The sequence below is a fragment of the Limnohabitans sp. Rim8 genome (assembly GCF_945901735.1).
Taxonomy (GTDB): domain Bacteria; phylum Pseudomonadota; class Gammaproteobacteria; order Burkholderiales; family Burkholderiaceae_C; genus Limnohabitans_A.
Map to the genome: position 1 here is coordinate 1 of NZ_CAMDLM010000031.1, position 43,893 is coordinate 43,893.

A 43,893-nucleotide genomic window follows, 5' to 3' on the forward strand; every position below is an offset into this window, starting at 1 on the left:
CAGGCTTGCAGGCACACCCAGGCTGTGAACAGGGCCCATTTATTTGCGCACATAAGCCATACCTGAAGCGCTGAAAGTCACCGTATCCAAACGTTCATCGATTTGAAAACTGAATTTGTCCAGCGTGAAGTGGCTGCCCAAAGTGGCAAAGATGTCGCGGGTCAAGGACCAGTCAACCGCCGCCACACTCCAAGGCAAGGCATAAATGGCGTTGGGGTGGTCGCTCACTTGTAGCGCGGTGAGCCCGGGAGGGATGGCTTGTTGCGTCGCAGTGCTCAGTTGCAGGGTCCATTTCAGGGCTTTGAGTTTTTGCATATGCACGCCCATCTGAAACACAAAATCATCGCGGCTGGGCCATGAGGACGGCGGGGGTAATTTTTCCGGCTTCAAGGACAGCTTTAAGCCGTGTTGCAAGGTTTTCAGATCGCCCAGGGGCGTTTTATCTGTGCCGCCGATAGACAACTTGCCCCATTCTGTGGGCGCTGCACGGCGAAAGTCTTCAAAGGTGCCGCCGATGGACTGCCAGGTCAGCTGACATTGGGCCAGGGTGCAGTTGATGCCGCTCAAGGTCCAGCCCTCGACTTGGACCGGGAGTTGGCGCAACAGATCGTTGATGGGCTCAACGACCATGGGCACCAGCAGGTAGTCTTGCACCAAAAACGTTTTGATCGAGGTGTCATAGAGGTAGGCTGGTGCTTTTAAGGCGCTACTGAATTGGTCTTCCAGTTTTTTTTGGTTGAGCTGGTACCAGTCCCAGGCCCAAAAAAGCAGAAGAATTGCCACCAGAGCGATGGCTGCAGAAAGAGCGAGCAAGGTTTTTTTGTCGTTTTTCAGTGTTCCCAGTTTGATTTTTTTGCCTTTACCGCCTTCAACCAATTCGGTCAGGGTGAACGGGTGATCCAGACGCATGCCTTCGGGTGCGATGTCGCCGTGGGTGACAAAGTGCCGACCACTGCTTTCGCACAGGCCCACAAATTTGACGTAGTGGGTCGCTATGTCGGTGATGGCCAGTTGTTCGTCCATGACCACGTTGCCATCGACCAAGCCGATGGCATAGGCCATGGGCTCCTCGGTGTGCTCGATGCGCAACAGCGCCAAGGTGGTGGTGCGCTTGAACCGAGGGTGCGTCGCCATTTGGGCCGCCACGCTGTAGACGCGGTATTTTTTCAGGGCTTCGTGCGCGATGCTGCTGGTGATGCCCATGTTGACGTCGGCCCCATTTTTGTATTGCAAAAAATAGCGGTAGCCTTCGGTAATCATTTGATTGACCTGCTCGTGAATCAGCAACTTGTTGGCAAAAGGGTCCAGCACCTGCCAGTGCAAATTGCTGACAAGCACCTCTTTTTTATGGGGCCAAGTTAGGAGTTCCATGTCGCGTATGCGTTTACAGGCTTTTGAGAATGCGTGGTGTCACGATCACCACAAACAGGCTTTGGGTGTTCGCTACCGAGGTGGATGCGCCGCCAATGCCGTTGTTGGTGCGCGCGGTGGCGTTCTCGCCACTCGAGCCCACGATCACCATAGACTCTTCTTGGTTGAGCAACAGGTTGCCAATGGATTTGGTGCCTGTGGTGTTGGCCCACTGAATTTGTTGTAAGGAGCTGCCAGATCCTGTGCTGGCCGAGCCAATGTCCACGAGATCGGAAATGTCCACTGACATATTGATCAAGATGGTGTTGTTTTCGCGGATGGTGGGCAAGATGCGCAAGAACGAACCCGTGGTGATGGAGCCGGGCAAAAGGCCCGGTGTGCTGGTGCCCCCCGCCACGGTGCTGGGCACTGAGACGGTTTGGGCCAAGAAGCCCACCGTTTTGAAGGAGCCCGTCATGGCCGGCACGCGGTTGGTTGTGATGACCGATGTGCTGCTGTCGCCTACAACGGTGCCAAATTGATTGAGGCCTTGGACGACGAATTTGCTGCCATTGAAGCGGGACAGCGGATTGTTCATGCTAAAGGTCAAATTGCCTGCCAGCGAGGTGGTGCGGGTGGCTGGAGCGGTGACGTTGAAACCGGAGTTGTCGATGCCGTCGGCGCTGAGCACTTTGTACACGCTGCTCAGGTCAAAGCCAGCTTCGGAGGTTTTGTCCAAATTGACGCGCAAAATGCGCACGTCAATGATGACCTGTTGACCCAATACCGAGGTCTCGTTTTGGATGATTCGCTCTATTTTGTTCAGGGCGTCGCGCGTGTCTGTCACCGTGACCACGCCGGTGGATTCGTTCATGGTGACTTTGCCCAAAGAGCTGCTGGCCGACTCCAACATCGGCTTGAGTGATTTCCAAAACGAATACGCGACCCGGATACCCACCGACGCATTGCTGCTGAAGCTGCCCGTGGAGCCGCTGTTGGCCGCGCCAGTTTGACCTGTGCTGGCCTGCCCTCCCTTGGACATGGTGTCGTTCAAGTCGACATCGCCAGGACTGATGTTGGACAGATTGAAGGTTTTGGTGAGCAGGCGATAAAAATAGATGGCGCCGTCTTTGTATTCCCACTCCACGCCAGCGGCATTGGCCACCTCTTTGACATAAGCGTGCAGCGTGCCCGTAAAGTCCAACCGAACTTGCAAGCGGTTATTTATGGGCACCACGCTGGCGGTCGGGGGCTCGTTGGCGTCTTTGGAGGTTGGCGCTGGCGCAGCGGCTGCCCCCGCACCTTGCCCCCCGGCAGCCGGCATGGGGACCAACTCGACATCAGGGTTGATGCGTACCGGGATGCCCGTAGCCAGATAAATATTGCGCGCCGCTTGCGCGACGGAGCCGAAACCCACGCCCCTGGACTGCAAAGAAATGGTTTCAAAAAATGAACTCGGTAAACCGGCGGCGTAAGGCAAATCGATGGGCTTATCGCCCAAGTAGTTGCCCTTGATGTAGGTCATCTTGGCTTCGCGTTGCATTTGCGTTTTGCCCGCTCGCACAGCTTGTTCAGCTTCTTGATTGACCTTGTCTTTGGTTTTTGTCACTTCAGCCGGCGTGACGGCGCACCCACTGAGAAGCCCTGAGCACAGGATGCTCAGACACAACTGGGCTGAATGGGGCAATTTCAAAACCTTTGGCATGCATGAGAGACATGAAGAATGCGGATGACTCGGTTGGCGTAGGAACACGCATGCAGCGGGTAACTGGAGCGCTCGGTGTCGGCCATGACCATTTCAATGGCGTCATGCAGGTTTTTGGCGGGGTAGGCCGTGTTGCGCGCTGGAAAATCTTTGCCCGCATCCCAGATCAACTGCACGCCCTGCGTGGTCGTCCAGCGGCGCAGCGCTAAAAACAGGGATTCATCGGTGGCCAGAATTTCATAGGCAAAGAGCTTGGGTGCTGTTGTTGGGGGGCGTTCCAAGTCCGGCGGGTCGCTGGGCCGAGGCAGGGGGGTGGGATTCGGCGCCAATTTCAGCATGTGGACTTCAGGGGCAGGTTTGGCCGCTGGCTCGGGATGTTGGAGACTCAAAAGACGGTTCAGAATCAACTTCATCGCGGGGGATCTTTCCAGCTTCTCGCCGCCTTGCTCTGTGGGGGCGGAATCCCCTGGTTTCGCTGGCGCCGGCCGCATTTTCAAGATGTACACAGGTTGTGTGAGCTTGTCGGGCTCGGCCCTGCTCAATGGGCTCACGCACAGGAGCGCGATGATGGCGATGGACTGGATGCCACCCAATGACGAAAAAAAGTCCGGCAGAAACCGCAAGTGATGGGGCGACAAGAGCAAAAGCCCTGAATCAAATTCGGACGGAAGGCATGAGCGAAAACCCTGTGAGGAATTCATAAATGAAACCACCAATTAATTTTAAAAGTTTCAAATTTAATGAAATTTTAATTCATTAAGGTTTATCTTACAGAAGAAATAGTTACAACCCAGTGAATGGCTGACATTTCATTGAAATAACCATTTTTGGAGTGTGAATGCAACAGTAAATTCACTGTCCAAGCTGCCAGTGCCACTGCCAGTGCCTTGGTTCGGCGGCTCAGGGGCTGGTCTTCTCAGCGGCGCCGGGCAAGGTAATTTGGTGAAGACCTCTTGAAATGAGGGTGTCCTAAATTTGTGTAAAAGGTCAAATGGCAGGAAACTGCCGAACATCCAGAAAGATGAACCATGACCGCAAGCCACGAATTGATCGACCAGCTGCTCACTGGCTAAAAGAACCCAGCGCCCGGTCGAGCGTGCCTTGGAGGCCGAGATGACAGAGCACATGGGCCACACCAAGAACGCCAGCTTGGCCAACGCCGCTGGCAACGCCTGCAACGGCAAAAGCAAAAAGGCCCTCAAAGGAGACTTTGGCGATCTGCCCATCGACGTCCCCCGTGACCGCCATGCCAGCTTTGAGCCTCAGATCGTGCCCATGCACCAGACCCGCTGGACGGGCTTTGACGACATGACAGCTGTGTCTGGCGCACATGGTGCGCCACAGCCTGAACTATGTGAGCTGGGAGATGCGCAAAGTGGTGGCCGCAAACTTGAAGACCATCTACAGCGCCGCAACCGCGGATGCGGCCGTGCTGCGGCTGCAGGAATTCGAAGAAAAATGGGGCGCTGACTACCCGGCCATTGTGAAATCATGGCGCAGCAATTGGGAGCGGATCGTGCCGTTCTTTGAATATCCGCCGGAGATTCGGCGGATCATTTACACGACCAAGGCCATCGAGTCGGTGAACATGAGCCTGCGCAAGGTGACCAAGAGCCGGGGCTCGTTCCCCAGCGATGAGGCATTGCTGAAGTTGTTCTACCTGGCGCTGAACAACATCAGCAAGAAGTGGACGATGCCGCTCAGAGATTGGAAAGCCGCATTGACCCGGTTTACCATTCAGTTCGAAGGCAGGATGCCCAAGGACTGATCGCAGCCCCGTTTACACAAAATGCCGTACACCCTCCAATCTAATACGAGTCAGATCTTTAGTTGCTACAAGTGAAATTTTTCAAGGGCTGATCGCAATTGCATAAGGGTTGGAGCCAACTGGAATTGTTGCTGAGATTGTGTTTGTCGTAGTGGTAATGACTGCAACAGTTTTATCGCCGGAGTTGGAAACATAGACCTTGCTGCCATCGGGCGAAATTGCCAATATGGAAGGCAAAGAGCCAACTGGAATTGTTGCCGTCACTGTGTTAGTTGCAGTAGCAATGACTGAAACAGTGTTGTCGCTAGAGTTGGAAACATAGACCTTGCTGCCATCGGGTGAAATGACCAATCCGATGGGTGAGATGCCAACTTGAATTGTTGTCACTGTGTTAGTAGCAGTATCAATGGCTGAAACAGTGTGGTCGCCAGAGTTGGAAACATAGACCTTGCTGCCATCCGGTGTGACTGCTATTGCATCTGGGGAATTGCCAACTGAAATTGGTGCTGAGCTTGTGTTGGTCGTAGTGGTAATGACTGAAACAGTGTTGTCGGCAAGGTTGGAAACATAGAGCTTACTGCCATCGGGCGAAATTGCCAATCTGGAAGGTAAAGAGCCAACTGAAATTGTTGCTGAGCTTGTGTTGGTCGTAGTGGCAATGACTGAAACAGTGTTGTCGGCAAAGTTGGAAACATAGAGCTTACTGCCATCGGGTGAAATGACCAAGCCAGCGGGTGAGCTGCCAACTGGAATTGTTGCCGTCACTGTGTTAGTTGCAGTAGCAATAACTGAAACAGTGTTGTCAAGCTGGTTGGAAACGTAGACCTTGCTGCCATCGGGTGAAATGACCAATCCGATGGGTAATCTGCCAACTGGAATTGTTGCCGTCACTGTGTTATTGACAGTAGCAATGACTGATACAGTGTCGTCGTCAGTGTTGGCTACATAAGCAACCCTAGGAAGTAATGAGGTTGCGGTAACTGATGCAGAACCATTGATTGCACCAGTTTTTGTAGTTGTAATCGTTGCTGTGGAATTTGTGTTGGTTGCTAGACCAGTGACTGTGACTAAACCAGTGCCACTGACAGTAACTGTACCTGACGATGTTGCAGTTCCTGAGTAGGTGTAAGTGGTGTCATAGTTGGTGATTTGGACAGTGAAGCCATCGTGCGTTGATGATGGAGTTCCAAAAGTCGGCGTTAATGTCGCAGGGTTGTTCGTAGAGCCTCCGCACGCTGTAAGCAAAAAAAAGCCGAACAAGACCGAAACGAATAGAAAAAAACGACGGACCATAGGACCTCCAGACAAATATGTACTCAACAACTGTATCGCGAAAATGAATCGCACCCGGTTTCAAGGGCGCTGGTCATTTAATTTGAGCTGGCAGTCTCGGCCTGTTGGGCGAGTTACCTCCAGCAGTTTGCCTCAGCTTCGGCAGGTGGGATGTGCCCATTGGGTTCAAGCAGTGGGATCTTGCTGAACCAGTGCACCCATTGCAGCGTAGCCAGTTTCACGGACTCCCTGGATTTCCAGGGCGCCAGACGGTGTATCAACTCGGCCTCATATAGCGCGTTGTCGTAGCTGTCGCCTCGACTGACCAGCAAGGGTGAAAAGAGCAAAACCCGTCCAGCTTTCACAGAGCAAGAGATTGAGCAGTTGCTGGCGTTCATGCCTGCTTGGAGCCAGCAAGGCAGGCTGTCAGTAGAGCGCGAGATACGCCCCTTGTTGCGTGACTACATTGAGATGCTGCTCTACACGGGTATGCGGCACGGCACAGAAGCAATGGGCATCTGCTGGCGAGATTTGGAGTGGCGCACAAAGGATGGTGTGCGTTATCTGCGTGTGTGGGTGGATGGAAAAACGGGCGGACGCTGGCTGATTGCCAAACACAAGGCAGTGGATGTACTGCGACGGCTACACGCAAGACAGAAGGACATCTGCGAAATGTCGTTTGAAACGACACTCACTACACCCTCTGTGATCAATGCTTCATCTGCTGCAACGCACTCGCCACTTCGGTGACCAGCGCCGGGCCTTTGTAGATGAGGCCGGTGTAGATCTGCACCACGTCGGCCCCGGCTTCGATTTTTGAAATCGCGTCGTGCCCGCTCAGAATGCCGCCCACGCCAATGATGGGGAAGTTTTTGCCCAAGGCGGTGCGCAATTGACGGATCACGCGGTTGCTGCCTCGCATCACGGGCGAACCTGACAGGCCCCCCATTTCTTCGGCATGGGGCAGGCCGCTGACGGCGTCACGCGCCAGCGTGGTGTTGGTGGCGATCACGCCGTCCATGCCGTGCTTTTGCAGCGTGGCGGCAATCACGTCCACTTGGGTCTCGTCCAGATCGGGGGCGATTTTCAGGAACATGGGCACGCGTCGGCCGTGTTCGGCGGTCAGTTCTTCGCGCCGCGCTGCGAGCCCGCCCAGCAGGCCATCCAGCGCTTCGTCGCTTTGCAGAGCGCGCAGGTTTTGGGTGTTGGGGCTGGAAATGTTCACCGTCACGTAGTCGGCGTGCGGGTACACGCCGGCCAGCGCGATCAGATAGTCGTCGGTGGCGTTTTCAATGGGCGTGGCGGCGTTCTTGCCGATGTTCAGGCCCAGCAGGCGGCCTTGCTGGCGGAACTTGGAGCGCTTGACGTTGGCAATGAAAGCATCCAAGCCGTCGTTGTTGAAGCCCAGACGGTTGATCAGTGCGTTGGCCTCGGGCAGGCGGAACATGCGGGGTTTGGGGTTGCCGGGCTGCGCTTTGGGCGTCACGGTGCCGACTTCGACAAAACCGAAGCCCATGGCGCCCAATCCATCGATGCATCGGGCATTTTTGTCCAGGCCCGCAGCCATGCCGACGCGGTTGGGGAACTGCAGACCGGCCAGCGTGATGGGTTGTGCCACAAAGGGCTGGCGGTAAGCGCAGTCGAGCGGGGTGTTTTGGGTACGGGCCAAGCCTTCGATGGTCAGGTCGTGGGCCGCCTCGGGGTCCATTTTGAATAAAAAGGGGCGGGCGAAGGCGTAGGGGATCAGGGACATTGGATAATTCCGGGCTGGTGCAGGGGGCGTGGTTATCGGTGGCTCCGATTGTCGCAAACCCTGGCCCGCCTTTTTGCCTGTTCAACCGAGCCCCTTTCATGACCCAAGACGAACTCAAAGCCCTTGTGGGCCATGCCGCCCTGAAATACGTTGTTCCCGGGGAGATCGTTGGCGTGGGCACCGGCTCCACGGTGAACAAATTCATCGACGCCCTGGCCACGATGAAAGACCAGATCCAGGGCGCGGTGTCCAGCTCCGAGGCTTCCACCGTGCGCCTGAAGGCCCTGGGCATCCCGGTGTTTGACAGCAACGACGTCGAACGCCTGTCGGTTTACATCGACGGCGCTGACGAGATCGACCACCAGGGCCACATGGTCAAAGGCGGTGGTGCGGCCTTGACCCGCGAAAAAATCGTGGCGGCCCAGTCCCAGCAGTTTGTCTGCATTGCCGACGAGAGCAAGCTGGTCGACGCTTTGGGAGCGTTCCCATTGCCCGTTGAAGTGATCCCCATGGCGACTGCCCGCGTGATGCGCCAGTTTGCGGCCATGGGCGGCCATGCCGCTGTGCGCCTCAAAGACGGCCAGCCCTTGGTCACCGACAACGGGCAGCACATCATCGACGTGAAAGGTCTGAAGATCACCGACCCGGTGGCTTTCGAAACGCAAGTCAGTCAGTGGCCTGGCGTGGTCACGGTCGGTGTGTTTGCGCTGCAAAAAGCGCAGGTGTGCCTGTTGGGGACATCTTCCGGAGTGAAGACGCTGAGCTTTTAAACGGATTTGGGGCGGTGCCAGTGATGTCGGCGCTGAAGCTGCCCACCTACGGGATCTAGGGTATTTGTAGGTCGGCGGCTTTAGCCCCGACATTGCGCGCTTTTGCGCAGCAGTAAGCGCAAATCCGGCCCCACGCTATCCACCGCATGAAAAGCCAGCTGCACAGCGCCACTCAGGGTGGTGAGCGCAGGCAAATTGGCCATCCCTTGGCCGGGCCCCAGCAGCTGTGGGGCCAGGTAGACCAAAAACTCGTCCACCAGCCCTTCGCGGATGAACGAGCCGTTGAGCTTGTGCCCGGCTTCCAGATGCAACTCGTTGATCTCGCGCCGGGCCAGGTCTCGCAACATCGCCGCCAGATCGACTTTGCCGCCGGGGCTGGGCATGTCGATCACGTTGACGCCGCGTGCGCTCAGGGCGGTGCGTTTTTCTGCCAGCTCTGAGTTGGAAGGGTCAACTGCCGTGTAAACCCAGATTTGCCGAGCTTGATGGCCTGCGCCTTGCGTGTCCAGCAGTTGGGCGCTCAGCGGCATGTCCAGGCGGCTGTCCACCACCACCAAGTGCGGCTGGCGCGGAGTGTCCACGCCGCGCACATTGAGCAAAGGGTCGTCTTCGAGCACGGTGCCGATGCCGGTCAGGATGGCGCAGGCCCGGGCACGCCAGGCGTGGCCGTCGGCGCGGGCTTCGGGGCCGGTGATCCACCGGCTTTGGCCGTTTTGCAGGGCGGTTTGTCCGTCCAAAGAGGCGGCCACCTTCATGCGCACCCAGGGCAGGCCGCGTGCCATCCGGCTGAAAAAACCGATGTTCAGCTCACGCGCCTGAACGGCGATGTCGTCCTGCGCGTCCAAGATGTCAGTCTGCACACCCGCTGCGGCCAGCCGCGCCATGCCCTGGCCCGCCACTTGGGGGTTGGGATCGGTCAGGGCCGCCACCACCCGGCCGATACCCGCCGCAGCCAGCGCGTCGCAGCAAGGTCCAGTGCGGCCCTGGTGGGCGCAAGGCTCCAGCGTCACCCAAGCGGTGGCACCTTGGACGCTGTGCCCGCGTGCGGCGGCATCGCGCAGCGCCATGATTTCGGCATGAGGGCCACCTGCACGCTGGGTGTGGCCTTGGCCCAGTACCGTGCCGTCGGCGGCGGTGATCACACAACCGACACGCGGGTTGGGTGAAGTCAACCACAGGGCCTGGCGGGCCAGGTTCAGGGCCAAGTTCATGGCTTGGGGAGTCGGTTTCGAAAGGGTCACGGCGAAAGACGGGTGCAGCAAATCATGGCAAGGATACGCCAAGCCAAGCGGGCACCGCATCGCGGCTGCTGTGCAGGGTGAGTTCGCCCATGCGCGGCTGGGCCTGACTGGGCGAGTCCCCACCAAAGCCGCCACCCGTCAGCCGCATTGCCGGTCCCACGGTGGGCCACTGCACGCGCACCTGCAGATCCTCCAAGGCCAAACCGGGGCGCGTTTGCACCTGGCTTTGCAGGTGGTAGGTCGTGCCTTGCACCGTGGTGGAGGCTTGCAAGGCGCAGCCTGTGCGGCCCGACTGGTGGCAGTCCATGGCATCCAGGGCCAGAGCGATGGCCAAGGTGTGTTGGCGGGTGTCGCTGGCCGTGAGCAGGGTGTGCAGGGTCAGGCGCGTGGCAGCGGCCAGCCCAATGCCCAGCACCGCCGAGGCCACCAGCGCCTCGATCAATGCCATGCCTTGCGCTGTGGCTCTTGAATGGCTGTGGGGTGGCCCGTTTGGAGGGGGGCGTTGGCAGGGTGGGGTTTTCACGTGCCACCCTCGCGCCAGCTGCCAGGCACACGCTGCACCTGTCGTGCGTCTATGCCGGGGGGCCAGGGCAGTCGGTGAGGGCTTGCGGTGAGTTCGCGGGCCTCGATGCGGCTGCCGCTTTGCAGCTCGGGCAAGCCCGACTCGACCACCAGTTGTCCTTGGATGTGACCGGCGTGCCAGGCCCGGGCCTTGTCGTCCTGACATTGGGTTTGCAGGACCACGGTGCCCACCACACGCACACCCGGGGCGAGGGACGGGCAACGTTGGGCACAGGCCTGACCCGAAAACACCAGCAGCACCGGGGCCTCTGGGGTGCCCAGGCTTTGGCTCCAGGTGGTGGAGCTGTCCACCCAGTAGACGCTGCGTGCGGGTTGGCTCAAGGCGTGCAGGCCATGGCTTGCCTGTGCCTCAGACCAAGCGCTGATTTGTTCGGGGGTGATGTCGCCCAGCACGCTGACCCAGGCGGAGGCGGTGCAGGCGGTGCTGCTATTACTGGTGCTGCTGCTGGGGCAAACGCTGGCCGCCATGTGGGGGGTCGCCACTTGTGTCGCACCCTTTGCTGCAGAAGCGCAGCCTTGGAGCACCACCGCCGCCGTGATGGGCTGGGGTGGGGCCGGTGCCACGGCAGGTATGAAAATCTGAGCCTGGACGCGTGCTTGGCTTGTGCCCTCGTTCAGTTTGGCGCTGGCCAGCAATTGGACCACATGGGGCGAGCTGATCAGGTCGCGCACGGCCAACACCTGCGCTTGGGCATCGGGCAAGCTCGGGTGTGCAGGCGGCTGCAGGGTGGCGCACTGCCAGCGCGGCCCGTTGTAGGCCGCAGGGCAGGGCGAGCGGGTCGGGCCAGCGCCCCAGACGGGGGGCGTCGGGTGGGTCGCGTATTGCCGCTGTAACTCGGCCCGTGCCCAGGCCAAGGCCGCTTCGGCTGCCAGCCGCGCCTGCGCGGCCTGGCTTTGGTTGTGACTGGCCAGCCGGTCCATCAGCACGCTGCGGGCGCTGTAAAAACTGGCCAGACTGGCCAGCAGCCCCAAGCTGATCGCCACCAGCAAGCTGATGGCACCGCCTTGATCCTTGGGCATCGACGGGCTGCTTGGGGTGCGCAGTTGGCTTTGCTGTATCACGGGGCGGCTCCACAAACGGCAGGCCAAGGCGAGGCGGGCACGTCGTTGCGCAGCGACACAGTTTGCGACAGACTCAAAGTGCGTGTGGCGTCGCGCGGCCACTGTGCACTCAGCTGCACCGTGACCCAACGCGCCACCCAGCGCCCGCGTTTTTCGCAGTGCACCTGCCAAGCTAAGCTGGTCATTTTCAGGCTGCCTGCGTCCGTCAAATCGGTCCAGACTTCGGGTACGCAGGCCGTGCGGATCTGCAGCTCATGGTTCTTCACTCGAAAGCCTGAACATTCGTTGTTGTCCAACAGCCCGTTGAGGTTGCGGTCCTGACCAAAGCTGATGCGCTGACCTTGCACCAGCAAGTCGGCTTGGCCGGTGCAAAAAGCGTCTGCGCAATCGGCTTGGACACGCCCACGCCAAGCTTGTCCAAGCGATTGCGCTTGGCGCAACTCCCGGGTGAGGGTGTCCAGCGCCGATCGCAGGTCGTGGTGCACATGGCTGTCTTGCAAGGCCAGTCGATGCGCTTGCAGGTACTTCGCCAACATCTGGCTGCCTGCGGCGAGCACGACCAATCCCACGCTCAGACCCACCAACAAGCCCACCAGGGTTTCGCCTTGTTGCGCGCTGGTTGCGAAGGTGTTCGCGCTGCACCGTGTTGGCATGATCAACTCATTGCCGCCAGCAGCGACCTGGATCGCCCGCAAGATCGGTTCCGCTGCTGAGCACCACGGTGGCCAAGTGCCGCAGTTGCAGGCGCATGGGGGCGCAGGCGCTGTCGCGCGCTTGCGCTCCGGTGGGTGTGGCGATCAAGGTGTAACCCTCGCTGTTGGCGTCTTCGATCGCGACGCGGTAATGACCGCCAGGGGACAAGTCGCTGGCCCAACCCAAGTTGGCCAAATCGCTGGCATGGCTGCTTTGGGAGCCACGCCAGCGGGCTTGGGTCAGTTGCAGTTGCTGCAAGGCGCTTTGTGCATCGCTGCGCCGGGCCTGGCGCTGCTGCCCCTGAAACGCGGGCAAGGCCACGGCCGCCAGAACGGCCACCAAGGCCAGGCTGACCAGCAGTTCACTCAAGGTCCAGCCCGAGGACTGGGCGGCAGCACCCGTGGTTGGGCGGCTTGCGGGCGTCTTCATGTCCCTCTCCTGTTAGAAGATTGATATTGTGAATACTTAATAATGACTTGTACAGCCGAAACGAACGGGTGTTTGGGCAAGACCAAGCGGCTGCAGGTTTTCACGGATCAAACAGGAGGGCAGGTCATGCGCAACCGGGGATTTACGTTGATCGAAGCGCTGGTGGTGCTGGCCCTGCTGGCGGTGCTGCTGTCATTGGCGGCCCCTGGCCTTCAAGGCTTGCGGCAAAAGCACCAGATGCAAAGCCATGCGGAGCAATTGCAGGCCAGCTTGCTGCTGGCGCGTTCTGAGGCCATGCGGCGCCAGCAGCGGGTGACCCTGTGTGTGCGTGCGTCCGCAGTTGGTGCGGGAGAGGACTGCGCGCTGGCCGGATCTTGGTCGCAAGGCTGGGTGGTGTTTGTCGACGGCAACGACAGCGGTCGTCGCGAGGCGGCTGAGACCGTCTTGCAGTTGAAAGAGGCGTTGCCTGGCTTTTTGACGCTGCAAGGCAATGCCACGGTAGACCGCTACATCTCTTACGGCCCGCAAGGTCGCAGCCAAAGCACATCGGGTGCTTTTCAGGCGGGCACCGTGACCCTGTGTGGGGCAGAGCAAGCCCATGTTTGGCGGGTGGTGGTCAACGCGGTGGGCAAGCCCCGACTGGAAAAAGCCGATCGCGAGGAAGGTGCGAATTGCTGAGGGCAGTGCAAAGGCTTAGAACCAGGGCTTGAAAGCATGGCTCACGCCCAAGTGCAGGGCAATTTTTGAACCTGCGCACCAGCGCTGGCGTGGGGCGGTTTGTTAACGCTGCACTTCGTCGACCAGCGTCTTGAACGCGTCGATGTCTTCAAAGTTGCGGTACACGCTGGCAAAGCGCACATAGGCCACTTTGTCGAGTTTTTTCAACTCGCGCATGACCAGCTCACCAATGCGGTTTGAGGCCACTTCGCGAATGCCCAAGTTGAGAAGCTTTTCTTCGATCCGCTCGATGGCTCCGTCGACCTGTTCGGTGCTGACGGGCCGTTTGCGCAAAGCCAAGTTGAGGCTGGCGCGCAGTTTTTCGCGTTGGTAATCGATGCGCCTGCCGTCTTTCTTGACGATGGCCGGAAAGTTGACCTCCGGTTTTTCGTAAGTGGTGAAGCGTTTTTCACACGCGCCACATTGGCGGCGACGCCGAATGAAATCCCCGTCTTCGGCCAAACGGGTCTCCACCACTTGGGTTTCAAGGTGGCTGCAAAACGGGCATTTCATCGCGTGGGCCGATCAGCCGTAGACCGGGAAGCGGCTGGTCAGCGCGTGCACCTTGGCACGCACAGCGGCCAAGTTGGCTTCGTCGAGCGGGTTGTCCAGCACGTCGGCAATCAAGTGAGCGGTGGCGCGGGCTTCTTCGTCCTTGAAGCCGCGGGTGGTCATGGCCGGGGTGCCGATGCGCACGCCGCTGGTAACAAACGGTTTTTCAGGGTCGTTGGGGATGGCGTTCTTGTTGATGGTCATGTGCGCGCTGCCCAATGCGGCTTCGGCCATTTTGCCGGTGATGCCTTTGGCGCGCAGGTCCACCAGCATGACGTGGCTCTGGGTGCCACCACTGACGATGCGAAGGCCGCGTTGGGTCAAGGTGTCGGCGATGATTTGCGCGTTCTTGATCACTTGGGCTTGGTAGGCCTTGAACTCAGGTGCCAGGGCTTCCTTGAAGGCCACGGCCTTGGCTGCGATCACATGCATCAGCGGGCCGCCTTGCAGGCCAGGGAAGATGGCGCTGTTGATGGCTTTTTCGTGCTCGGCCTTCATCAAGATGATGCCGCCGCGCGGGCCGCGCAAGCTCTTGTGGGTGGTCGAGGTGACCACGTCGGCGTGCGGCACGGGGTTGGGGTAAACGCCTGCGGCGATCAGACCGGCGTAATGGGCCATGTCGACCAAAAAGATGGCGCCAACTTCTTTGGCCACCTTGGCAAAGCGGGCCCAGTCGATGTGCAGGCTGTAGGCCGAAGCCCCCGCGATGATCAGCTTGGGTTTGGTTTCGCGCGCCTTGGCTTCCATGGCCTCGTAGTCGATGGCTTCGTTGGCGTCCAGGCCGTAGGAGACGACGTTGAACCATTTGCCCGACATGTTCAGCGGCATGCCGTGCGTCAGGTGACCGCCTTCGGCCAGGCTCATGCCCATGATGGTGTCGCCGGGCTTGAGGAAGGCCAAGAACACGGCCTCGTTGGCCGACGCGCCGCAGTGCGGCTGCACGTTGGCGGCTTCGGCACCAAAAATTTGTTTGATGCGGTCAATGGCCAACTGCTCGGCCACGTCCACATGCTCGCAACCACCGTAGTAGCGCTTGCCCGGGTAGCCTTCGGCGTATTTGTTGGTGAGTTGGCTGCCTTGTGCGGCCATGACGGCGGGCGAGGCGTAGTTTTCGCTTGCGATCAGCTCAATGTGGTGCTCTTGGCGGGCGTTTTCGGCATGGATGGCGGCGAAAATTTCGGGGTCTGTTTGTTCAATCAGGTGGTTGCGGTGGTACATGGCAGTCCTTTGGATGGCGGTGACCTTGACCCGAACCGGCGGTTCATTGACAAGGGCTGCCCAGGCGAACGGCTTAAAACCTGGCCCGCCATGCAAGATAAGCGGTCAGGCTGTGCGCTTCCCAGTGGTTCGGCAGCGACTTGGGTCACCACGCTCCACGTCAGAGTGCCCTGTTTTGCAGTCAAAACAAGCTCCTATCGCCAGTTGCGCACCCAGTAAGTGTAGCCCAGCCTGTTGCGCAGTCCGGGCCATGCAATCACAGTTGGGCTTGCGGGAATTTGGGCAAGCCCCCGTTGTTTTTGTTGGACAAGGCGGTTTTTTGGCCCTTGCTGATGTTGTCGAGCAACTTTTGCTCGGCCAGCACACGGTCCACATACTGGTCGTTGTTGCCTTGTCCGGAAGCAAGTGCATATTGGCGCAGCGCAGCTTCGAGCGTCCCTGTATCGTGGATCAAGCCCTGCAGCAGGCGTGTGCCTACCCGAAGATTGGTCAGTGGGTCAAAGGCAGCCAGGCGGCCGCCAAAAGATGACAGTGCGCTGCTGTGGACTTCTGGTTCAATTTTCATCAGACCCAAGCCCCCTTGGTTGCCAGAGGCAAAAGGATTGAAGCGGGACTCGATGGCCATCACGGCCAGGATCAAGGTGGGGGCGATCTGGCTGCGCTCACCCAAAGACCAGGCTTCCGAAACCAAGGCCGCCAAGGGCTCTTGAGAGACTTTGTATTTGCTGCTGAGCCAACGGGTCACAGCCACTTGATCGCTGCTCAGGTCCTGCATTGGCGCGGCGGTTGATCGGGCTGCTGCTGTGGGCGTTGGCGATTCCACAATTGCAGTTTGCTCCACTTGGCGCAGCTCGAGCCAGCCCATCAGTGTTTCGCTGGCCTGCTGTTGCAAACCGGGGCGTGCCAAAAGTGTCAACGCTATACACACCACGGCCAAGCCAATCACAGCCAGACTGTGCCGGGTGATTTCCACGAAGCCTTCTCGCACATCGAAGGCCACAGTCGACATGGCCTGTTTGAGGTGGGGCCAAGACAAAGTCGGTGTCATCGCACTTTCTCTCATTGCAAGAACCGGTAGCATGTGCCAGAGGCTCTTGAAGGTTTGGGGTAGGCAAGCCGCAAGATGCGACCAGCACTTTTGCGGGTTGAGCCGGTGACGGCAGTGGTGTCGGGTTATCCCTGATGGTCAGCAAGTGGGGCGAATTTTAGGAATTTTTCATAACCGGTCAAGTATATAAAACATTAAAAACATTTAAAAATATAATAAAACAATCTTCTGTGTCTGTAATTCATCAGAGATTTCGTCCGAAAACAGGCCAACAGGCAGTCCAGCCCAAATAACAGCGAAAATAGCAACTTCACGCCTGCGTGGCGCACTTGTCGATTCAAGTGCCGCCGTTTCTGCCTGTATGCCCATTTGGCAACACCGTGCTTTTAAAGTTTTAACTGTGACTTCTTCCAAGCCTTTTGACATCGCCGCCCTCGATCCCTTGACGGCCGGCATTTTCAATGCCCCTACTTCTGGCGAGCGCAGTGCCCGCTTGCGCGATTGGTTGCTCACCGAGCCTTCTGGTGATTTGATGGCCGAGGTCTACCGTGAACTGTCGGGTCGCGACAAGGGCGTGGCCAAACTGCTCAAAGAAAAACTCGACGAGCTCAAGCGCCTGCATGGCCAGGAAGCCTTGGCCACCGAATGGGCCCAAAAAGCCGAGCAGTTGCTGCAAGCGCCGCGTCTGAACATGGCCGATGCGCTGGCCTGGCAGCGAGATGCCGCCAAAGCCGGAGCGCCGCTGTCCCGCGAACCCTTGGCGGGCCTCAAACATCGCTTGACCGAAGTGGTCAAGGGCGTGGAGGACCTGCAACACCAGGTCATGGTGCAGCGCGAAGCGGCGGTGTTGCTGGCCCAGCGCATTGAGGTCCTGTCCACCAAATCGCTGGCCGAGGCCTTGGGTGGTCAAACCGGCCTAGAGGCCGATGTGGCGCAGTGGCAAAACCAGGCCCAGGCCCTGACGCAGAGCAGCGTCTGGCCCAGCGTGGAGCTGAAATACCCCCCTCAATTGGACGCTGCGGGCAAGCAGCTGCAGGCGGTTTGGGACGGTTTTTCGGCCGCAGCGACTTTGGCTGAGATAGCCCAAACCGACGTCACAACCGCTTTGCCCCCCGTGCCCGTGTGGGCCGACGAGATCCGCCGCTTGCGTGGCGAATCCTCGCAACAGGTCGCTGCTGCAGCCGAATCAGCCAAACCCGCCAAAACAGAGCAAGCCGAAAAAGCGGTCAAACCCAAAATCGACCCCGCCCAGCGCCAGGCCCTGCGAGAGCAAGCCATGCTGGCTGTGACCCAAGCTTTGGAGCTGCTGGAAAAGCGACTCACCGAAGCCCAGGAAACGCCGCCTGCCGAGGCCACCGTCGCCTTGCGCAACGTGCTCAAAACTCACGGCAAGCAGTTGGACACCAGTCTGGACGAGCGCCTGCACAAGTCATTGACGGCCGGCGGCGATGCCGAAGGCTGGCAACGCTGGCTGGCCGATCAGGTGCGCACCGACCTGGTCACGCAAGCCGAAGCCCTGCTCGATGCCAACAAAGCCCCCACCGTGGGTGGCCGAAAAATGCAGGACAAGCTGCGCCATCTGCGCGACAGCTGGAAGCAAATTGACCAGGGCGGCCTGCCCAACCACGCGCTGTGGAAGCGTTTTGATGCCGCTTGCAATGAGGCCTACAAAGCCGTGCTGGCCTGGCTGGAGCAAATGAAAAAAGACTCGGCCGAACAGCGTGCCCAGCGCGTGACGCTGATGGACGAGGTCAAGGCCTGGACCGCAGAGCATGCCCAAAGCGAGGACTGGCGTGCCCAGTTGCGCGCACTGCACCAATTTGCCGACCGTTGGCGCAATGCCGGCCACCTGAGCGAGAAGGCCTTTGGCGAAATGCAGGGCCAGTGGAAAGGCATTTTCAAAGCCGCCGCAGCCCGCCTCGAAGCGGCACAAAAAGCCAGCATTGAGCGCCGCCAGGCGCTGATCAACGAAGCCGTTGATGTGGGCGCAGCACCGGCCTTGCGTGTCGACGCCGTCAAAGCCTTGCAGCAACGCTGGCAAGTGGAGGCCCAGTCGGTGCCGCTGGACCGCAAGACCGAACAAAAACTCTGGGAAGTGTTCCGCGCCCCGCTGGACGATGCCTTCCAACGCAAAGGCACAGACCGCCCTCAGTCCACAGGTCCTGTCAGTGCCCACGATCGTGCGGTCCTGGATGCCTCCAAAGCCTTGGATTTGGCCAACGCCAGTGGCGATGCGGCCAAAATCCGCGCTGCCATGGCCGCGCTTGACGCTGCCTTGCGTGGGCAAGCCTTGCAGGCGCAAGCAGCCCAGTCACCCGTTGGTGCACCCACTTCCAGCACGGCGGCTGTGGTGCCCCCTCAAGCGGTGGCGCAGGCACAAAGTGATGGGGCCTCAGCTGCTGCCGACGCAACCACAGCGGCTCCGGCAGATGAACAAGCCAGCGACACGGCAACTGCCGAAGCGGCGCAAGCCGCGCCCGATTCGGACAGCGTGCTCCCAGAAGAGCCTGCGCCGCCCGTGGTCGTACCCAAGCCCGCCAAACCCGTGGTGGCGGTGCGTGGCGACGACCGGCCCGGCCAAAAGCGTGCCGAAGGGCCTGTCGGCCGCGATGGTCGCCCTGGCGAGCGCGGGGCGCGCCCCGGTGGCGACCGGGGTCCAGGTGCCGGCCGCTTTGGTGACCGAGGTGCTGAACGCGGTGGTGATCGTTTTGGCGACCGTGGACCGCGTGAAGACCGCGGCCCGCGCCTGGGAGATGCGGCTTTCCGCGCCCAACGCGAAGCCATGGAGCGGGCCGAAATGTCCCTGCGCAAGCTGGCAGCACAAGCGCATGGCGAAACCCTTGGCCGTGTGATGACGGCTTGGCAAGCGCGCCAGGCCGAGGCCTTGCCGACAGTGCAAGAGCTGGGCAAAGGCGTCAACGCCACCACCCGCCAAGCCTGGGTACAAGCCGTGAGCGCCGAGCCCAAAACCGCTGGAGCCACCGCCTTGTTGCGTTTGGAGATGGCGGCCGATGTGCCGACGCCCGCTGACCATCTGATTGAACGCCGCGCTTTGCAGTTGCAGTTGCTGACCCAGCGCAATCAACCTGGCCCGAATGAAACCTGGGCACTCGATGTGGCTCAAGTCCTGTCGGGTCCGCACGACGAACCCACCGCAAGACGCTTGCAAAACGTGCTGAAGAACTTGTTGCGTACTTGAGTCCAGCACCGCTTGTGGGCACCCCCGCAAGCGGATTGGGCTGTGCGACAGCCATGCCCTCGCGTTGGCGCAACCTCTGTGCGCAGGTCGGACCTGAAGGTGGCGACCTACAACGTGTTGTGGGTGGTTGGCGTCAGGTCCAAACGGGTGTCATCACCACCGCGCTGCAGCCTGAACACTTGGGCTCTGTGCGGCGCGTGGTCCAGCGACCAGTCGCTCAGCACATGCCTTTGCCCTGAGCCCAATGGGTGGTCGGCGGGCTGGTGGGTGTGGCCATGCACCAGGCGATCGGCCCCGGCGGCGTTCAACCAATTCAAAGCCATGTCCGAGTCGGCATCGGCATAAACGGCGCTGCTTTGTTTTTGGGATTCGCTTTGCGTGCGCATGGCGCGGGCCAGGGCCTGGCGTTCGTGCAGGGGTTTGGCCAAAAATTCAGCTTGCCAGTCGGCACTGCGCACCTGCTTGCGAAAGGCTTGGTAGGGGCGGTCCTCCAGGCACAGCGCATCCCCGTGGCTCAGCAAAATGCGTTGCTCGCCCAAGAGCAGCAAGCAGGGGTCGCTCAAGGCGTGCACGCCGCAATTGGTCAAGAAGCGCGGCCCCACCAAAAAGTCCCGGTTGCCGGGCAGGAAGGCCACATGCAATCGCTGCGCGCTTTGGCGCAAGACCTGCGCGCAGCGCTGCAAAAAGGGGTCAGTTTCGGCGGCATCGTCGCCCACCCAAACCTCGAACAGGTCACCCAGAATCAGCACCGCATCGGCCGGCGTACTCGCCATGTAGTGGCGCCAGGCTTCGAAAGTGGCCGGCTCTGAGGCCTGGAGGTGCAGGTCCGAGATCAAGTCCACCGTCTGCCATGCCGCTGGCGCTGTCAGCCGACCGAAGGTCGGGGCTGTGGTGCGCGAATCAGCGGACACGGCTCAATCCATCACAGTGCGACGGCTTTTTCGATCACGACGTCCTCTTTGGGCACGTCACCGTGGCCACCACGGTTGCCGGTTTTCACGACCTTGATCTGGTCGACCACATCGGTGCCCTTGACCACTTTGCCGAACACGGCATAACCCCAGCCTTGCATGGAGGGCGCGGTGTGGTTCAAAAAGTCGTTTTTGGCGACGTTGATGAAGAACTGCGACGAGGCGGAGTGGGGCGCCGAGGTGCGGGCCATGGCCACGGTGTACTCGTCGTTCTTCAGGCCATTGTTGGCTTCGTTTTCGATGGTGGCGTCCGTGGGCTTTTGGGTCATGCCGGGCTCAAAACCACCGCCTTGGACCATGAAGCCGGGGATCACGCGGTGAAAAACCGTGTTGTCGTAATGGCCCTTGTTCACATAGGCTAAAAAATTTTCGGTCGACTTGGGGGCTTTTTCGGCGTCCAGTTCGAGGGTGATGACGCCGTAGCCGGTGATGTGCAGTTCGACTTGTGGGTTGCTCATGGTGTTACTTCAACAAGGTGATGGATTGGATGACGACCGGCGTGCGGGGAACATCGGTCGGGAAGGGGCCGCCTGCGCCCGTGGGCGTGTTGCGGATTTTTTGGACCACGTCCATGCCGGACGTGACTTTGCCAAAAACGGTGTAGCCGAAGCTTTGAAAACTGGGATCTAAAAACGCGTTGTCTACCACGTTGATGAAGAACTGCGCGGTGGCCGATTGCGGATCATTGGTGCGGGCCATGGCCAGTGTGCCGGTGGTGTTTTTCAGGCCAGCAGCCAGGGCTTGGCGGCCCTCATGCGCGACTGGAGCGCGGGTTTTCTTTTCTCGGTACTGGCCATCGTAGCCCCCGCCCTGCAGCATGAAGCCAGGAATCACGCGGTGAAAAATCGTGCTCTCGTAGTGTTTGTCATTGACATACTGAACAAAGTTGGTCACGGTTTTTGGGGCTTTGTCGGCATACAGCTCGGCCTCGATGTCACCCATGGAGGTGCTGATGCGCACTTTGGGGGTGCTGGCGCTCGCTGGGGTGGGAGCGTTTTGCGCCTGCGCAACCCAAGGGGTCAACAAGCTCAGGCTCAGGGCCAGGGCGGCCCAGCGGCGGTGGTGCTTCAAATGGGTCATGTGTTTGGGCAGGAGTGGTGGGACTGTCATGGGCAGGAGGGCATCAAGGGTACGGCAAGGCGTCACGCATGAGGGCGTTTTCAGGGCGAGCGCATCAGCCGTTCGGCACCGTCTTGCTTGTTTTGCAAGCGGGTTTGGGCAGGTGTGACGCGTTGGGCCCGCGCGAAGGCTTGTGCGGCCATGGCCAGGTGCAGATCGCCCAAGTTTTCCAGGGCCAGCGCATAGTCCGGCCGGGCTCTGATGGCCGCTTGCAAGGCGGCCAGCGCCTCGTCGTGGCGGTTCTCGCGCACCAGCAAGGCCGCCAGGTTGTTGTGCGGCTCCGGCAATTCAGGGAAGGATTGGGTCAGGGCCCGCAGGGTGTCCATGGCCGCCTGAGTTTGCCCCATGCCGGTCTGGATATGGCTTTGCAACAGGCGCATTTGCGGGTCGGTGGGCACGGTTTTCAGCCTGGCTTCGGCCAAAGCCTGGGCTTGTGCCCATTGGCTGGTTTGCACCAAGGCATTGACATCGGTGTACACGTCGGCCCGCACGCCCAGGCTGCAAGTCCACAGGGTGCAAAAAGCCATCCAACGGAGCCAGGTTCGCATGCGTGCCCAAAGAAAGAGGGGGGGGTGAAAAAAATACGCTCCCGAGCCGCTGGGGTTGGCTCAGGCCGACTCAAAAAGAGCACCACAGGCCTTGGCTCGGGGATATACTGATTGGTCATTGTAGCGGAGCCCCTTGTGGTTTTCCGTGCACCGAAAGGTGCCGCCAGCCCCGTGCGCGCTGGCTTTTTTTGAGCCGTTGTCGCGCCGTTGTCTGAACTGACGGCCCTGGGTGCGCAGCGCCCAAAGCGGCTTTTGTTGACTGCCATTTTTTTCGATTTGACATGAGTTTGCGCATTTTCAACACGCTCAGCCGTGCTGTTTCCGATTTTTCTTCGTCCGAGCCCGGCCATGTGCGCATGTACGTCTGTGGCATGACCGTATACGACTTGTGCCACCTGGGCCATGCCCGCTCGATGATCGCGTTCGATGTGGTGCAGCGCTGGCTCAAGGCCAGTGGCTACCAAGTCACCTATGTGCGCAACGTGACAGACATCGACGACAAGATCATCAAGCGCGCCCTGGACAACGGGGAAACTATCCGCCACCTGACCGACCGCATGATCGACGCGCTGCACCAGGACGCAGACGCCTTGGGCATTGAGCGTCCCCAGCACGAGCCCCGGGCCACCGATTACGTACCCCAGATGCTCAGCATGATCGGCACGCTGGAGCAAAAAGGCTTGGCCTACCGTTCGGGAAATGGCGACATGAACTATTCGGTGCGCAAGTTTGCGGGTTACGGCAAGTTGTCGGGCAAGTCGCTCGACGAATTGAACGCCGGAGAGCGCGTGGCCGTGGAAACCGATAAGCAAGACCCGCTCGACTTTGTGCTTTGGAAAAGCGCCAAACCCACCGAGCCCGAAGACGTGAAATGGGCCAGCCCTTTTGGCACGGGCCGTCCCGGCTGGCACATCGAGTGCTCGGCCATGGCTTGCGAGCTGCTGGGCCAGACCTTCGACATCCATGGCGGCGGGGCCGATTTGCAGTTTCCGCACCACGAAAACGAGATCGCCCAAAGTGAGGGCGCCAACGGCCAGACCCTGGCGCGCTTTTGGATGCACAACGGCTTCATCAATGTGGACAACGAGAAGATGTCCAAGAGCCTGGGTAACTTTTTCACCATCCGTGATGTGCTCCAAGCGTTTGACGCTGAGACGGTGCGCTTTTTCATCGTGCGCAGCCACTACCGCAGCGCGCTCAATTACAGCGATGTGCACCTGAACGATGCCAAAGGGGCCCTCAAGCGCCTGTACACCGCATTGCAAACCGTGCCGGCCGCTGACGTGAAGCTCGATTGGACTGACCCCCTGGCCGCCCGATTCAAGGCCGCCATGGACGAAGACTTTGGCACACCCGAAGCGGTGGCCGTGTTGTTCGAGTTGGCGGGCGAAGTCAACCGCAGCGGCTCGGCCGAGCGTGCAGGTTTGCTGAAGGCTTTGGGTGGCTTGCTGGGTTTGCTGCAAACCGACCCCACGGTTTACCTGCAAGCGGGTGCAGGCTTGGACGATGCCGCCATTCAGACCCAGATCCAGGCCCGGGCAGGCGCCAAAAAGGCCAAGAATTTTGCCGAAGCCGACCGCATCCGCAACGACTTGCTGGCCCAAGGCATCTTGCTGAAAGACTCGGCCGCTGGCACGACCTGGGAGTCGGCCCCATGACGCTCAGCTCAAGCCTTGAGGTGATCCCCGTCACGCCCGCTTATTGGGCCGAGGCCTGCGCGCACCTGGCCAAAAAAGACCGGGTCATGAAAAAGCTCATTCCCCAGTTTGGTGATGCCATCCTGGAAACCCGGGGAGATGCGTTCGTGACCTTGGCGCGTTCCATCGTGGGCCAACAAATTTCGGTCAAGGCCGCACAGTCGGTTTGGGACCGTTTTGCGTCTTTGCCCAAACGGATGTCGCCGGCTGCCGTGCTCAAGCTCAAGGTCGACGACATGCGGGCGGCGGGTTTGTCGGCGCGCAAGGTGGAGTACTTGGTCGATCTGGCGGTGCACTTCAGCTCGGGCGCGGTTCACGTGCAGGCTTGGCAAGAGATGGACGACGAGGCCATCATCGATGAGCTGGTCGCGATCCGCGGCATTGGCCGGTGGACAGCCGAGATGTGCCTGATCTTTCACCTGCTCAGGCCCAATGTGCTGCCACTCGATGATGTGGGCCTGATCAACGGCATCAGCCGCAACTATTTTTCGGGCGAGCCGGTGAGTCGCAGCGACGCCCGCGAGGTCGCTCAGGCCTGGAGCCCATATTCGACCGTGGCAACTTGGTATATTTGGCGCTCGCTGGACCCCGTGCCGGTGGCGTATTGAGGGGCTGGACATCACGTCCACCCGGAACCTGAACAGAGGAGTCAAACTTGGCCAAAAAAACATTTCTCGATTTTGAGCAACCCGTTGCCGAACTCGAAGCCAAGATCGAAGAGTTGCGCTATGTGCAGACAGAATCCGCGGTGGACATCACCCTCGAAATTGATCAGCTGAGCAAGAAAAGCCAGCAACTGACCAAAGACATTTACAGCGACCTGACCCCTTGGCAGGTCACCAAAATCTCGCGTCACCCCGAGCGTCCTTACACACTGGACTACATCCACGGCATCTTCACCGACTTTGTGGAGATGCACGGTGACCGCCACTTTGCCGATGATTTGTCCATCGTGGGCGGCCTGGCCCGCTTCAATGGCCAGGCCTGCATGGTGCTGGGCCAACAAAAAGGGCGCGACACCAAAGAGCGCACGCTGCGCAACTTTGGCATGAGCAAGCCCGAGGGCTACCGCAAAGCGCTGCGCCTGATGAAAACGGCCGAAAAATTCAAACTGCCGGTCTTCACCTTTGTGGACACGCCTGGCGCTTACCCTGGCATCGACGCCGAAGAGCGCGGCCAGTCCGAAGCCATTGGGCGCAACATTTTCGAAATGGCCCAGCTTGAGGTGCCCATCATCACCACCATCATTGGCGAGGGCGGCTCAGGCGGCGCATTGGCCATTTCGGTGGCCGACCAAGTCTTGATGCTGCAGTATTCGGTCTACTCTGTCATCAGCCCGGAGGGTTGTGCCTCTATTCTTTGGAAAACCAGCGAAAAAGCCGAGGTCGCAGCCGATGCCCTGGGCATCACCGCGCACCGCCTGAAGGCGCTGGGTTTGGTCGACAAGATCGTCAACGAGCCTGTGGGCGGCGCCCACCGCGATACCGACCAAATGGTGTCCTTCCTCAAGCGCGCTTTGGGTGATGCCTGGCGTCAGGTGGCCGACCTCAAGCCCAAAGAGCTGCTCGAGCGCCGCCACGAGCGCCTGAACAGTTACGGACGCTTTACAGACACCAAAGCAGGTAAATAACCTGCTGGTGAGCCTCCAGGCTTCACGCATGGCCCTCCCACCGATGCTGTCCATCGAACAGGCCCTATCTAATTTCAGCCCGGGCCTTCCTTTTGCGGTGGCCTTCAGCGGTGGGGCCGACTCCACGGCATTGCTGTTGGCCTGCGCCCGCCGCTGGCCTGGGCAGGTGAGGGCGGTGCACATTCACCACGGCCTGCAAGTGGCGGCTGACGCGTTTGAAACGCATTGCCGAGCGCTGTGCCAACAGCTGAACGTGCCTTTGGCCGTGAGAAGGGTGCAGGCGGGCCATGCCCCGGGTCAAAGCCCCGAAGACGCTGCCCGCAAAGCGCGTTATGCGGCCCTGGCCGAAGCGGTGCAAAGCGAGTGGCCCGAGGTGCATGACATCGCGCTGGCCCAGCATGCCGACGACCAGGTGGAAACTTTGCTGATCGCCTTGTCGCGAGGCGCGGGCTTGCCCGGCTTGGCCAGCATGCCGGCCCATTGGCAGCGGCAGAGCCTCGATTGGCATCGGCCTTTTTTGTCGGTGCCCAGCGCGGCCTTGCGCGCTTGGCTGCAAAACCAAGGCCATGGCTGGGTCGAAGACCCCAGCAACACCGACGAAAGCTTCACCCGCAACCGCATCCGCGCCCGCGTGCTGACCGCCTTGGCTGAAGCCTTGCCCGCTTTTCGAGAGACCTTTGCCCGCAGTGCCAAGCATGCTGCGCAGGCGCAAGAGGTTCTCAACGAGGTGGCTGCGCAAGACCTGGCACACATCGGCGTGCCGCCCCGCATCGAGGCTTTGCAGCGCTTGAGCCGAGCCCGCCAAGCACTGGTGCTGCGCCATTGGCTGCGGCTGCAGCACGCCACCACGCCCAGTTCAGCGCAACTGAACGAGCTGCTGGACCAACTGAGCGCTTGCACCACCCGTGGCCATCGGATCCATTTGAAGGTGGGTGTGGGCTTTGTGCAGCGTGATGGCCAGCATCTGAGCTGGCAAGCCGCCTGACATTCACCTTAATCAGCCGTCTGAACCGACATGGTTGGGGCGGTTAGGGGGCTCAACGGGTCAAGAAAGTGTCAGCCTGGTGGCTACAATTAAAGGCTTTGCCAGTGAAACACCCTTGGTAACCCTTGACGATGTGGCCTTGACAGAGCGCATCCGCATTCTTTTTCTATTCATCACATCACATGGCTTTGATCGTTCACAAATACGGCGGCACCTCGATGGGCTCCACCGAGCGCATCCGCAATGTCGCCAAGCGCGTGGCCAAATGGGCGCGCGCTGGCCACCAGATCGTGGTGGTCCCCAGCGCCATGAGCGGCGAGACCAACCGCCTGCTGGGTTTGGCCAAAGAACTGGCCCCCGCCAAACCCGGCCATGATTACAACCGCGAACTCGACATGCTGGCTTCGACCGGCGAGCAAGCTTCGTCGGCCCTGCTGGCCATTGCCCTGCAATCCGAAGGCCAGCCCTCGGTCAGCTACGCAGGCTGGCAAGTGCCCATCAAGACCAACAGCGCTTTCACCAAGGCACGCATCGAGTCGATCGATGACATGCGTGTGATGGGGGACTTGAACGCCGGCAAGGTGGTGATCATCACCGGCTTTCAGGGCGTGGACGACAACGGCAACATCACCACGCTGGGTCGTGGTGGCTCTGACACTTCGGCCGTGGCCGTGGCCGCTGCCCTCAAAGCGGCCGAATGCCTGATCTTCACGGATGTGGACGGCGTCTACACCACCGACCCCCGCGTGGTGCCCGAAGCGCGCCGACTGCACACCGTGAGCTTTGAAGAAATGCTCGAGATGGCGTCGCTTGGCTCCAAGGTCTTGCAAATCCGCTCGGTCGAATTTGCAGGCAAATACAAAGTGCCCATGCGCGTGCTGTCCAGCTTCACGCCCTGGGACATCGACATCAACGAAGAAGCCGCATCCGGCACCCTGATCACTTTTGAGGAAGACGAACAAATGGAACAAGCCGTCGTTTCCGGCATCGCTTTTAACCGCGACGAAGCCAAAATCTCCGTGGTGGGCGTGCCCGACAAGCCGGGTATTGCGTACCAAATTTTGGGCGCTGTGGCCGATGCCAACATCGAAGTGGATGTGATCATCCAGAACCTGAGCAAAGACGGCAAGACCGACTTCAGCTTCACCGTGCACCGCAACGACTACGCCAAGACCATCGACCTGCTCAAGGAAAAAGTGCTGCCCTCATTGGGCGCAGCTGAAGTGTTGGGCGACGCCAAGATCTGCAAAGTCTCCATCGTGGGCATTGGCATGCGCAGCCATGTGGGCGTGGCCAGCAAGATGTTCAGAAGCCTGAGCGAAGAGGGCATCAACATCCAAATGATCTCGACTTCTGAAATCAAAACCTCGGTCGTGATCGACGAAAAATACATGGAACTGGCCGTACGCGCCCTGCACAAAGCCTTCGACCTTGACGAAGCCTGAGTTATAATTTGACCCACTGGAAACGTGACCGAGTGGCCGAAGGTGCTCCCCTGCTAAGGGAGTATGGGGTGTAGAGCCTCATCGAGGGTTCGAATCCCTCCGTTTCCGCCAATACAAAGACCTCAAACCTGCTCAGCAGGCCTTGAGGCAGCCTCAGGCCCCGCACCACGCGGGGCTTTTTGCTTTGGGCTCCTGACTGCGACCTGCTGCAGCGGCCCGAGAAAGGCGTCTCAACCCCCTTTTGTCTCAAAACCTCATGACTTTTTCGGACTTGGTTCCGAGCCGTGGATTTGCGGTTGAAGGCAAAACAGGCTTTGAACCAAGCTGAATGAAAGTTGGTGGCTCGGTGTGGGACCAGTGACTGGGCAATTGAGTATCGTCATACAGGGCCAGATAAACGGCTAAGTGTTCCGTCTGTAATCAGGGCATCGAGGTATGTATTTATCGAACTCAAGAAGTCCGCGTTATTGATCAGCACGCCAACCTCCAAGTTACGATTGAAAGCGTCGTCTGTTAGGTTGGCACTTGATATCAAAGTGGTGTCATCAATAACCGCCACTTTTGCGTGGAGTTTTCCGGGCCGACCGGCCTGGTTTCGCTCCCGTTTTTCGACTGGCCAGTGATAGACGTTGACCGCTTTTATGAGTGTTGAAGGGAAGGCTTTCATCGCATCAAAGCTCAGTTGGCCCTCGGAAGACTCCTCAAATTCAAGGATCAATCGAATTTGTACGCCACGCTGCGCTGCCTTCCAAAGCTCATCGGTCAAGCGCTTTATCTTTGCCGCGGCAAAGGTGATGAGCAGGATTTCTTGCTTGGCGTTCGCAATAAGGTCGTACAGCGCCTGGTCAATACGGCGCGCAGGTACTTTGTTGGCTGGTGTTGGTCCAGCCCACAACAATTCAATGTGCTGCTGAGCGCGCAAGCGATGAAAAGAGCTGGATGCAGTTTGAATTGCCCAGCTCAAAGCCTCCCACGACATTTGACTGGATGCTGAGCGCACCGCCGAGGCCATAAGGAACGATACGTCTGCGTTAGCTGTAGCTGGCAATCGCTGGAGAACAAATTCCGGATTGGCATCGGCTGGCAGACTACGAAGAGTTTCGCATGCTGATATCAGCCAAGCTGTAGGTGCCTTGCGAATTAATTGTTCGACTGTGGTCAAGAAATCGTCGAACATCAGTATCAATCGAAGAACGCAGTACCGCGAGCAGAGAATGTATTCACCAGGACAGACCGGTCTAGGTATCGATTGCCACGCTCGCAAGACGTTTCGGGTGCGAACTGGCAGGCATGGCAGCAGGCACCCTGTATGCCGCGGCCAAGCGTATCAGGGCGATGCTCTGAACACAGCGGATCGGATGCGCAGAGGCGCATGCTTTCTAACCCTTGTAGCATGTGCCTGCCCAACGACAGAGGATCGCCAAGCTCAACCAAACCACCCAAAGTCCCTTCGCTGTCTGGCGCGGCCGTGTAAATCAGGATGCCCGCCATTGGACCACCTTCTTCACCCGGTAGTCGAGAGTACAAGCGTTCCCGCACACTGGCGGATGTGTACCCACAGTCCAGCACGATTTGCCGCATCAGCGTATGCGCGAGCGAATGCAACAGAACCAACCTAATTCCTGGAAATCCTTCTTCCAAAGGTTGTAGTTTGCGCAGTTTTCGCCACGCCTTGTGTGACTCAAGAAACTCATGCTCAAGCTGCTGAACTTCTGGCTTCTCTTGCCAGGCTAACAACACTTCTTCTCGAATGCGCAAAAAGATACCCTCGCCCCGAACCTCAGACGCAGGGAGCCATTTGGGATTTTCGCGGCTGAGCTTGGTTAGCCGACCATCCATGGTGACAGTCGCTTCTGCAAAATCTGCGTTCGATTCAATACGGGTGAAGCCAAGCAGTGCACGTACCTCCCGGATGCGTTCAACCAAAACGGTATCTTCAAAGAAGGCCTCAAATCCTTTTGGGGGCGCAACTCGGGTGAGTTTGAAATCGCGATTTTCCGCGGCGGAATCAGGCTTTGAAAAAACCTGCCACTCCGGAAGTTTCAGATCTTCGGGTGGGGCATTGCCGCCCTGAATGCCAGAGCGTTTGAGTTCGATTGCAGTCCAAATTTCTTCATCGCTAAATTCAGAAAACAACGGAATTAAGGACTGGTAGTTCTGCTGCTCCTCACGGTAGAAACCCAATTTAGAGATGCTTGTGGCATTGGTCAGCTTGGACCACTGCTCTTCAACCAACTTTCCAATTTTATCGACAGCACGCGGGATGGATAACGCTGAAAAGGCGGTGGGAAACCAGCTGTTGGATGAGCCAAGCAAAATTGCCTTTGCCGGATCGGTACATCCTTGTTCAATTAGGCGTAGATGCGGATGATGCCCCGTGCAAGCAAATGGTGAATCTGGATCAAATGCATCTGCCATGCGTCGTTCAGCACCACATCCACAACTAACAATAATGTCAGAAGCATCACCGGACGCGCCAAATTCGCGCATAGTCATCTGAGAACCTTGGCACGGAACATTACCCTTGTGAACAAAGGCACGCCATGGAAAGTCTGATAAGTGCCCTTCGCGGCACGCCACTAAAAAGCGAACTGACATAGCCGAGGGGGCTCGCCCACCCTGGCTCTTGAGGCATCCCTGATGGACATAGGCGGTCTTGTCAGGTCGATAGGGGTCTTGAACCAGCTTGAAAACACCGGATTCCACAGAGGACAGCGTGTCGCAAAGGGAGCAGCGCATCCACCGAGGAAAAGGGACTACGGGCACGCCTACTGCTGGGGCCGCAGGGTCACGCTCCATACTTTCTAGCTTGATTGGCGGCAAATAAAGTTTACCCATCTGCGCGCCAAGACGCTTCTGAATGGCTGCTACAAGACGGTCTTCATCGACCTCCTTGCAGTAGCTGGTATCCCAATCGTCCAGACCCATGACCAAGGCTGAGATATTTGGTAAATCAACCAACGATCCGATACCAAAGGTGAAAATCAGTTGGCTAGGGCGGAGTTCTCCGAGTTCGTTCATATTCTTTTCCTCAATCGGTCCGCAAACCAGTGGACCTCTGGTCTAGCACTAAGTCAACCGTGCCTTCAACATCGCGCAACGAGTTAAGACAGGTAAACATTTCCCAATCCTTGTCGCTAGCATCTTCCAGCAAGCCAACTGTGGCACCACCTTCAGACCGGTAACCTAACTTGTGATCAGTCTGTTTATGCACCCGACTGAGCCATGCATCACGCCTGCGATCCAGCATGTCTTTTATGCGTACAGCAACCGCGGGATCATGGGTGGCATTGGCCCCACGTTTACTAAGCACATCGAACACTTGTGCCCAGATGGGGTCAGTGTCTGTGACTTCTCCGGCCTTCATGTTGGCATTGAGGTGGTCATCTGCCAAGCGCATTAGCCCCACCATGACACCAGTTAAGCCGCGGTCTAACGCCCGTGCTGAGAAGGGAGTGACAGAAAGGGCTTCTACGTGTTTATAAAAAGTCTCGTGATAGTGCTCAAAGCGCTCATAGTGAGACAGATCGCGAGGTCGAGCCCAGTTGAATACCGTACTCACAAAGCCAGGCCCATCATTGGAGCGGCCAACACGGCTGGTCGCCTGGATGTATTCAGATGTGTTTTTGGGCTGACCAGCGACCAGCATCAAACCTAATCGCTCAATATCAACGCCAACAGAAATCATATTGGTGGCTAGCACGACGTCATAGGGCACTGATGAAGTCATTGGCGTACCTGCCTTGCGCTCAGCAGCCCTTTGAGCCTCTAGCGTCTTGTCAAAGGTTGCCTCTAGCCGTTCAAGTATTTTTGGGATATCAATGCCGGATTTACGGGAAGTCAATTCTTCTACCGCACCCATTCGAATCCGTCGCTTGGCCAGACCACGTTGATCAGCATCACGAAGACGTGCCCGAATATCGTCACCAACCAGTCGCCGCGTACCCGCAAGCTCACGGATCGAGTTGAAGTACCCGGTAAGAGTCATCCACGGATCAGCTAGGCGGTCGTACTTTTCAAATAGAACCTGAGAGGAAGCCATGTGCGCAACATAGCTTCGAATCAAAGCCACTGGATAACGACGGCCGAAGGCGCTGATACCGATGTAGCGCCTGCCAGGGTATTCAGCTCCCGTAGGTCGCTGAATGGCGAAGAAGCTGTCGCGAATGCTGGTACCTTGTGGCGGAAACACTTCCAGCTTGCGCACAAATAGATTTTGAACCTGGTCGGGGGCGCGACGAATCGTTGCCGTAGATGCCACAACTTTGGGGCGTACCTTCTTGCCATCGACCACCCACGAGCAGAGTTCATCTACCGCTGCTTCATACAGACCCACCATCGAGCCAAGTGGGCCGCTTATCAAGTGCAGTTCATCCTGAATGATCAAATCAGGCGGCCTTAGGAACGCGTGTGCTCTATTGATGACGCGGGGCAGACCATTGCGTGACGGATGAGACTGAGCGTCATCAACCTCGGGCGATAGAAAGCCATGTCGATCGCATACCGCATTAACCTTGCCAAACAACATTTGTGTTTGGCCCTTCCAGGGCATCTGCGCAAATTTATCCACCGTCGCTATCAGCAGGGATGGGGGCCGACGATAGATTTCTTCGTCCACCACCATCACCGGCAAGCCCTCTTTGGGCGCTTGTTTTGCTGTGAATTCGCAGCGGCCCAGACTGTCACCACAGTACGTCACGCAGCGACCAATATCACTAGGCGCTTCATAGACATGAAGGTGTTGCTCCCTGATCGAACTGCCACACCAGGGGCAGGACGTAATTTGATGCGGCGTGCCAGATGCTGATGGGCGGCCACCTACATTGTGTTGGCGCAACGAGTTGGCAGCCGATGCCAGCGTATTCGGGGTGGTTTTGTTACCAACCCACAGCCCCAAGCGGAAAGGAGTATCACCCCATTTAGCGACATCAACACGACGTATCGTTTCACAGGCGCACATCAAGGCAGCAGCACGCTGGAATTGTTGCAAGGTCAACAAGCGTAGGGTATAGCGCATCAGGACCGCAATTCCATGCTCACCGCTTCGGCCTTCAATCACCCCTTGAAGCCGACGCAAGGCAAGGGTGTAAGCGGTCAAGCCTAAATAAGCTTCAGTTTTACCGCCACCGGTGGCAAACCAGAGCAGGTCAGCAACGGCATCGGTTTCATGACTTCGATCGGGATGGTGCAGGTCGGTAAGGCTCGGCAGGTTGAGCAACACAAACGCCATCTGGAAAAGACGCCAGCTACGGTTCTCAGGCTGGTCGAGCGAACTCGTGCCATCTTCAATGGTTAACGCATTCTTGCGAACTTTACGGGCAAAGATGGAGTGAATACGCTGCTGCCACATGGCGCGATTGGCAAATCGGAAAGCCTCCTCCGCTAGCGAATTTGACTCAATCAGGTTCACCCCTGCATTGATTCGCTCCAATGCCCGGCGGCAGCTCTTGACGGATCGTTGTGCCGCTTCTTCATGTCCTTGCAATCGCTCTTTGGGCAATTGCAGCTTGACTTCTTCAACGTTGATCCAGACTCGATAAGCCGTCTCGATATGGCGAAGGCTGGCAATCAAACCTTCCTTGGGTAGTTCGCTCAAGGCCTTCATGTCCATGGTCAGACCAGCAAGGTTTTCGTCATCTTTGACAGAACGTGGAGTTTGCTGGGGAACTTCAAACATTGGCACCCATTCGGTTTCCACCATCACGGCACGCTCAGCAAGGGGCTCCGGTAATGTCGAATGAATTGAAATCCCGTGCCCAACTGCAAACTCGCGTTGGTGGCGATAGAGCATTTCAAGCGTTTCTGTCTCTTCACGTGTCAACGGATCCATGCGTGAAAGGTCCACCTTGGAGTTCTTGCGCTGAACGAAGATAGGCACGTTATCAGCACCATGCACGCGCAGTTTTGGCTGGAACAACCAGACCTCGTCTTTGGGCTCGTTTCGGCCTTTACGCTCTTCCTGCAGGTTGACCATGAACAGCGTTGCCACCCAACCATCAGCAGTCAGACGCATGCGCCCTTGCATCACAACCAGCGGATGGTCAGGGTGCAGGGTCACAGGCGCGATAACACCATCTTTCAGTTTGAGCGTCATTGCTGGTGCTACGACTGGTGACCGCTTCCAGACTCTGGCGGGATTCCCGTCCTTTTTGAGTTGAGCTTCACTTGATACCTTGAGGTATTGCCCCCATTCGGCCTCAACCACAATTTCTTGTATGTCCGTGGCAACTACAAAGCTCAGACCCATTGATGACGGGAAATAGGTGCTGCCAGCAGGAACGCCCGAATCAGTTGGGCCTTCTTCACCGTCATCACCATCGCCAGTTGCTAGTTCGTCTAATTCTCCACCGTCAACTTCCTTGTCTTTCGGTGCAAGCATGCCTACCAGATAACGCTGGTAGGCATGGTCTTCGTATTGATTCAGTTCTTCACTAGGGCCACCAGCTGGGCCAAGCAGGTCACGGACGACCATATCGGTGAGCTCATCTCGGATGGCGGACGGAGTGGCTGTTGCCAGCGCAGGGGCTGCAATGGACGTTGTTGCGTGCGAATTGGATGTGGTCATTGATGATTCCCTGTCACAAGTCCATCGTGATTTGGCCGCTAGCGTCTTTCAACTTACGACCGCGTTTGGCAGATATATATTCCGACTGCACTACCTGCTCGTTTTTTTCGGCAGCGTAGCGTTGATGGTTCAGATCAAGCAGTCGGTCGAGGATTTCCCGTCGGGCGTCTTCGGAAATCGTGTATCGCACTCCATGTTTCGTATCATAGAAATTATGGCCAAGGATAATGTCACCCCATCCATATGCATCCATCACACTAAAATCCATTTGGGATTGTAAATTTCTCAGCTCTACTAATCTTTTATCGAAGTCATTAGAGTTATGGAATTTTCGATAAAAATTGGTTAGTCCCGACTGAAATTCATCAAGAAATTCCTGTCTACCTGCATGAAAAACTTTACCGATATCATTCATAGACATTAGTGATCCTACGGGGAGAGGAAAGGTTTCAAAGCAATCTGTCGGAATATATCTAGGTGCAGATCCAAGTGTTGACGAAAATCGCGCAGTCCAAGCCTCGTGAATACTGGATTGAAGGATAGAGAAATCTGACCATAGACTTTTCTTAAAAATTACAACACCATCTGTATGAATCCAATTAGATGGCACAAATCTAATGCCGTGATATGAAGAAACTCTGGTTTTTACTAACCAGTTAGATTCAGTCGTTTTGTCTTTGTAAAGCTCATTTCGAGAGTGCCAAAACTTCCACCACTCATTAACCATGCGCGGATATTTCTCTTTATTTTTCTTTTGCCTCTCAGGAAATACAACATTTTTTAAATAGTTAAATGGTTCAGTATATTGTTCTGCTTCGCTATGATTCATTTCCCCAAAACTTATAATCCAACTAGGCGCAGCTTGTAAATTGTTAGCTCCAATATCCTCACCTCTTATAAATGGAAATAATATATTCTTGTTTTTTATATTGTTCTTAATCCACTCTTGAGCCTGAATTTCTGAAACAATGAATCCATCAGTTCCTCCAAGATGAACACCTATGAAGCATATGCGATCATTTTCATGGAGTATTTTGGGTAAGCTATTTCTAGACCCAGTAAGCAAACTATCAATATTTTCAACTAAAGCATCGTTTAGGTATCGAGTACCTTTCCAACCGGGATCACTAAATACAACAACTACTACTTCGAGCTGAGCTTGCCCAGGCCACTTAAGACCAGTTTTTGCATATGAAATACTTCTTTTGGATGAAATAACTTCAATAGTCCCTCGGCGGGAAGCGCCTTGGGTAATTGTGTTTGTTCCAATCAAACCGATAGACCCATTGATGCCAGTGAGTACATCAGCCCGTCTGAAGAAATGGCAGCAAAAGTCAGTTTTTTTGGTCAGTAAGCTATGAAGGGTAACCAGGTAACTCGCGTATTCATCCCCAAATACTTCAACGGCACGAGATCCACCAAGAAAAGGGGGGTTTCCAATAAATGCATTAAACCCTCCTACTGACGAAATTTCTGGAAACATTAATGCCCAGTGAAAGCAGCGCTTTTGACCTATTTCAAGGCGGGCATAGTCTTTTAATTCATGTGTCCCTTTGACCCAGTGCTCTATCATGAGTTCGGATGTTTTCTCCCTTAAAGCCTCATAAGCTTTTCCTTGCAACCCTTGCAATTCAACAGCCATGAGAATGTCTGCTGCTGCATTCAGTTTAGTCACCGCATCCTCAGCCTCGGCAAACAACACGGCTTTAGCTGCAATTTGCTCTGGGGTATCCGAGGGCATACACCCCAAAGCCTCCCGTTTCTTCTTTGCTTCGTCGATATGCCGCCTAAGATGCAATGAGCTAAAAGTTTGCTGCTTGACGCCACCCGGACGAAGGCTGAAATTCTCTAGTTGCTCAAACGAAGTTATTCCTAGAAGCGAATCGCCGCATTTGAAGGCGTGATCTAAAAAGGTGAAAGGCCGATGGGCATCGACGGTGATCAGCCACAGCGACAACTTGGCCATTTCCACTGCCATTGGATTAATGTCAACACCGTATAGGCAGCGGTCAGCTACCACACGCCGCGCAACAGCGATGCGTTCTGCTGCTTCAGTAGGTACCAATCGTTCACTGGGTGAACCTTCAGAAAATTTTCCATCCGGCGTTATAAGCACCTGACCAGGATGCAACTTCTCTTCGCCTTCCCAGGCTTCAACCAGCCGTTCTGCCATATAACGGCACACCTGCACAAGAAAAGCGCCTGAACCCATCGCCATGTCACAGACCTTAAGGTCAAGAATATCCTTGGGAGACTTGAGCGTCCATCGCTCGCGTGGCCAGCCATCCGCTGGGCCTTGATAGACCAGTGGCTCCAGCGTGTGCTGGACGATAGGTTCGGTAAGGGTTGGTGGCGTGTAATGGGTACCAGAACTGCGCCGGTCGGTGCCTGCGGTGACGTAGACACTTCCAGTTAGCACTACCAAGGGGCGCTCAAACGAATCTTCGCGAATCAGCCGGGCAAAGGGCGACAGTCGGTTTAGCAAGGCATGGTCGTAACCGCAGGCGACCAATATCTTGTGCTCATCTAGCAGACTGCCATCGTCGAGTGTTTTGCGTATCGCAGATAGTGAGCGACCAGTAATGTCCTTGAGAAATTCGACGAGCTTGTCCTGACCTTGGGCCAACAAGGACTCTAGTTTTGACAGTGGAATTTCAGCTTCTTTGTTGCGCGGGCCTTTGATGCCGAGCACCGGCTCTGCGGCGAGAACACACGTGTGGTCAAGCAAGCCCTCATAAACGTGACCAATCTGTTCAACACCGAGGGCGCGAAAGGAAACCCGCCGTGTCTCAGCTACGCCACCAGCGCTGGGTTTGATACGCAAGCGTTGCAAAGAGTTGAGCAGATGCAGCACCACTCGGTTATTTACGCTTAACGGTTCGGCAGCCGTCTCGCGCCAAAGGCTACCAGCCGTACGGCCTTCAAGGAAAGGATAGCGGTCTGGGTCAAACAACGATCCGCCATAGGCTTGCATCAGCAGATCTTGATGCTTAACTCCGCCATGGACTGCCCGAAAACTGGACAACAGTCGCGCCCATGCGTCGGTCCGGCGCTCCAATACCTCTTCACCATAGAGGTCAGCAACTTCCTGCAGTTGCTCCTGCAATGTTGAAACCGCGTAGTTGTTGTCATACAGCGGCTTGCCGAGGTGCAATAACCCACGTTCCTCCGCCGAAAACAAGAAAACCAGCCGCATCATGATTGTGAGCGCGGCTTCGTACTGCTCATTTGGTCTAACGCCCTTCAAGAGGACTCGACCGCTATCTTTGTCAATCGCGTCAAAGGACTGGACCAGCACCTCGACAGCTTCACGCACCTGAAAACCAAGCTGATCGGTAACCTCTTGCTGGTCATTAGCACTTTCCTTGAGCAAAGCCAAGAGCGTGCTGTCATCGGCAACGCCAAAGAAGCGGCGCACACCCAGAAGGGAGTGGAAAGCCCGCAGAGTGATGGGTTCATCCAACCAAAGGGCACCAAACCATGATGCATACCCTGTAATTTCCCCGCGGGGTGCATACACAAGCATCCATTGCTCGCCGTTTGTGACCAGACCCAGCGGAACACCCGCGCCATGCAACAATTCCATCATCCGGGTTGCTGGCGTAGCCTTCCAGTGCTTGCCGATGACTGGTCGATCAAGCTTCTGCTCAGCGGGGTAACTGGAGATCAGCAATTGAGCCTTGCCACTTGTATCTGTACCGGCTGGACCAGTCAGAGCAAAGTCAGGGCGTAAGGTTTCACCCATTTCTGGCATCTTGGCTTCCAACCCAGCAGGAAGAGCTTGCCCTTCAACAACTTGATTTGCAGGGTAACCAAGCACCGTTGTTAGGACATGGAGCACCCACGCGCGCTGCTGTCCGGGTGCTGCAGGGTTGTCCTGCCAATCCTCATATGCGGCGCGCAGAGCCTTTGCCTGCGTTGGATCTCGCGGCTCCAGACCTTGCGAAAAAACTCGAAGCAATACCGGCAGCGAAACAAACGGCCCTGATATCTCAACAAGGGATAACCAGTCAGAATGGTGGCGAGAAGCGGTGGGGGCGCTCATGTCCGGCTCCTTGTGATTTCAAGTACCGCTTTACGCGGGATCAGCCAGGTGACAGCGACTGGAAAAAGCCTCGCACTCGGATTGGAAAAGCGAGATCGGATGTGATCGGATTCACGCTGAATTTCTTCTGGAATTTCCTTGATCCGGCGGTGCAGGGCTGCGAGATCATTTTCCCGCTGACGTTTGCCAGGCTCATCTGCTCCAAGGTCCAACACCATTTGCGGACCATCTTTGCGATCCAGCTCGGCTTGTATGGCGCGTTGGAGTTCCGTCATTACGGTCTTGATCTTGTTCACTTCCTTTTCGGCCAGCTCCTCAAGGTTTTTTTCCAGATTCTTTGTGCGCTCGACACGACGGGCATCCAGTGATGCCAGCAATGCATCCCGATTTTTAGCCCATAGGGCCTGAAAACGTTCCTCAATAGCCGCCGGTGCAGGGTTGTCTGTCGCGGCTTCTAATGCAGCTTTCGTTTCGCCCACGTTCAATCGACTGAAACGGCCTTCGATCAGCGCCCCACCAGCGGTGATGACTTCTTCGTGAAGACGATGGTTGTCACCTCCCAGTACGACGATACGGCCATGGGCGATAACTACCGGATGGCTCAAGGCTGAGTCATCAACAATGCAGGCCGATACCCTTGATAGGTGCTTAGCTTGAGTCCCCAAGGACCAGATTTCAGCACGCAACAAACGCAGGCACATTTGAACCAACCTGTGGTTCAGGTGGGCGAGCACAACATCATCGCGTCCCGTGGCAAGGGCAGCGTCGAAGACGATTGGGCGCACCCTCTTGTTATGCGGATGGGCAAGCCCATCGGCACATTGGGCCCAACTGTTTGAAAGAGCTGGTAAGCGAAAGACTGGGCAGCTTTTACGTACACCGGTGGGATCAGGCCAGATGCCTTCAACGTTGACCGGAATTAGCGCTGGTTGCTCGGCCAGTTCAAGACCAACACGGACCACATTTTCGATGTGCTCAGGTGTCAGGTTCAGCTCATGCTGGGTTTCATGTAATTGGGACGCGAGTTTTTCCAACTGCTCACGCAGCTTACGCTCAAACTTCAGCATTTTGCGTACTGGCTCAGCTTCCAGTTCGGCGCGCGTGGTATCAAGTCTGCTACGTCGTCCAAGCATGGCTTCTTCAACCTGGCTGGCAATAACGGGACCCACTTTGCCAAGGTCTTCTCGTATAGTCTCAACCTTGAGGGCAGCCCGCATCAGGAATTCAAGGTCACCTTCTAAATCACCTACCTTGCCGGTAACACTTGCGTCGGCAAAGCCGCGGCCAACGAAATGGTGAATGTGGACTTCATCAGTTTTTTGGCCATGGCGATCAACACGGCCATTGCGCTGCTCCATGCGGTTCGGGTTCCACGGAATCTCAAAGTGAATGAGCTTTGAGCAGTGGTTCTGCAAGTTGACACCTTCGGATGCGGCGTCGGTGGCCAACAGAATCCGCACCTTGGATTCTTTTGGGTTGGATTGAAACGCCGCCTTGATGGGTTCGCGCAGGTCATTCATCATGCCCCCAAAGATCATTTCCAGGCGTCCATCCGCGGCCAAACCCTCACGGGCCAGCAAATCAAAAAGCCATTTTTGTGTGGCGCGGTATTCGGTAAAGATGATGACGCGCTCGTCATTCCACTGACCACCGGTTTGCAAGGTAGTTTTAATCCAGTCGATCAGCGTTTGTGCCTTGCAATCAGGTCGCTGCGTGCTCTTGGCGGCAAATTCGCTGAGCTCACGCAGTAGCGCCTTTTCTTCGGTGGATATGGGCGACAGAGCCTGGCTGACAGAGCTAACAACTTCCCCGGTTTCGACTTCGTAAGCTTCATCATCGGCATAGTCATCCGAAAAATCTTCAATCTCACGATGGAGGTTGCTGGCAAGCTTGCGACGGCCAACCGTGGCAATGTGCTTTTCCAATGTGATGCCAAAGGCGGCAGGCGATGAAAACAGCCGCTTTTTAAGTAGCTTCAAAACAAATTCGGTGGCCATGCGTTCGCCGTCCGTCGTGGCCTGCTTCAAGCGCAACTCAGAATATTGGCGCAGAGCTTGGTGAGCCTGACGCTCTTCGTCGGTGTGGGGTACCTCAATGTGTTTGACCATGCGCTCAGCAAAGCGACGACTCCCATCCCAGCGCAGCTTGAGTTCGGACTTCATTCGCCGGACCATGACTGCATCGAGCTGGTTGCGGTCAGGAGTGACAGCCCGAGCAAAGCGTTGGTTATCAAGCAACTCCAGCAGTGCCGCAAAACTTTCGCGATAACCGTTATGCGGGGTAGCAGACAAAAAGAGCTTGTGCTCAAAATGCGGGCCAAGAGAACGGATTGCCGTGGTGCGCTGTGAGTCCGTGGCGTACTTGCCACGGCCAGAGGGCGCAACGTTGTGCGCCTCATCCACGATCATTAGGTCATACGCGCGCGGGTAGGTTGGCTGGTCACCTGCAGGCAGCGTTTCGCGGAAGGTGCGCAGCGGTCTTTCGCGCTTGAGAAAATCGATTGATGTGATCAACCGCGGGAAATGTGACCATGGATTGACATGGATACCCCGCTTACGACGCAGCTGGCTAATGGTTTCACTGTCAATGATGCGAAATTCCAGGCCAAATTTGTCGCGCATTTCTTCCTGCCACTGCACTTGCAGGGAAGATGGGCAGATGATCAAAACTGAGCGCACCCGGTGGCGCAGGATCATTTCCTGTACCACCAAGCCAGCTTCTACCGTTTTTCCAAGCCCGACGTCATCGGCAATTAGCAGATTCACCCGCGGCATGGACAGGGCGCGGACCACCGGATCCAACTGATACTCGTCAATTTCAATGCCACTGCGGAAGGGTGATTGCAGGGCTTTGTCGTCAGCCTGGGAGACTGCTCCCCAGCGGACTGCATCTAAAAAGGCCTGTAATCGCTTTGGATGGTCGAATGAATCAGGGTCCGGTAGCGTGGACTTTTCGTGCACCTGGGTGCCGGGTTCCAGCTCCCAAATGACATTCAGTTCTTCGCCAATCCCGTCATCCTCGACAGAGGACAGCTTGATTAGGTGGGTGGGCCGTGCACCATCGCCGCCCAAACCAGGAGCGGAGGGAATTATTTCCGTTACGACAAATGGTCGTTTCCGAACGATAGCAAGTTGACCAATTTCGGGAGTCATTGCTGTTTCCTGTCAAAGTGGCGCACTTTGTCGCGCTTGAATGAGAAATTCAAAGGATGCATTTTGGTGAGGCTCTCCAGTTCTTGAAGTTCACCTGAACTGCTTATTAGGTTAATTTCATAGCCTGACCTATAAATTCTCTCAACACGCCATTCTTTCTCCCGAATGACTGTTTGAGAGCCAGGTGTGTTGGCCAACATGTGGTTCATTCAATGTTCCTTAACTCACTAACCGACCTACTCGAGGGATACCCGGGAGCAAGTGCAGCGCTTTCAACGCCGTAAAGTGTTTGTGAATTCTTCAACCAAAGATGGTGCTCTTTGGGGTCCAATGTGTGCTTGGATGAGCAATCAACTGACCATCGCCGCAGTGCATATCCAACCAATGGAGCTCGCATGTCAAGCGCCAGCATGCCGTTGTGCATCATGAAGTCGGCCTCGATCGCCTTGGGGTGGGCAATGCCTGGGTGGGGCACCAGCTCGATATGGACCAGTCGTGCCCACTGCACATCTGACTCAATTTGTTCTTCGACTGGGATGGGCTGGTCAATCGGCTTTGCCTTGACGATCCGTGTCAATGCAAAGTCCGCAAAGCGGCCCCGCTCACGGTCATACGCGCGCAAGTGCCAACGTAGGCCAGTGTCGGCCAAGGCTAGGGGGCACAGCGTCTTTGTTGAGGCTCCAGAGGTCAACGACAGGTAGTTGACCTTGACTTGGCGTCTTCCGGCAATGGCGCGAGTGAGCGTCGCCAGTGTTTCGATTTCGGGTTTAACCAGGTCGCTGGCGCTTTCGCAGGGGACAGAGCGCTTGAGCTTTTGGTCCATGTTGTCGCCAAAGCCTGCTCGGAACCAGGTGAGAACGCGCTCTGCTGAGTGTTCAAACAAGGGTGTGAAGCGGTCGGTCGTTGCGTACTTGCGTTGACCGGCGTCGTAGAAGAGGTTGAGTGGTGCCAGGCGACGGTAGGTGCTTAGGTCGCGTGCTGAAGCAGCAGGCTTGACCCCAAAGCGTCTCTCAATATCCGCGCGGGTCAGATCGCCACAGAAGAAAGCTTTGACTTCAATGTAGAAAAGTCGCTCTCTTTGCGTCTGCGTCAGGTCGTCAAGTGCAGCAGCGACTCGTTTGTTGACCACGTATTTGTCTCCATCTTATCTGCTCGTGTTCCACTCTAGCATATTCAATGACTGCACTTAATCATTTTGATGCAGATAAGCGTCATTGGTGCTAGAATTTTTAGAACGACCAGGTTGGATCCGGTCGCCTAGCCCGAAATCATCACTTTTAGGAGATGAACATGTCTTTTTGGCAGATCTTGGGGCGACTCGCTGTGTCTGACACCGGTGAAACTTTGCAAAAGGTCTCGGACACCACCAGCGTCTCGTCTGACGGTACGACCTACACAAAGATGGGCTCGACCACCGTTGGGTCAGATGGTTCTGTCTTCACTCAGATGGGAAGTTTCAGCAATGACGGAAGCACCCGCATGGGTAGCACGGCCACTGGAATTGGTGCGGTTTTCAATAACCCGAGCGACGACTTTGGGTTCGGCTCCAAAAAATCCAGAAATGACTTTGACGATTTTTAAGGTACTTGAACTTCATGCAGATTGAAATCGTCGTCGGCAACATCGTCCAGCAACCGGATGTTGATGCCCTGGTTAACTCGGCCAACGCAAATCTTCGCTTTGGATCAGGCGTGGCCGGGGCCATTCATACTGCAGCCGGGCCAGAACTCGAGCAATATTGCCGCCGCCATTCGCCGATTGCTTTGGGTGAAGCGGTTGTGACCCCCGGCTTTGAACTGCCAAACCCTTTTGTGATTCACGCTAGGGCTGCCAGCTTCATCAATGACGACCACCCCGAGAAATACCTCGACCTTGCCGTTGCTCAGACTCTCCGTGTGGCTAAAGAAGCAGGCATCAAATCAATGGCTATGCCCGCAATCGGAACTGGGGTTTTTAAGTTCCCACCAGAGTTGTCTGCTGAAATCATCATCAACGGACTACTGAGTCGGAGTGAGGGCCATCGTAAGGCGCGTTTCAAAAGGCAAAATTTCAGGCCAACCTTGCCACTTAGCTGGTTTAAATATCAATGCGCCACCACTCTCCATAGCTGGGCGCATCCTTAGGCCATTGGCTGGCGCTGCTAACGCTTCGGAACCCTTGTGACAGCAAGCGCACGGAGCGCGCCACTCCGGCATGGGTAATCCACACCTGGGGTGCATCAGGATGTTGCCGCGCGGCATCCCACAGGTCTGTAACCCGGGCCAATACCTGGTTAGCGCTTTCCACACCGCCAAAGCGGTGTGCGCCGAAATCATCGGTCCAGGCTTGCATGGCTGCCAGGGGAATCGCGTCCCAGGCCACGCCCTCCCATGTGCCG

At 57.1% G+C, this 43,893-nt stretch carries 36 protein-coding genes, 1 tRNA gene, 2 pseudogenes and 1 riboswitch; of the genes and pseudogenes, 13 read left to right on the forward strand and 26 right to left on the reverse strand.

Translation table 11 applies throughout. The features are described 5' to 3' along the window. Positions 1 to 39 precede the first annotated feature (39 nt). From Q0O99_RS13990 to Q0O99_RS14000, 3 genes are all read right to left on the reverse strand, one after another. The gene (locus Q0O99_RS13990; protein WP_293752586.1) at positions 40 to 1,371 is read right to left on the reverse strand and encodes a hypothetical protein; all 1,332 of its coding nucleotides are present in this window, start codon (positions 1,369 to 1,371) and stop codon (positions 40 to 42) included. A 13-nt stretch (positions 1,372 to 1,384) separates the two neighbouring features. Continuing rightward, on the reverse strand, positions 1,385 to 2,959 hold the full coding sequence (locus Q0O99_RS13995) for a hypothetical protein (RefSeq protein WP_293752588.1): 1,575 nt from the start codon (positions 2,957 to 2,959) through the stop codon (positions 1,385 to 1,387). Positions 2,960 to 3,039: 80 nt separating this feature from the next. Continuing rightward, a complete protein-coding gene (locus tag Q0O99_RS14000) occupies positions 3,040 to 3,468 on the reverse strand; it encodes a TcpQ domain-containing protein (RefSeq protein ID WP_293752590.1) in 429 nt (142 codons plus the stop codon). A 615-nt stretch (positions 3,469 to 4,083) separates the two neighbouring features. Between Q0O99_RS14000 and Q0O99_RS14005 the strand changes: the two are divergent. Continuing rightward, positions 4,084 to 4,823, forward strand: a pseudogene (locus Q0O99_RS14005) (transposase). 81 nt (positions 4,824 to 4,904) lie between these two features. On the opposite strand, the gene Q0O99_RS14010 reads toward Q0O99_RS14005, so the two are convergent. Further along, the gene (locus tag Q0O99_RS14010; protein WP_293752592.1) at positions 4,905 to 6,116 is read right to left on the reverse strand and encodes a beta-propeller fold lactonase family protein; all 1,212 of its coding nucleotides are present in this window, start codon (positions 6,114 to 6,116) and stop codon (positions 4,905 to 4,907) included. Between the two features lie 113 nt (positions 6,117 to 6,229). Then, positions 6,230 to 6,430: pseudogene (locus Q0O99_RS14015) on the reverse strand (IS3 family transposase); the annotation flags it as partial. 61 nt (positions 6,431 to 6,491) lie between these two features. Between Q0O99_RS14015 and Q0O99_RS14020 the strand changes: the two are divergent. After that, positions 6,492 to 6,845, forward strand: a complete 354-nt coding sequence (locus tag Q0O99_RS14020) for a hypothetical protein (protein WP_293752594.1) — start codon at positions 6,492 to 6,494, stop codon at positions 6,843 to 6,845. Here Q0O99_RS14020 and Q0O99_RS14025 read toward each other — a convergent pair. Further along, positions 6,805 to 7,848 (reverse strand): quinone-dependent dihydroorotate dehydrogenase, encoded by a 1,044-nt coding sequence (locus Q0O99_RS14025; protein ID WP_293752596.1) that lies wholly within the window; start codon positions 7,846 to 7,848, stop codon positions 6,805 to 6,807. The two genes, Q0O99_RS14020 and Q0O99_RS14025, sit on opposite strands and share 41 nt — an antisense overlap. Positions 7,849 to 7,946: 98 nt before the next feature. Between Q0O99_RS14025 and rpiA the strand changes: the two genes are divergently transcribed. Next, on the forward strand, positions 7,947 to 8,618 hold the full coding sequence (gene rpiA, locus Q0O99_RS14030; protein ID WP_293752598.1) for a ribose-5-phosphate isomerase RpiA: 672 nt from the start codon (positions 7,947 to 7,949) through the stop codon (positions 8,616 to 8,618). 80 nt (positions 8,619 to 8,698) lie between these two features. Here the strand turns inward: rpiA and ribD are convergent, their stop codons facing one another. The 5 genes from ribD to Q0O99_RS14055 form a co-directional block, all read right to left on the reverse strand. Next, entirely contained in the window at positions 8,699 to 9,829 is a 1,131-nt protein-coding gene (gene ribD / locus Q0O99_RS14035) for a bifunctional diaminohydroxyphosphoribosylaminopyrimidine deaminase/5-amino-6-(5-phosphoribosylamino)uracil reductase RibD (RefSeq protein ID WP_293752600.1), read from the reverse strand. Positions 9,830 to 9,881: 52 nt separating this feature from the next. Beyond that, positions 9,882 to 10,307 (reverse strand): hypothetical protein, encoded by a 426-nt coding sequence (locus Q0O99_RS14040; protein ID WP_293752602.1) that lies wholly within the window; start codon positions 10,305 to 10,307, stop codon positions 9,882 to 9,884. Positions 10,308 to 10,378: 71 nt separating this feature from the next. Then, on the reverse strand, positions 10,379 to 11,503 hold the full coding sequence (locus Q0O99_RS14045) for a hypothetical protein (protein WP_293752603.1): 1,125 nt from the start codon (positions 11,501 to 11,503) through the stop codon (positions 10,379 to 10,381). Continuing rightward, entirely contained in the window at positions 11,500 to 12,156 is a 657-nt protein-coding gene (locus Q0O99_RS14050) for a hypothetical protein (protein WP_293752604.1), read from the reverse strand. The genes Q0O99_RS14045 and Q0O99_RS14050 overlap by 4 nt, the downstream gene beginning before the upstream one ends. 7 nt (positions 12,157 to 12,163) lie before the next feature. After that, on the reverse strand, positions 12,164 to 12,625 hold the full coding sequence (locus Q0O99_RS14055) for a type IV pilin protein (protein ID WP_293752605.1): 462 nt from the start codon (positions 12,623 to 12,625) through the stop codon (positions 12,164 to 12,166). Between the two features lie 126 nt (positions 12,626 to 12,751). Between Q0O99_RS14055 and Q0O99_RS14060 the strand changes: the two genes are divergently transcribed. Further along, positions 12,752 to 13,303, forward strand: a complete 552-nt coding sequence (locus Q0O99_RS14060) for a GspH/FimT family protein (protein ID WP_293752606.1) — start codon at positions 12,752 to 12,754, stop codon at positions 13,301 to 13,303. A gap of 102 nt (positions 13,304 to 13,405) precedes the next feature. On the opposite strand, the gene nrdR is transcribed toward Q0O99_RS14060, so the two are convergent. The 3 genes from nrdR to Q0O99_RS14075 all read right to left on the reverse strand — a co-directional run bounded on the left by nrdR (position 13,406) and on the right by Q0O99_RS14075 (position 16,121). Beyond that, positions 13,406 to 13,855: a transcriptional regulator NrdR gene (gene nrdR, locus Q0O99_RS14065; protein ID WP_293752607.1), complete on the reverse strand. Its 450-nt coding sequence runs from the start codon at positions 13,853 to 13,855 to the stop codon at positions 13,406 to 13,408. Between the two features lie 12 nt (positions 13,856 to 13,867). Then, the gene (gene glyA / locus Q0O99_RS14070; RefSeq protein WP_293752608.1) at positions 13,868 to 15,112 is read right to left on the reverse strand and encodes a serine hydroxymethyltransferase; all 1,245 of its coding nucleotides are present in this window, start codon (positions 15,110 to 15,112) and stop codon (positions 13,868 to 13,870) included. 51 nt (positions 15,113 to 15,163) lie between these two features. Next, a riboswitch (ZMP/ZTP riboswitch) is annotated at positions 15,164 to 15,330 on the reverse strand. Positions 15,331 to 15,368: 38 nt separating this feature from the next. Beyond that, complete coding sequence (locus tag Q0O99_RS14075) at positions 15,369 to 16,121, reverse strand: transglycosylase SLT domain-containing protein (RefSeq protein ID WP_293752609.1); 753 nt, start codon at positions 16,119 to 16,121, stop codon at positions 15,369 to 15,371. 400 nt (positions 16,122 to 16,521) lie between these two features. Between Q0O99_RS14075 and Q0O99_RS14080 the strand changes: the two genes are divergently transcribed. Beyond that, positions 16,522 to 19,359: a DUF349 domain-containing protein gene (locus Q0O99_RS14080; protein ID WP_367185251.1), complete on the forward strand. Its 2,838-nt coding sequence runs from the start codon at positions 16,522 to 16,524 to the stop codon at positions 19,357 to 19,359. Between the two features lie 107 nt (positions 19,360 to 19,466). Here Q0O99_RS14080 and Q0O99_RS14085 read toward each other — a convergent pair whose 3' ends face one another. From Q0O99_RS14085 to Q0O99_RS14100, 4 genes are read right to left on the reverse strand one after another with little or no spacing between them, the layout of a single operon-like run. Continuing rightward, positions 19,467 to 20,270: a UDP-2,3-diacylglucosamine diphosphatase gene (locus Q0O99_RS14085; protein WP_293752611.1), complete on the reverse strand. Its 804-nt coding sequence runs from the start codon at positions 20,268 to 20,270 to the stop codon at positions 19,467 to 19,469. Positions 20,271 to 20,281: 11 nt separating this feature from the next. Next, positions 20,282 to 20,788, reverse strand: a complete 507-nt coding sequence (locus tag Q0O99_RS14090; RefSeq protein WP_293752612.1) for a peptidylprolyl isomerase — start codon at positions 20,786 to 20,788, stop codon at positions 20,282 to 20,284. A gap of 4 nt (positions 20,789 to 20,792) precedes the next feature. Next, complete coding sequence (locus Q0O99_RS14095; protein ID WP_293752613.1) at positions 20,793 to 21,440, reverse strand: peptidylprolyl isomerase; 648 nt, start codon at positions 21,438 to 21,440, stop codon at positions 20,793 to 20,795. Between the two features lie 50 nt (positions 21,441 to 21,490). Beyond that, positions 21,491 to 21,997 (reverse strand): tetratricopeptide repeat protein, encoded by a 507-nt coding sequence (locus Q0O99_RS14100; protein WP_293752614.1) that lies wholly within the window; start codon positions 21,995 to 21,997, stop codon positions 21,491 to 21,493. Positions 21,998 to 22,278: 281 nt separating this feature from the next. On the opposite strand from Q0O99_RS14100, the gene cysS reads away from it, so the two are divergent. From cysS to Q0O99_RS14130, 6 genes are all read left to right on the forward strand, one after another. Continuing rightward, entirely contained in the window at positions 22,279 to 23,655 is a 1,377-nt protein-coding gene (gene cysS, locus Q0O99_RS14105; protein WP_293752615.1) for a cysteine--tRNA ligase, read from the forward strand. Next, a complete protein-coding gene (locus tag Q0O99_RS14110; RefSeq protein ID WP_293752616.1) occupies positions 23,652 to 24,302 on the forward strand; it encodes a DNA-3-methyladenine glycosylase 2 family protein in 651 nt (216 codons plus the stop codon). Before cysS ends, Q0O99_RS14110 begins: the two co-directional genes overlap by 4 nt. A 47-nt stretch (positions 24,303 to 24,349) precedes the next feature. Continuing rightward, positions 24,350 to 25,324 (forward strand): acetyl-CoA carboxylase carboxyltransferase subunit alpha, encoded by a 975-nt coding sequence (locus tag Q0O99_RS14115; RefSeq protein ID WP_293752617.1) that lies wholly within the window; start codon positions 24,350 to 24,352, stop codon positions 25,322 to 25,324. 28 nt (positions 25,325 to 25,352) lie between these two features. Next, entirely contained in the window at positions 25,353 to 26,309 is a 957-nt protein-coding gene (gene tilS, locus Q0O99_RS14120) for a tRNA lysidine(34) synthetase TilS (protein WP_293752618.1), read from the forward strand. A 182-nt stretch (positions 26,310 to 26,491) separates the two neighbouring features. Beyond that, complete coding sequence (locus tag Q0O99_RS14125) at positions 26,492 to 27,754, forward strand: aspartate kinase (RefSeq protein WP_293752619.1); 1,263 nt, start codon at positions 26,492 to 26,494, stop codon at positions 27,752 to 27,754. An 18-nt stretch (positions 27,755 to 27,772) separates the two neighbouring features. Next, positions 27,773 to 27,865, forward strand: a tRNA-Ser gene (locus tag Q0O99_RS14130). A 268-nt stretch (positions 27,866 to 28,133) separates the two neighbouring features. On the opposite strand, the gene drmC is transcribed toward Q0O99_RS14130, so the two are convergent. The 7 genes from drmC to Q0O99_RS14165 are packed head-to-tail and all read right to left on the reverse strand — an operon-like array spanning position 28,134 to position 42,645. Next, positions 28,134 to 28,931 (reverse strand): DISARM system phospholipase D-like protein DrmC, encoded by a 798-nt coding sequence (drmC, locus tag Q0O99_RS14135; RefSeq protein ID WP_293752620.1) that lies wholly within the window; start codon positions 28,929 to 28,931, stop codon positions 28,134 to 28,136. Positions 28,932 to 28,936: 5 nt separating this feature from the next. After that, positions 28,937 to 30,775 (reverse strand): DUF1998 domain-containing protein, encoded by a 1,839-nt coding sequence (drmB, locus tag Q0O99_RS14140; protein ID WP_293752621.1) that lies wholly within the window; start codon positions 30,773 to 30,775, stop codon positions 28,937 to 28,939. Positions 30,776 to 30,785: 10 nt separating this feature from the next. Continuing rightward, entirely contained in the window at positions 30,786 to 34,319 is a 3,534-nt protein-coding gene (gene drmA, locus Q0O99_RS14145) for a DISARM system helicase DrmA (protein WP_293752622.1), read from the reverse strand. A gap of 13 nt (positions 34,320 to 34,332) precedes the next feature. Then, positions 34,333 to 38,364 carry a DNA methyltransferase gene (locus Q0O99_RS14150; RefSeq protein ID WP_293752623.1) on the reverse strand — a complete coding sequence of 1,344 codons (4,032 nt, stop codon included), beginning with the start codon at positions 38,362 to 38,364 and terminating at the stop codon, positions 34,333 to 34,335. Then, positions 38,361 to 41,516 carry a DISARM system SNF2-like helicase DrmD gene (drmD, locus tag Q0O99_RS14155; protein WP_293752624.1) on the reverse strand — a complete coding sequence of 1,052 codons (3,156 nt, stop codon included), beginning with the start codon at positions 41,514 to 41,516 and terminating at the stop codon, positions 38,361 to 38,363. The genes Q0O99_RS14150 and drmD overlap by 4 nt, the downstream gene beginning before the upstream one ends. Then, the gene (locus tag Q0O99_RS14160; RefSeq protein WP_293752625.1) at positions 41,513 to 41,725 is read right to left on the reverse strand and encodes a hypothetical protein; all 213 of its coding nucleotides are present in this window, start codon (positions 41,723 to 41,725) and stop codon (positions 41,513 to 41,515) included. The genes drmD and Q0O99_RS14160 overlap by 4 nt, the downstream gene beginning before the upstream one ends. Then, positions 41,722 to 42,645 (reverse strand): YafY family protein, encoded by a 924-nt coding sequence (locus tag Q0O99_RS14165; protein WP_293752626.1) that lies wholly within the window; start codon positions 42,643 to 42,645, stop codon positions 41,722 to 41,724. Before Q0O99_RS14165 ends, Q0O99_RS14160 begins: the two co-directional genes overlap by 4 nt. 161 nt (positions 42,646 to 42,806) lie before the next feature. Between Q0O99_RS14165 and Q0O99_RS14170 the strand changes: the two genes are divergently transcribed. Together Q0O99_RS14170 and Q0O99_RS14175 are read left to right on the forward strand one after the other, a co-directional pair. Then, positions 42,807 to 43,097 carry a hypothetical protein gene (locus Q0O99_RS14170; protein WP_293752627.1) on the forward strand — a complete coding sequence of 97 codons (291 nt, stop codon included), beginning with the start codon at positions 42,807 to 42,809 and terminating at the stop codon, positions 43,095 to 43,097. A gap of 14 nt (positions 43,098 to 43,111) precedes the next feature. Then, positions 43,112 to 43,639: a macro domain-containing protein gene (locus Q0O99_RS14175; protein ID WP_293752628.1), complete on the forward strand. Its 528-nt coding sequence runs from the start codon at positions 43,112 to 43,114 to the stop codon at positions 43,637 to 43,639. Here Q0O99_RS14175 and Q0O99_RS14180 read toward each other — a convergent pair. Then, positions 43,593 to 43,893, reverse strand: a 301-nt coding sequence (locus Q0O99_RS14180; RefSeq protein WP_293752629.1) for a histidine phosphatase family protein, incomplete at its 5' end; no start/stop codon positions are given. The genes Q0O99_RS14175 and Q0O99_RS14180 overlap by 47 nt on opposite strands.

What these genes read in the sequence shown, in the direction of transcription:
- Q0O99_RS13990 (WP_293752586.1), bottom strand. Translation starts at nt 1,371, where the DNA reads ATGGAACTCCTAACTTGGCCCCATAAAAAAGAGGTGCTTGTCAGCAAT.
- Q0O99_RS14000 (WP_293752590.1), bottom strand. Translation starts at nt 3,468, where the DNA reads ATGAAGTTGATTCTGAACCGTCTTTTGAGTCTCCAACATCCCGAGCCA.
- Q0O99_RS14010 (WP_293752592.1), bottom strand. Translation starts at nt 6,116, where the DNA reads ATGGTCCGTCGTTTTTTTCTATTCGTTTCGGTCTTGTTCGGCTTTTTT.
- Q0O99_RS14020 (WP_293752594.1), top strand. Translation starts at nt 6,492, where the DNA reads ATGCCTGCTTGGAGCCAGCAAGGCAGGCTGTCAGTAGAGCGCGAGATA.
- Q0O99_RS14025 (WP_293752596.1), bottom strand. Translation starts at nt 7,848, where the DNA reads ATGTCCCTGATCCCCTACGCCTTCGCCCGCCCCTTTTTATTCAAAATG.
- rpiA (WP_293752598.1), top strand. Translation starts at nt 7,947, where the DNA reads ATGACCCAAGACGAACTCAAAGCCCTTGTGGGCCATGCCGCCCTGAAA.
- ribD (WP_293752600.1), bottom strand. Translation starts at nt 9,829, where the DNA reads ATGAACTTGGCCCTGAACCTGGCCCGCCAGGCCCTGTGGTTGACTTCA.
- Q0O99_RS14040 (WP_293752602.1), bottom strand. Translation starts at nt 10,307, where the DNA reads ATGGCATTGATCGAGGCGCTGGTGGCCTCGGCGGTGCTGGGCATTGGG.
- Q0O99_RS14050 (WP_293752604.1), bottom strand. Translation starts at nt 12,156, where the DNA reads ATGCCAACACGGTGCAGCGCGAACACCTTCGCAACCAGCGCGCAACAA.
- Q0O99_RS14055 (WP_293752605.1), bottom strand. Translation starts at nt 12,625, where the DNA reads ATGAAGACGCCCGCAAGCCGCCCAACCACGGGTGCTGCCGCCCAGTCC.
- Q0O99_RS14060 (WP_293752606.1), top strand. Translation starts at nt 12,752, where the DNA reads ATGCGCAACCGGGGATTTACGTTGATCGAAGCGCTGGTGGTGCTGGCC.
- nrdR (WP_293752607.1), bottom strand. Translation starts at nt 13,855, where the DNA reads ATGAAATGCCCGTTTTGCAGCCACCTTGAAACCCAAGTGGTGGAGACC.
- glyA (WP_293752608.1), bottom strand. Translation starts at nt 15,112, where the DNA reads ATGTACCACCGCAACCACCTGATTGAACAAACAGACCCCGAAATTTTC.
- Q0O99_RS14075 (WP_293752609.1), bottom strand. Translation starts at nt 16,121, where the DNA reads ATGTCGACTGTGGCCTTCGATGTGCGAGAAGGCTTCGTGGAAATCACC.
- Q0O99_RS14080 (WP_367185251.1), top strand. Translation starts at nt 16,522, where the DNA reads ATGCCCATTTGGCAACACCGTGCTTTTAAAGTTTTAACTGTGACTTCT.
- Q0O99_RS14090 (WP_293752612.1), bottom strand. Translation starts at nt 20,788, where the DNA reads ATGAGCAACCCACAAGTCGAACTGCACATCACCGGCTACGGCGTCATC.
- Q0O99_RS14095 (WP_293752613.1), bottom strand. Translation starts at nt 21,440, where the DNA reads ATGACAGTCCCACCACTCCTGCCCAAACACATGACCCATTTGAAGCAC.
- Q0O99_RS14100 (WP_293752614.1), bottom strand. Translation starts at nt 21,997, where the DNA reads ATGCGAACCTGGCTCCGTTGGATGGCTTTTTGCACCCTGTGGACTTGC.
- cysS (WP_293752615.1), top strand. Translation starts at nt 22,279, where the DNA reads ATGAGTTTGCGCATTTTCAACACGCTCAGCCGTGCTGTTTCCGATTTT.
- Q0O99_RS14110 (WP_293752616.1), top strand. Translation starts at nt 23,652, where the DNA reads ATGACGCTCAGCTCAAGCCTTGAGGTGATCCCCGTCACGCCCGCTTAT.
- tilS (WP_293752618.1), top strand. Translation starts at nt 25,353, where the DNA reads ATGGCCCTCCCACCGATGCTGTCCATCGAACAGGCCCTATCTAATTTC.
- Q0O99_RS14125 (WP_293752619.1), top strand. Translation starts at nt 26,492, where the DNA reads ATGGCTTTGATCGTTCACAAATACGGCGGCACCTCGATGGGCTCCACC.
- drmC (WP_293752620.1), bottom strand. Translation starts at nt 28,931, where the DNA reads ATGTTCGACGATTTCTTGACCACAGTCGAACAATTAATTCGCAAGGCA.
- drmB (WP_293752621.1), bottom strand. Translation starts at nt 30,775, where the DNA reads ATGAACGAACTCGGAGAACTCCGCCCTAGCCAACTGATTTTCACCTTT.
- drmA (WP_293752622.1), bottom strand. Translation starts at nt 34,319, where the DNA reads ATGACCACATCCAATTCGCACGCAACAACGTCCATTGCAGCCCCTGCG.
- Q0O99_RS14150 (WP_293752623.1), bottom strand. Translation starts at nt 38,364, where the DNA reads ATGAGCGCCCCCACCGCTTCTCGCCACCATTCTGACTGGTTATCCCTT.
- drmD (WP_293752624.1), bottom strand. Translation starts at nt 41,516, where the DNA reads ATGACTCCCGAAATTGGTCAACTTGCTATCGTTCGGAAACGACCATTT.
- Q0O99_RS14160 (WP_293752625.1), bottom strand. Translation starts at nt 41,725, where the DNA reads ATGAACCACATGTTGGCCAACACACCTGGCTCTCAAACAGTCATTCGG.
- Q0O99_RS14170 (WP_293752627.1), top strand. Translation starts at nt 42,807, where the DNA reads ATGTCTTTTTGGCAGATCTTGGGGCGACTCGCTGTGTCTGACACCGGT.
- Q0O99_RS14175 (WP_293752628.1), top strand. Translation starts at nt 43,112, where the DNA reads ATGCAGATTGAAATCGTCGTCGGCAACATCGTCCAGCAACCGGATGTT.